We start from the raw sequence: 55,856 nt of genomic DNA on the forward strand, positions 1-55,856 counted from the left end.
CCATGGTCGTCGGCAGCGTCAGATGTGTATAAGAGACAGGCTGGTGGCCGTCGACCCTTCGAGACGCCGCTTCGCGGCTCCTCAGGGTGACGGTGAAAGAGGGGAAGCCGCTGAAGCAATATTAATCCTAAGGCAAAACAGCGCGGATCGGCCGAGATTGGCGACGACAAACCCGCTTGCGGCCGGGCGAGCGGGCATGCGACCCTAGGCGAAAGCGTAAAAGCGTCCTGTTGTGAGTGGAGGTGAGGACGATGAAGGCGATTATCGTCGGAGGCGGAATCGGAGGCCTCACCACTGCGCTGATGCTGCGCTCGCGCGGCATCAGTTGCGAGCTGTACGAGCAGTCCGAGACGATCCGCGAGCTCGGCGTCGGCATCAACACATTGCCGCATGCGATCCGCGAGTTGGCGGGGCTTGGCCTGCTCGACAAGCTCGACGAGGTGGCGATCCGGACCTATGAGCTGTTCTATCTGACGCGACATGGCCAGCAGGTCTGGCACGAGAAGCGCGGGCTCGATGCCGGCCACGAGGTGCCGCAATTCTCGATCCATCGCGGCCGTCTGCAAAGCGTGATCCATCAGGCCGTGGTCGATCGGCTTGGCGCGGATGCGATCCGCACCGGCTGCCGGCTCGGCTCCTTCACCCAGGACGAGGGCGGCGTCTCGGCCTATTTCTTCGATCGCGGTGGCGCCCATGTGCACACGGCGCGCGGCGACATCCTGATCGGCGCCGACGGCATCCACTCGAAGGTGCGGCAGACGCTGTTTCCGGATGAAGGCGGGCCGTGCTGGAACGGCCTGATGCTGTGGCGCGGCGCCACCGATTGGCCGGCCTTCCTGACCGGACGCTCGATGATCATCGCCGGCGGGCTGAACGCCAAGGCCGTGATCTATCCGATCGCGCCGGGCTCGAGCCCGGCGAGCCGCCTCACCAACTGGGCGGTGCTGGTGCGGATCGGCGACGGCACCTCGCCGCCGCCGCGCCGTGAGGGCTGGTCCAATCTCGGCCGGCGCGACGAGATGATGCCCTATGTCGCGAGCTTCACGATCCCGCAGGTCGACTTTACCGGCCTGATCAACGCGACGCCGGAGTTCTGGGAGTATCCGTGTTGCGACCGCGATCCCTTGCCGTATTGGTCGTGCGGCCGCGTCACGCTGCTCGGCGATGCCGCGCATCCGATGTATCCGGTCGGCTCGAACGGCGCTTCTCAAGCCATTCTCGATGCGCGCTGCCTGGCCGACATGCTGGCGCGATCGGAGCATCCGCGGCAGGCGCTGGCGACCTATGAGCGGCAGCGGCTGCCGATGACCGCCGACATCGTCGCCTCCAACCGCCGCGGCGGGCCGGAAGGCGTGATCGACGCCGTCGAGCAACTCGCGCCGCAGGGCTTTACCGACGTCGGCACTATTCTCAATTACGAGGCGCGCGAGGCGATCGTGCGTGGTTACGCGGCCAAGGCCGGCTTTGCCGCGCGCGTGGTGGCGCGGCAGTAGCCTGGAAAGGAGCGGACGTTTCGCAAAGTCGGTTCGCTTCATTACCCCCTCATGGTGAGGAGGCGCGCATGCGCCGTCTCGAACCATGAGGCCCGGCCTGCGGCCTCATCCCTCGAGACGCGCGTTCGCGCTCCTCGGGATGAGGGGACAGAGCTGGTGATGCTGTTACGCCGGAGGCGGCGGCAGGAAGTGGATGTTGTGCTCGGCGGCGAGCCGCACCACGTCATCCGGGTTCTGCTCCTTCATGTTGTGGATCGCCCAGAACAGGTCGTAGAGCCGGCGCGTCGGCGACACCCAGAACAGCGTCTTGGCCGGCTGCTGCGACTTGTTGAAGATGCCGTGCGGCTTGCCCATTGGCAGGCGCACCAGATCGCCAGGAGTTGCGGATTCATCGGCACCGTCGAGCATGAAGTCGAGCTTGCCCTCGAGGATGTAGAGGTACTCGTCCTGGTCGGGGTGGATATGCGGAGGAACGAAGGTGCCCGGCGGGAAGGTGGCGTGCCAGGAGAATGAATGCTCGGTGCGGCTCTTCGGCACGTAGGTCTGGCCGAGGATGCTCCAGGAAATGCCCTGGATGCCTTCATTGGCGCGAGTGATGCCGGCGATCTCGTCTTTTATGCTCATGCTTGCTCCATGTTTCCATTTGACGCGTTTTCTTCACGCGAACCGGTATCCACTTCGCTCGAAAACGCTTTGAACGCCTTACTTTGCCGCGCAGTCCTTGGCGTAGCGGTCGCCATAATTCGAAAACACCTTCTCGACGATCTCGGTCTGGAATTTGCCGTCCGGACGCTTCGCGACCTTGGTGAGGTAGAAATCCTGAATCGGATAGCCGTTGTTGCTGAACTTGAAGTTACCGCGCAGCGAGGTGAAGTCGGCCTTTTTCAGCGCCGCAGCGACCGCGTCCTTGTTGGAGAGGTCGCCCTTTGTGGCCTTGACCGCGCTGTCGATCAACAGCGCGGCGTCATAGGCCTGCATGGCGTATGTGCCGGGCACGCCGTTGTAGGCCGCCTCATAGGCGGCGACGAACTTTTTGCTTTGGGGATTGTCGAGATCAGGCGCCCAGTTCGCCCCGCCGAACATGCCGACCGCTGCGTCCTGCTGCGCGGGCAGGGTGGATTCGTCGACGGTGAAGGCGGAGAGCACCGGCACCGTGGCGCCGGCCTGCTTGTATTGCTTCACGAGGTTCACGCCCATGCCGCCCGGCATGAAGGTGAACAGCGCGTCCGGCTTCAGCGCGGCGATCTTGGACAACTCGGGCTGGAAATCCAGCGTGTTCAGCGGCGTGTAGGATTCCTCGACGATCTCGCCCTTGTAGTCGAGCTTGAATCCGGCGACGGAGTCGCGGCCGGCCTGATAGTTCGGCACCAGCAGGTAGACGCGCTTGTAGCCGCGGTCCTGCGCCACCTTGCCGAGGATCTCGTGCACCTGGTCGTTCTGGTACGACGTCACATAGAAGAACGGGTTGCACTCCTTGCCGGCATAGCTGGAGGGACCTGCGTTCGGGCTGATCAGGAAGGTCTTGCTGTCGGTGACCGGGCGGTGGATCGCCTGCAGGATGTTGGAGAAGATCGGGCCGACCACGAAGTCGACCTTGTCGCGCTCGAGCAGGCCGCGCACCTTGACCACCGCGCCGTCGGGCTTCAGTTCGTCGTCGGCGTTGACGATCTCGACATCGCGGCCGGCCATCTTGCCGCCGAGGTCCTTGATCGCGAGCGCAAAGCCGTCGCGGACCTGCTGGCCGAGCGCCGCGGCCGGGCCCGAGGTCGTGACCAGCACGCCGATCTTGATCTTCTCCTGCGCGGTCGCCGGGGTGACCGCGACACCGAGCAGCGCCGCCAATCCCGCGAGCTTCGTCAATTGTTTCATCTCACTCCCCCAACCATTGGCTTGATGCTTCGGCTGCCGATTTGGCCGCAGCTTAGTCTGACGCGCGCGACCGCTGCAAGCGATGCGGCATTGCGTCAGGATGATCGCCGCGGACCATGCAGGCGTCGCACATGCAAGCGCCGCGCCAATTGCTTGAAGTTTAAAGAAATTGCAGGATTGCCCAGGCGTATCGGGCACGATTCGCAATTGTCCTTGCGGGACGCCGCGAATTGCTTGAAGCTCAAAACAATTGGTCCGACCGGAACCCGCCGCGGAGGCGCGATCGCCGCATGATCCTCGATTCCGAAACCAAAGCCGTCGAACTGCCCGACGATCACGGCACCGAGCTGCGGCTGTGGCTGCGCCTCTTGACCTGCACCACGCTGATCGAAGGCGAGGTGCGCAGCCGGCTGCGCGAGAAGTTCGACGTCACGCTGCCGCGCTTCGACCTGATGGCCCAGCTCGACAAGGTGTCCGACGGCATGACGCTGTCGGACCTGTCGAAGCGGATGATGGTGTCGAACGGCAACGTCACCGGGCTGGTCGAGCGCCTGGTTGAATCAGGCCATCTCGATCGCCGCACCTCGGAGACGGACCGCCGCGTGCAGTTTATCCGGCTCACAAAACTCGGCCGCGCCGAATTCCGCAAGATGGCCGCCGAGCACGAGAAGTGGATCGCCGATATCTTCGGCGATCTCTCGCCGAAGGATATCCGCGAACTGATGCGGCTGCTCGCCAAGGCCAAGGGCTCGGCGCAGCGCTCCGCCAAGGCGAGGAGCGCTTAAGCCGTGACCGAGGTCGATTACGAGGTCGAATACAACAACCGGGCGCGGGTGCCGGAAAATCCGGCGCTGATGGCCGGCTGGGCGAGGGACTCCGCGGCGTATCGCGAGCAGCATCCGCCGCGGCGACTGACCTATGGTCCGGACAGCCGCAACGTCATCGACCTGTTCGAAGGCGATCGTGACGGGCCGCTCGCGGTTTTTATCCATGGCGGCTACTGGCAGGCGCTCGACGGCTCGTCATCGAGCCACTGCGCGCGAGGGCTCAACGGCCACGGCATCAGCGTCGCGGTGCCGAGCTACGATCTCTGCCCCAATGTCACGATCGGCGACATCATCGGCGAGATGCGTGCGGCGTGCCGCGAACTGGCCAGGCTCGGCCAGCCGCTGGTCGTGTCGGGACACTCCGCAGGCGGACATCTTGCCGCATGCATGCTCGCGACCGATTGGCCGGCCTATGATGCGTCGCTGCCGAAGGACCTGGTCAGGGCTGCTTACGCGATCTCCGGCCTGTTCGAGCTTGAGCCATTGGTCGGCACCTCCATCAACAAGGCGCTTGGCCTCGACCGCGCCGCAGCGCGGGCGGCGAGCCCGCTGTTCTGGATGCCACCTGCGGGCGCAACGCTCGATGCCGTCGTCGGCGGCGCCGAGAGCGCGGAATATCACCGGCAGAGCCGGACCGTCGTCGATGTCTGGGGCAAAGCGGGCGTTGCAACGCGGTTCGGCGTTGTGCCGGAAGCCAATCATTTCACCGCGATCGCGCCGCTCGCCGATCCGGGCTCGGCGATGGTCGCGCGGCTGAAGCAGCTTACGCAAATCTGAGGTTCTGAAGGATTGGCCAGCGATTTCACGCGATATCGACCCTTGCGCCAAATTATTTTAAGTATAAAATGATTGGCGATTGGAACGCTGCCGGGCGTCCTCGATATTGATTTTGGTCTTGGCCTTTCTGGACGGAAAGCGAGGGGCGATCGAATGTCAGGTGAATTTCCCGGGCTCGGCCCATCCGGGCATGTCGACGATTTCGCACGGCGCAACCTGCCGCCATCAGCGCAATGGCCGCAGCTGCTGCTCGACCGACCCGAATTCAGCTATCCCGATTATCTCAACGCCGCGGTCGAGCTGACCGACCGCATCGTCGAGCAGGGGATGGGCGATCGCATCGCGCTGATCGGCAATGGCCGCCAGCGCACCTACAAGGAACTGACCGATTGGTCGAACCGCCTGGCGCACGCGCTGGTGGAGAACTACAGCGTCAAGCCGGGCAATCGCGTCCTGATCCGCTCGGGCAACAACCCTGCGCTGGTCGCGGCCTGGCTCGCGGCGACCAAGGCCGGTGCCGTCGTCGTCAACACCATGCCGATGCTGCGCGCCGGCGAACTGGCCAAGATCGTCGACAAGGCCGAGATCTCGCTGGCGCTGACCGACAGCCGCATCGCGGATGAACTGGTGGCCTGCGCCAAGACCAGCAAATTCCTCAAGCAGGTCGTCAATTTCGACGGCACGCAGAACCACGATGCCGAGCTCGATCGGATCGCGCTGAACAAGCCGGTCAAGTTCGATGCGGTGAAGACCGGCCGCGACGACGTTGCGCTGCTGGGCTTCACGTCGGGCACGACGGGCGAGCCGAAGGCGACCATGCACTTTCACCGCGATCTCCTGATCGTTGCCGACGGTTATGCGAAGGAGGTGCTCAAGGTCACACCCGACGACGTGTTCGTCGGCTCGCCGCCGCTTGCGTTTACGTTCGGCCTCGGCGGGCTCGCGATCTTCCCGCTGCGCTTCGGCGCCACCGCGACGCTGTTGGAGAACGCGGCGCCGAGCGAGATGATCCGGATCATCGAAACCTACAAGGCGACGATCTGCTTCACCGCGCCAACCGCCTATCGGGCGATGATGGCGGCGATGGACAAGGGCGCCGATCTGTCGTCGCTGCGCCTGGCAGTGTCGGCCGGCGAGACGCTGCCGGCGCCGGTGTTCGAGAGCTGGACGAAGAGGACCGGCAAGCCGATCCTCGACGGCATCGGCAGCACCGAGCTGCTGCACATCTTCATCACCAACCGCACCGGCAGCGCCGTCGGCGGCACCACGGGCACGCCAGTCTCGGGATACGAGGCCAAAATCGTCGACGAAGACATGAACGAGCTGCCGGCGGGCCAGGTCGGCAAGCTGGCGGTTCGCGGTCCGACCGGCTGCCGCTATCTCGCGGATTCAAGGCAGACCAAATATGTCCGCGACGGCTGGAACATCACCGGGGATGCCTTCGTCAGCGACGAGAACGGCCGGCTGTCGTTCGTGGCGCGGGCCGACGACATGATCATCTCGGCGGGCTACAACATCGCCGGCCCCGAGGTCGAGGCGGCGCTGCTCGGCCATCCCGATGTCGCGGAGTGTGCCGTGATCGGCGCGCCTGACGAGGAGCGGGGACAGATCGTCTCGGCGTTCATCGTGCTGAAGCAGGGCGCGCGCAACGATGAGGTCGAGATCAAGCTGCTGCAGGATCACGTCAAGGCGACGATCGCGCCGTATAAATATCCCCGCGCGGTCGCCTTCGTCGAGGCGCTGCCGAAGACCCAGACCGGGAAGATCCAGCGCTTCAAGCTGCGCGAAGCAAGCTGAAAATCGGGCGACGGCTTTCGGCCGCCGCCCCGGGGATCAACGAGGGATCAATGTGCCGCGCCGCCACCGGCCGCATTCTTCGGCTTGCCGGTCAAGAGGATCGCGATTGCCGCGAACACCAGCACGATGCCGATCACGGCAAAGGTGTCGCTGAAACCAAGCACCAGGGCCTGGCGCTTCACGATATTGCCGAGCGCCACGATCGCCTGGTGATGCGCGGTCGCCGGATCGGAGATGCCGTGGCTGAGGAAGTAATTGGTGACCTCGGCGATCCGGGTGCGCACTTCCTCGCGGCCGAGGTCGACCGACTGGCCGATGATGTTGGAGTGGAACTGCTCGCGCTTGGTGACGATGGTGGCGAGCAGGGCCGTGCCGATCGCGCCGCCGAGGTTGCGCATCATGTTGGAGATGCCGGAGGCCGCCGCGGCATCCTGCGGCGCGACGCTGCCGAGGCTGACCGCCGACAGCGGCGCCAGCATGATCGCCTGGCCGATCGCACGGACGATGTTCGGGACGAAGAACTGGTCGCCGGAGTAATCGAGCGACATCGCGATGTTCATGAAGGAGGAGACCGCGAACAGGATCATGCCGGTGAAGGCGATGAAGCGCGGATCGAAGCGTTGCATCAGCTTCGGCACCAGCGGGATCAGGATCAGCTGCGGCAGGCCGGTCCAGGCCAGCACCTGGCCGATCTGCTCGGCGTTGTAGCGCTGCACCTGGCCGAGATAGGCCGGCAGCAGGTAGACCGAGCCGAACAGCGCGAAGCCGACGAACACCGCCGAGATGGTGCCGAAGCCGAAGCTGCGCTGGGTCAGGAGGCGCAGCCGGATCAGCGGCTTCTCGACGACGAGCTCGATCCAGACGAACAGAGTGAGGCTGACCGCTGCGATCACCGCGAGCCTGACGATGAAGGGCGAGCCGAACCAGTCGTTCTTGTTGCCTTCCTCGAGCACGGCCTGCAGCGACGACAGACCGATCGCCATCGTGACGATGCCGAGCCAGTCGCCCTCGCGGAGCAGATGCAGCTGCATCGGCTGGCGTTCCAGCGTGAAATAGAGGGTGATGACCATCACCGCGGTCGGGATCACGTTGACGAAGAAGATGGTCTGCCAGCCGTAATTCTCGGTGAGGTAGCCGCCGATGGTAGGTCCGATCGCGGGGGCAAAGGTTACCGCGAGCGCGAACATGGCAAGGCCGACCGGCTGCTGGGTCTTCGGCAGCTTGGTGAAAACCAGCGTGAAGGCCATCGGGATCAGCACGCCGCCAAAGAAGCCCTGCAAGCCGCGCATTGCGATCATCGAGGGCAGGTCGTGGGTGAAGGCACAGGCGACCGAGAAGATCGCGAACAGGGTGGCGAAGCCGATGATGATCTTGCGGAAGGAAAACACCCGGCTGAGATAGTCGGTCAGCGGGATCACCACGATCTCGCCGATCAGATAGGAGGTCGAGATCCAGGAGCCGTTGTCGACGCCGGTTCCGATGCCGCCCTCGATGTTGAGCAGCGAGGCGTTGGTGATCTGGATGTTGAGGATCGCCATGAAGGCGCCGATCATGGCGGCGACGATGGAGATCCAGACGGCCATGCTGGCGCGGTTGGGATCGGCCGCTACAGCTGCGGCGCGGGGCGCAGCAGCCGGGGAGGAGAGCGCGAGGTCGGACATGACATCACCTATTTGAAGGAGGCGACAGCGAGCTTGGGAGAGGCGCTGGAGCGCGGCGCCTCGCCAGGTTGCGACAAGGTTGCGATGGTCGGGATGACCGACATGCCGGGCCGCAATTCGACCGCGGTCGCGTCGAGCGCAATCTTCACCGGGATGCGCTGCACCACCTTGGTGAAGTTGCCGGTCGCGTTGTCAGGCGGCAGCAGCGCGAATTCCTGGCCGCTGGCGGGCGCGAGACTGTCGACATGGCCGCGCACCACCTGTCCCGGGAACATGTCGACGGCGATCTCGACCGGCTGACCCTTGCGGACATTGGTGAGCTGCGTCTCCTTGTAGTTCGCGATCACATAGGCGCCGGTGGCGGGCACCAGCGACATCAATTGCGTGCCGGCCTGGACGAACTGGCCGGTGCGCAGGGTGCGGTTGCCGACCACGCCGTCGATCGGGGCTGATATGGTGGTGTAGCCGAGGTTCAACTCGGCCTGATGCTGGAGCGCGGTTGCGCGCGCCTGTGACGCGACGGCCTGGGCAATGTCGGCCTTGAGCAACTCCACCTGGCGGAGCGCGGAGGCGAGGTTCGCGGTATCGCGGGCGACGGCGGCCTGTGCGCTGGCGTAGCGCGACTGCGCCTGCTGTGCGTTCTGCACGCTGCCGAAGCCGGTGCCGGCGAGGTCGGTGTAGCGCTTGTTCTCCTGCTCGGCGAACGTCTGCGTCGCGGTGTCCACGGCGAGGGTCGCGCGTGCCGCTTCGATCACGGACTGCTGCACATCGAGCTGCGCATGCTTGCTGGCGATCGCGGCTTCGGCGGCGGCGACGTCGGCCTTGGCCTGATCCAGCGCGACCCTGAAATCGCGGTCGTCGATCCGCGCCAGCATCTGGCCGGCGCGCACATGCTCATTGTCGCCCACCAGCACCGCGCTGAGATAGCCGGAGACTTTTGGCGCGATCGTCGTGTTGTCGGCCTTCACATAGGCGTCGTCGGTCGAGACCTGAAAGCGGCCGACCGTCCAGTAGTCCCAGCCGTACCAGGCTCCGCCTGCGAGGACGGCGAGCGCCGCGCCAGCCAGCAGCAGGCGGCGAAGCCTGCCCTTGGCGGCCGGCGGCCTGGCGGCCTCCGGATTGGCGATCAATTGCCTGGCGGTCTCGGCCGGAACCTGGCTCTCGGCCTTGAATGATGTCTCATGCTGGCTCATGGCGGCGCTCCTGATCCGTCTATCTCGCTGGAAAATCTTGCCAATTTCGGCCGATGCCTGCGGGACTAATTAGGAAACTTGATGTTTTCCAAAATAGAGCCCATATTGGTCAATAGAATGACAGGCATCATTTAAAAGCATGGCTCGCGGATGAACCGGAATGACGAGGGTCAGACTGAGCAAGGCGCACCGGCACGGCGCGGCCGCGGGCGGCCGCAGCTGCGTTCCGACGACGAGACGCGCGCGCTGATCTATGACGCCGCGCGGCGCGAGTTCTCCGAGCGCGGCTTCGCGGCGGCCAACATCGCCGACGTGGCCTGCCGCGCCGGCGTCTCCACCAAGACACTTTATCGGCTGATCCCGACCAAGCTGGCGCTGTTCGAGGGCACGGTTGCGGACCGGATGGACCGATTCATATCCGCCGTAAATCTCGGCGCCTGCGACGGCCGCGATATCGCGGCGGCATTGGAGGCGGCGCTCTCGAGCTGTGGCGAGCTGATCCTCGATGCCGAGGTCATCGCGCTCCAGCGCATCATCCTGGCCGACAGCGACAAATTCCCCGACATTGCCGAGATGTTCTACGAGAAGGCGATGCAGCGGACCCTTGGCGCGCTGGCTGCGTGGCTGGGTGTGCAGCAGCGGCGGGGACGGATCGCGGTGGACGACGCACAGGCCGCTGCGGGCATGCTGCTCGGCATGCTGGTGTTCCAGCCGCAACGCGACGTGATGTACGGCCACAGGCCGCCGCCGTCGCGGGCGCAGATCGAGGCCCGCGCCAAGGCCTGTGCGGCACTGTTCCTGTCCGGATGCGCCGTGCCGGCCGACCAGACCAGGAAGCGAGGCGGAGAGGCGTGATGCCGCCGCAGCGTTACTTGCCCATTGCCGCCGCCGGCGGCTGGGCCAGCACCTGCCGGATCATCCGCGCGAGATCGGATTTGCGGTAGGGCTTCGGCAGCAGCGTCACATCCGGGTCGAGACGGCCGTGGTGGATGATCGCGTCCTCGGTGTAGCCGGAGGTGAAGAGCACGCGCACCGAGGGCAGTTTGGCGATCACGGCATCGGCGACCTGCCGGCCGTTCATGCCGCCGGACATGATGACGTCGGTGAACAGCACGTCGCAGACGAACCCCTTGTCGACCGCAGCCAATGCTTCCGGGCCGTTGGCGGTGACCATGGTGCGGTAACCGAGCTGCTCGAGCTGGGCGCTGACGTAATTGCGCACCAGCGGATCGTCCTCGACGACCAGGATGGATTCATTGCCGCCGCGCGTGTCGACCGGAGGAGGCGGTTCGACGTCGATCATGTCGCCGCTGCTGCGCGGCAGATAGAGCTTGATCGAGGTGCCGTGGCCCTCTTCGGAATAGATCTTGAGGTGTCCGTTGGACTGCTTGATGAAGCCGTACACCATGCTGAGCCCGAGGCCAGTGCCCTTGCCGGTGTCCTTGGTCGTGAAGAACGGCTCGAACACCTTGTCGCGGATCCCCGCCGGGATGCCACCGCCGGTGTCGCTGACCGCGACCATCACGTATTCACCCGCCCGCACGTCGGGGTTGGCGACGGCATAAACCTCGTCGAGGATGACGTTGCTGGTCTCCAGCATCAGCTTGCCGCCATCGGGCATCGCATCGCGGGCATTGACGGCGAGATTGAGCAGCGCGGTCGCCATGTGGTTCGGATCGATGAAGGCCGTCCAGGCGTCGGGTTCGAGCGCGGTATCGATCTCGATCTGCTCGCCGAGCGAGGGGCGCAGCAGCCGCGCGGTGTCCTGCACCAGGGTGTTGAGATTGGCTTCACGCGGTTGCAGCGGCTGCAGCCGCGAGAAGGCCAGCAGGTGCTTGGTCACTTCTGCACCGCGAAATGCCGCGTCGGTGATCATCTTGGCGACAGACGACAGCGCGGGATCATGTTCAACGGCTTCCGCGAGGATGTCGATCAGGCCGGTGATGACGGTCAGGATGTTGTTGAAATCGTGCGCGATGCCGCCGGAGAGGTGCCCGACGGCCTCCATCTTCTGCACCTGGCGGAGCTTTTGCTCGGCTTCGAGCTGTTCGCGGGCGGCCTCGACCTCGCGGGCGCGCATGAAGATTTCCGCTTCCATCTGCTCGGTGCGCTCGCGCAACCGGTCGGTCAGCTGGTCCTGCTCGGCACCGCGCTGCTTCAGCTGGATGAAGCTGGTGACGTCTTCGACCCGATGGATGATGTAGGTGAACTGCCCGTTCGGCCCCAACACCGGCGAATTGCGCGGGCTCCAGTAGCGTTCCTCGAAGCCGCCGCCCTCCGACTCGGGCTTGCGGATATCGTATTTCTGCACCGTCATGGTGTCGGGGCGGCGGAACTGGACCACGCGCTCGAGCGAGGCGCGCAGGTTCCGCACGCCGTCGGCGGCCGGATCGTCCGGATTGTCGGGGAACACGTCGAACAGCCCGCGCCCGAGGATCGCCGCGCGCTCGGTCTTGGTGGCGCGCAGATAGGCGTCGCTCACTGCCGCGATGCGAAAGTCGGGCTGAGTCAGCACCAGATAAAGGCCGGGCGCCGCCTCGAATAACGCCTTGAAGTCGGGCGTCGGCGGGGACTGGTTCTGCAGTTCAACCTCCCTCGCAGGGTGCGGTCCGCCAGGTGACCGCAGCCAAGATGTGACATGCGTTTCGTGGAACTTCAATGCCTAACATACGGTGCCACCTCGATTTTCTCGATCGATCGGGCGTCGTGGGGCCGCTAGTGCGAATTCGGCAGATAGCGCCAGCCCTCCTTGCCGAGGAAGTCCAGCATGGCCTGCGCGGGCGGCAGCAGGATCTTGTCGGTGCGCCTGATCGCGTGCCACTGCCGGACGATCGGCAGGCCCTTCACCTTGAGCACCACCAGGCGGCCGTCCTCCAGCTCATGGAACACCGTGTGCTGGGAGATGAAGGCGATGCCGAGCCCGGCCATGACAGCCTGCTTGATGGTCTCGTTGCTGTCCATCGCCATGCCGAGCTTTGGCTCCAGCCCGACGCGCTCGAAATATTGCTGCATCAGCATCCGCGTGCCTGATCCTTGCTCGCGGGTGATGAAGGTTTCGTTGGCGAGCTCTGATGGGGCGACGTGCCGCCGCCGCGCCAGCCGATGATCGGGCGCGGCGATGATGAAGTGCGGATGCCGGCCGAGCGGCTTCATCTCCACCTCGACATCGGTCGGCGGCCGGCCCATCACCGCGATGTCGAGATCATAGCCGCGCAGCGCGTCGCGAATCTCCTCGCGGTTGCCGATCCTGAGCGTGACCTCGATCTTGGGAAAGCGGCGCGAGAACGCCGCGATCGCAAACGGCACGAAGTATTTGGCGGTCGAGACCGCGCCCATCGCGACGCGGCCGCCGCTGCGGCCGGCGATCATGTCGAGCGACTGCTCGCAATCCTTCAGCGCCGCCTCGATCCGCTCGACCAGAGTCAGCACGTGCGCGCCGGCATCCGTCAGCGCCATGCCGTCGCCGGTGCGCTGGATCAGCGGCAACCCCGCGAGCGCCTGCAAATTGCGGAGCTGCAGCGTCACCGCGGGCTGGGTCAGGTTCAACCGGTTGGCGGCGGACGTGATCGAGCCTGCCTCATGCAAGGTCGACAGTGCGCGCAGCTGGCGGATGGTGAGATCCCGCGAGAAGTTGCCGGCCATGACAAGCTCCATAAGAAATACTTTGCCCGGACCAAAGATAATAAAATTTCCCTAATTGGGCAATTCGCGCGTTGATAGGGCGAAGGCGACTCCCTGAGGTCGCCTCTCGAAGCCTCGGGACAGAGGGCGCGATCATAGGGAGAGGCCGGTGGAGATTCGTCCTGCATTGCATGCCCATCTGGAGTGGCCGACGCAGCACAACCCGTTGCGCGCCGCGACCGTTGTGGTGATCGAAGCCCTTGCGGGCGCCGCGATCGAGCTCTCGCGCATCATTGCCGCCGGACCGCTCGCCGGCATCGGCGGCGAGAGCGGCGGGGTCAATCCCGACGGCGATCGCCAGAAGACCATCGACATCGTCGCCGACGACCTGATGCGGAACGCGCTGCGCACTGCGCCGGTCGCCGCAGTGCTGTCGGAGGAGGTCGAACTGCCCGAGACGCTCGATCCCGACGCGCCGCTCTGCGTCGCGATCGATCCGCTCGATGGATCCGCCAATCTCGAAAACAACATCTCGATCGGCACGATCTTCTCGATCCGGCCGAAAGGAAACGACGTCATCTCGACTTTCTTCGAGCCCGGCACGGCACAATGTGCCGCCGGCTGCTTCATCTACGGTCCGCAGACCGTGCTGGTGCTGGCGCTCGACCAGCATGTCGACTGCTTTACGCTGGACCCGCGAACCGGCGAGTTCGTCCTGACCGCGCGTGACCTGCGCGTGCAGCAGGATGCGTCGGAATTCGCCATCAACGCCTCGAACCGGCGGCACTGGAGCGGCCCGGTGCGCAGCTACATCGACGAGTGCCTCGCCGGGGTGAACGGCGAGCGCGGGCAGGACTTCAACATGCGCTGGATCGGCTCGCTGGTTGCCGAAGCCTACCGTATCCTGATGCGCGGTGGCGTGTTCCTGTATCCGGCGGATGCGCGCCAGGGCTACCGCGAAGGCCGGTTGCGTCTGCTGTACGAGGCGCATCCCATCGCACTGATCATGGAATGGGCGGGCGGCGCCGCGTCGAACGGCCGGTCGCGCATTCTCGAACTGTCGGCACGTACGCCGCATCAGCGCGTGCCGCTGATCATGGGATCGACGCGCGCCGTGCGCGACGTCGATGCGATCCACCTGACCGTCGAGCCGTTGTTCGAAAGCAGCGATGCCCCGCTGTTCGCGCGGCGCGGCCTGTTCCGCTGAGGAGGACCGCATGTCACGTCGGCATCCCATCATCTCGATCACCGGCTCCTCCGGGGCCGGCACCACTTCGGTGAAGAAGACGTTCGAAAACATCTTCCGCCGCGAGAACGTGGTCGCCGCCTATATCGAGGGCGACGCGTTCCACCGCTACGACCGCGCCGAGATGCGCAGCCTGATGGCGGAGAGAGCCGAGCGCGGCAACAAGCACTTCAGCCATTTCAGCCCCGAGACCAATTTGTTCGAGGAGCTGGAGAAGCTGTTCAGCGACTACGCCGAGACCGGCACCGGAACCACGCGACACTATGTGCACGATGAGGAGGAGGCGCGGCTCTACGGCGCCAAGCCCGGCACCTTCACCGCTTGGGAGGCGCTGCCGGAGAATTCCGACCTGTTGTTCTACGAGGGCCTGCATGGTGCCGTGGTCACCGACAAGGTGAATGTCGCGCAGCATGCCGACCTCAAGATCGGCGTCGTGCCGGTCATCAATCTCGAATGGATCCAGAAGCTGCATCGCGACCGCAGCCATCGCGGCTACTCCACCGAGGCGGTGACCGACACCATCCTGCGCCGCATGCCGGACTATGTGAATTACATCTGCCCGCAGTTCACCGAGACCGACATCAACTTCCAGCGCGTGCCGACGGTCGATACGTCGAACCCGTTCATCGCGCGCTGGATCCCGACGCCGGATGAATCGATGGTCGTGATCCGGCTGAAGAACCCGCGCGGCATCGATTTTCCCTATCTGCTCTCGATGATCCCGAACAGCTTCATGTCGCGCGCCAATTCGATCGTGGTGCACGGCGCCAAGCTCGACCTCGCGATGCAGCTCATCCTGACCCCGCTGATCCTGCAACTGATCGAACGAAAGAGGCGAACGATATGACCGCACTTGCGTCCGTTGCCAGCCGCCCCGAAATCAGCCACGACGAGATGGCGAACGCCATCCGCTTCCTCGCCATCGACGCGGTGGAGCAGTCGAAATCCGGTCATCCCGGCATGCCGATGGGCATGGCCGATGTCGCGACCGTGCTGTTCACGGACTTCCTGAAGTTCGATCCGGCCGATCCGGCCTGGCCCGACCGCGATCGCTTTGTGCTGTCGGCCGGTCACGGCTCGATGCTGCTCTACGCACTGCTTTATCTTACAGGCTACGAGAGCATGACGCTCGACCAGCTCAAGGCCTTCCGGCAGTGGGGATCGAAAACCCCGGGACATCCCGAGTATGGCCACACCCCGGGTGTCGAGACCACGACCGGGCCGCTCGGGCAGGGGATTGCGACCGCGGTCGGCATGGCGCTCGCCGAGCGGCTGATGAACGCGCGCTTCGGCGACGACCTCGTCGACCACTACACCTATGTGATCGCCGGCGATGGCTGCCTGATGGAAGGCATCAGCCATGAGGCGATCTCGCTCGCCGGCCATTTGCGGCTGAACCGATTGATCGTGCTGTTCGACGACAATCATATCTCGATCGACGGCGCCACCTCGCTGTCCTGCTCGGACGACCAGACGGCGCGGTTCAAGGCCAGCGGCTGGAACGTCAACCGCATCGACGGCCACGATCCGCAGGCGATCACGGCTTCGATCAGGCAGGCACGATCGAGCGATCGTCCGTCGTTGATCGCCTGCCGGACGGTGATCGGGTTCGGTGCGCCGAACCGGCAGGGCAGCGAAAAGGTGCATGGCGCGCCGCTCGGTGCCGATGAGGTGGCGAAGACCCGTGCCGCGCTGCGCTGGCCGTATCCGGCATTCGAAATTCCCGACGCGGTGCTGGCGGAGTGGCGCGAGCTCGGCGGCCGCGGCCGCGACGCGCGGCGGGCCTGGATCGAGCGTTCGCGCGGCGCCTGCAAGGGCGACAAGGCCGAGCGGTCTCCGTTCCACGATGCGCTGAACCGGAGATTGCCCTGCGCCTATGCCGAGGCGATGGCGAAGTTGGTGGCGCGGTTCGCGACCGAGCGGCCGAAGCTCGCCACGCGGCAGGCCTCGCAGCAGGTCATCGACGTGATCGCGGAGGCGTTGCCCAACCTGCTGGGCGGCTCGGCCGACCTCACGCACTCCAATCTGACGCTGGCGAAGTCGCAGGTCTCGGTGCGGCCGGAGACGCTCGACGGCAGCTATATCCATTACGGCATCCGCGAGCATGGCATGGCCGCGGCGATGAACGGCATCGCCCTGCACGGCGGGTTCATTCCCTATGGCGGCACCTTCCTCAGCTTCGCCGATTACAGCCGGCCGGCGATCCGCCTCGCGGCGCTGATGGGGATCCGCGTCATCCATGTGATGACCCACGATTCCATCGGGCTCGGCGAGGACGGGCCGACGCATCAGCCGGTCGAGCATCTGGCGGCGCTGCGCGCGATCCCGAACGTCCTGGTGTTTCGCCCGGCCGATGCCGTCGAAACCGCGGAAGCGTGGGACTGCGCGCTGAAGGCGGAGACCTCGCCGTCGATCCTCTGCCTGTCGCGGCAGGCGCTGCCGACGGTTCGCGACGGCAGCAAGGACAACCAGGTCGCGCTCGGCGCCTACGTTCTCGTCGAGCCGGACTTCGGGCGTGACGTCACCCTGATTGCAACGGGTTCGGAGGTGGCGATCGCGCTCGAAGCCGCAAAGCTGCTGGCGGAAGACGGGGTACAGGCCGCGGTCGTCTCGGCCCCGTGCTTCGACCTGTTCCGCCAGCAGCCGAGCGACTATCGCGCCCAGGTGCTGGGCAGCGCCCCGCGTGTCGGCGTGGAAGCCGCGGTCGAGGGCGACTGGGCGCGCTGGCTCGGCGACGACGGTGCGTTCGTCGGCATGACCGGCTTCGGCGCTTCCGCGCCGGCCGACGTGCTCTACCGCGAATTCGGTATCACGCCTGCGGCAACCGCTGCTGCAGCAAAACAGCTCATTCAACGAGCGAATTGAAAGGAGGACGCCACCATGGCGCGGATAACCCTGAGACAGTTGCTGGATCATGCCGCCGAACGCGGCTACGGCGTGCCGGCCTTCAACATCAACAATATGGAGCAGGGCCTCGCCATCATGGAGGCGGCCGCGGCCTGCGATGCGCCTGTCATCATCCAGGCCTCGCGCGGCGCGCGGTCCTATGCCAACGACATCATGCTGGCGAAGATGATCGACGCGCTCGAGGAGATGCATCCGCAGATTCCGCTCTGCCTGCATCTCGACCACGGCAACGAAGAGGCGACCTGCGCCACCGCGATCCGCTACGGCTTCACCTCCGTCATGATGGACGGCTCGCTCAAGGCCGACGCCAAGACGGCAGCCGACTATGACTACAATGTCGATATCACCCGCAGGGTCGTCGAGATGGCGCACTGGGTCGGCGCATCGGTCGAAGGCGAGCTCGGCGTGCTCGGCTCGCTCGAGCATGGCGGCGGCGAGCAGGAGGACGGTCACGGCGTTGAAGGCAAGCTGAGCCAGGATCAGCTTCTCACCGACCCGGACCAGGCGGTCGATTTCGTCCGCGCCACCAAGGTCGATGCGCTCGCGATCGCGATGGGCACCTCGCATGGCGCCTACAAGTTCACGCGGCGGCCAGACGGCGAGATCCTGGCGATGCGTGTGGTCGAGGAGATCCACAGTCGCCTGCCGAACACGCATCTGGTGATGCACGGCTCGTCCTCGGTGCCGCAGCCGCTGCAGGACATGTTCAACCAGTTCGGCGGCGAGATGCCGCAGACCTGGGGCGTCCCGGTCGAGGAGATCGTCCGCGGCATCAAGCACGGGGTGCGCAAGGTCAATATCGACACCGATTGCCGTCTGGCGATGGCGGCGGCCTTCCGCAAGGTCGCCGTCCAGTCGAAGAGCGAGTTCGATCCGCGCAAATTCCTGAAGCCGGCGATGGATGCGCTGCGCGAACTCTGCCGTGACCGCTTCGAGCAGTTCGGCACGGCCGGCAATGCCGCCAGGATCAAGGTGGTTGCACTGCCGGAGATGGCCCGTCGCTATCGCGCCGGCGCGCTCGATCCGCAAATTGGAAAGATGACCCAGGCCGCCTGAGCAAATGGCGACGAACCACAGGAGATTTCGATGAACATGCAGCAGTCGATGACGGTGCGCGGCAAGGATCGCTACAAGTCCGGCGTGATGGAATACAAGCGGATGGGCTATTGGGAGCCGAACTACGAGCCCAAGGACACCGACGTCATCGCCTTGTTCCGCGTCACGCCGCAGGACGGCGTCGATCCGACCGAAGCCTGCGCGGCGGTGGCGGGCGAATCCTCGACCGCGACCTGGACCGTGGTGTGGACCGACCGGCTGACGGCCGCGGAGAAATACCGGGCGAAATGCTATCGCGTCGATCCGGTGCCGAATTCGCCGGGCAGCTACTTCGCCTATATCGCCTACGACCTCGACCTGTTCGAGCCGGGCTCGATCTCGAACCTGACGGCCTCGATCATCGGCAATGTGTTCGGCTTCAAGCCGCTGAAGGCGTTGCGGCTCGAGGACATGCGGCTGCCGACCGCCTATGTGAAGACATTCCAGGGCCCGGCGACCGGCATTGTGGTGGAGCGCGAGCGGCTCGACAAGTTCGGCCGTCCGTTGCTCGGCGCCACTGTGAAGCCGAAGCTCGGCCTGTCCGGCCGCAACTATGGGCGTGTCGTCTATGAGGCGCTGAAAGGCGGGCTCGACTTCACCAAGGACGACGAGAACATCAACTCGCAGCCCTTCATGCACTGGCGCGAGCGCTTCCTCTACTGCATGGAGGCGGTCAACCGCGCGCAGGCCGCGACCGGCGAGATCAAGGGCACCTATCTCAACGTTACCGCGGCGACCATGGAGGACATGTACGAGCGCGCCGAGTTCGCCCATGAGCTCGGCTCCAACATCGTCATGATCGACCTTGTGATCGGCTACACCGCGATCCAGTCGATGGCGAAGTGGGCGCGCAAGAACAACATGATCCTGCATCTGCATCGCGCCGGTCACTCGACCTACACGCGGCAGCGCAGCCACGGCGTCTCGTTCCGCGTGATCGCGAAATGGATGCGGCTCGCCGGCGTCGATCACATCCATGCCGGCACGGTGGTCGGCAAGCTCGAGGGCGATCCGAACACCACCCGCGGCTACTACGACATCTGCCGCGAGGACTTCAATCCGCTGCACCTGGAGCACGGCGTGTTCTTCGACCAGAACTGGGCGAGCCTCAACAAGCTGATGCCGGTGGCCTCCGGCGGCATTCATGCCGGCCAGATGCACCAGCTGCTCGACCTGCTCGGCGAGGACGTGGTGCTGCAGTTCGGCGGCGGCACCATCGGACATCCCCGCGGCATCCAGGCCGGCGCCACCGCCAACCGCGTCGCGCTGGAAGCCATGATCCTCGCCCGCAACGAGGGACGCGACTACGTCCACGAGGGACCGGAGATCCTGGCCAAGGCGGCGCAGACCTGCACGCCGCTGCGCGAGGCGCTCGACGTCTGGAAGGACGTCACCTTCAACTACGAGTCGACGGACGCCCCCGATTTCGTTCCCACGCCGAGCATGGCGGTCTGAGAGGAGGTTCTCATGCGCGTTACCCAAGGCTGCTTCTCGTTCCTGCCCGATCTCACCGACGAGCAGATCGCCGCACAGGTACAATATTGTCTCGACAAGGGCTGGGCGGTGAACATCGAGTTCACCGACGATCCGCATCCCCGCAACACCTATTGGGATATGTGGGGCCTGCCGATGTTCGACCTGCGCGATGCAGCCGGCATCATGAAGGAGCTCGCCGACTGCCGGCGGGTCTATGGCGACCGCTACATCCGGGTCTCCGGCTTTGATTCCAGCCCGGGTTGGGAGTCGGTTCGCATCTCCTTCATCGTCAACCGGCCGCAGGAGGAGCCGGGCTTCCGGCTCGACCGTCAGGAGGCCGCCGGACGCAATCTGCGTTACGCGACCCATTCCTATGCAGCGGGCCGCCCCGAAGGCGAACGCTACACCGATCATTGACCGCGTCCGGCTTGCAAACCAGGCGGGTTGCTCCCTCGACCGCCCTGGTCCGGATGCACTTCTCCGTCGTCGCCGCCGCGGCGACGGAGCTTTTCCAGGCGAGAGGATCATGACCCAGGCGCAAGAACAGATCAGCGAACAAATCCGCGAGACCCCGCTCGAGACCATCGACCTTCGCCATGAATTCGCCGACCTCGGCATCGGCGACGTGCTCGACCAGCTGGATTCCGAATTGATCGGCCTGAAGCCGGTGAAGACCCGCATCCGCGAGATCGCATCGCTGCTGCTGGTCGAACGCATCAGGCAGAAGATGGCGCTGGCGACGACGTTTCCGACCCTGCATATGTCGTTCACCGGCAACCCCGGCACCGGCAAGACCACGGTCGCGCTGCGGATGGCCGGAATCCTGCACCGGCTCGGCTTCGTGCGCCGCGGCCACGTCATCAGCGTCACGCGCGACGACCTCGTCGGCCAATATATCGGCCACACCGCGCCGAAGACGAAAGAGATATTGAAGAAGGCGATGGGCGGCGTGCTGTTCATCGACGAGGCCTATTACCTCTATCGCCCGGAAAACGAGCGCGACTACGGGCAGGAGGCGATCGAGATCCTGCTGCAGGTGATGGAGCAGCAGCGCGAGGATCTGGTCGTGATTCTGGCCGGCTATGGCGACCGCATGGAGAAATTCTTCCAGAGCAATCCGGGCTTCCGCTCCCGCATCGCGCATCACATCGATTTCCCGGACTATTCGGACGGCGAGTTGCTCTGGATCGCCGAGCTGATGTTGCAGCAGCAGAATTATCGTTTCTCCCCGGAAGCACGCGAGGCCTTCATCCGTTACATTGCCGTGCGCAAGGAACAGCCGCTGTTCTCCAATGCACGCTCGATCCGCAATGCTCTCGATCGCATCCGGCTGCGCCAGGCCAACCGGATCGTGGCGAAGCTCGACCGCACGCTGACGGCCGACGACGTGATGTCGATCGAGGCCGGCGACGTGCTTGCCAGCCGGGTGTTCGTCAAAGGCGCCGGTGCGTCGGGCGAGGGACGATGAACGAGGCGCTCGCCGTGATCCGGTCCGCCGGGATGCGTGACATCATCGCGAGCGCCCGCGCCTTGATCTTCGATGTCGACGGCACGCTCGCCGAAACCGAGGAGGTGCACCGCCGCGCCTTCAATGAAGCCTTTGCCAAAGCCGGCCTCGATTGGTTCTGGGACCAGGTTACTTATGCGCGGCTGCTTCGGGTGGCCGGCGGCAAGGAGCGCATCCGCGCCTTCGACCAGCGCAACGCGGTCCCAATGCTGACATTCGCCGAGATCGCCGACCTGCACAGGATCAAGACCGCGCGCTACGCCGCGCTGATTGCCGCGGGCGGCTGCCCGTTGCGGCCGGGCGTCAGGGCCTGGCTCGCCGGCGCGCGCAGCCGCGGCCAACGCCTGGCGATCGCGACGACCACCTCGCATGGCAATATCGACGCGCTGCTTTCGGTTTCGCTCGGGCTGGACTGGGCCGATCAGTTCGAGGCGATCGTTGCCGGCGACGACGTGCCGCGGAAGAAGCCGGCGCCGGATGTCTATGTCGAGGTTCTGGCGCGGCTTGGGCTCGGGCCGGGAGATTGCGTCGCCGTTGAGGATTCCGGCAACGGCCTCGCCGCCGCGGCAGGCGCCGGCATCCCCGTGGTCATCACCCGCAGCACCTATTTCAGCGACGACGATTTTGCCGAGGCGCTGCTGGTCGTCGACGATCTCTCTGACATCGATGCCTGAAGGCCGCTGCCGCCGGCTGGCAGTTCCGGCAAATTTATTCTGCCTGTTAAATAAATGGTGCTTGCGTCCATAGCAGGGTAGGGGCACAATCCTACCGAAGGTTGCCAAAAGTGATGCCGTGCCACCTGGAGGGCAATGGGACTTGTCAACTATTCCGGATGGCGCCTCACGATCCTCCCCGTCTCCGATCAATTTCTTCGGATAATTAAATAAATGGCCAGTCGGTGCTTGCATCCGTACAGTGGGAGCAACATCAATCAAATGGCGCAAAAAGCAGTGCCACGCCGCCAGAAGTTCTGGAGGATGCTGGCGCTCGCCAACAATTCCGGGAGACCGGCGCCTCATGATCCTCCACGTCATTCCTGCGCCGCGTTTGTCCCACGGCATGACTCGCGGATGAACCGGGCCTTGCAGGATCGACATGGCCGATCGTGCGGAGCGAGCATTGGCGCTGTTGACGGGTTCGATCGACATTCCGCAACTTCGGTTCGTGACGGTCCCGGCGCCGATCCGACACCGCCGTAGATCTGCGGTCCGCCCACGAACGATAGCCGTCGATGGACGCTGTGCACGGCAAGGGTATCCCAACTCAAAAAAACGAGGGAGTGAAGCATGTCCAAATTGAAGACCAGCTTGTTTGCGCTCGTGCTGGCCGGCCTTGCCGCGGCGGTGTCGGATCGCGACGCCATGGCCCAGAGCAAGCCGACCATCGGCATCGCGATGCCGACAAAATCCTCGGCACGCTGGATCGACGACGGCAACAACATGGTCAAGGTGCTGAAGGAGCGCGGCTACGGCACCGATCTGCAATATGCCGAAGATGACATTCCGAACCAGCTCTCCCAGGTCGAGAACATGGTGACCAAGGGTGCCAAGGTGCTGGTCATTGCCGCCATCGACGGCACCACCTTGTCCGATGTCCTGAAGCAGGCCAAGGCCCAGGGCATCACGGTGATCGCCTATGACCGCCTGATCCGCGACACCCCCAACGTCGACTATTACGCGACCTTCGACAATTTCCAGGTCGGCGTGCTGCAAGCCCAGTCGATCGAGAACGCGCTCGGGCTCAAGGAGGGCAAGGGGCCCTTCAACATCGAGCTGTTCGGCGGCTCGCCCGACGACAACAATGCGTACTTCTTCTACGACGGTGCGATGTCGGTGCTGAAGCCCTATATCGACAGCGGCAAGCTCGTGGTCGGCAGCGGCCAGACGGGCATGAACAAGGTTGCGACGCTGCGCTGGGACGGTGCGACCGCGCAGGCGCGCATGGATAACCTGCTCAGTGCGTTCTACGGCAAGAAGCGCGTCGATGCGGTGCTGTCGCCCTATGACGGCCTGTCGATCGGCATCATCTCCTCGCTGAAGAGCGTCGGCTACGGCAGCAAGGACCAGCCGATGCCGTACATCAGCGGGCAGGATGCCGAGGTACCATCGATCAAGGCGATGCTGCGCGGCGAGCAATATTCGACCATCTTCAAGGATACCCGCGACCTCGCCAAGGTGACGGCCGACATGGTCGACGCCGTGCTGAGCAAGAAGGAGGTCAGCGTCAATGACACCAAGACCTACAACAACGGGGTCAAGGTGGTTCCGTCCTATCTCCTCAAGCCGGTCGTGGTGGATAAGACCAATTGGGAGAAAGTCCTGATTGACAGCGGCTATTACAAGCGCTCGCAATTCGACTAGAGCGTTTTCGAGCGAAGTGGCTACCGGTTCGCGTGAGGAAAACGCGTCAAAACTAGAATCCAGAGCCCCGTTCCGATTTAATCGGAACGGAATAGGCTCCAGGGCGGATCGCCGGGCGAGCGGCGGTGAACCGCGCCGGGGACGATCGACGCTGCGGGACATGATCCGATGACGGCAATGCTTGAGATGCGCGGCGTCAGCAAGAGCTTTGCCGGCGTGCAGGCGTTGCGCGACGTCAGCTTCACCGTCGAGGCCGGGCAGATCCATGCGCTGGTCGGCGAAAACGGCGCCGGCAAGTCGACCCTGATGAAGGTGCTGAGCGGGGTCTATCCGGCCGGCAGCTACGATGGGTCGATCGTGTTCGACGGCGAGGAGCGGCGCTTCCGCGACATCAACGACAGCGAGGCGCTCGGGATCATCATCATACATCAGGAGCTGGCGCTGATCCCGCTGATGTCGATTGCCGAGAACATCTTTCTGTCGCATCCGCCGTCGCGGTTCGGCGTCATCGACCGCAACGCGGTGCATCGGCGGACCGCCGAACTGTTGGCGCAGGTCGGCTTGCGGGAGCCGCCGGACACGCTGATCACCGACCTCGGCGTCGGCAAGCAGCAGCTCGTGGAGATCGCCAAGGCGCTGTCCAAGCGGGTGCGCCTCCTGATCCTCGACGAGCCGACCGCCAGTCTGAATGAAGCCGACAGCGCCGCCTTGCTCGAGCGTCTCCTGGCCTTCCGCGAGCAGGGCATCGCCTCGATCCTGATCTCGCACAAGCTGAACGAGGTTGCGCGCGTCGCCGACCGCATCACGGTGCTGCGCGACGGCCGCACCGTCGACAGCATCGACTGCCGGACCGAGCGCATCGAGGAGGACCGCATCATCCGCAGCATGGTCGACCGCGATCTCGCGCACCGCTTCCCCGAGCGGAAGGCGGAGATCGGCGAACCCGTGATGACGGTGGAGAACTGGTCGGTGTATCATCCGCTGCATACCGAGCGGCAGGTGATCAAGAACGTCGACTTCACGCTGCGGCGCGGCGAGGTGGTCGGCATCGCCGGCCTGATGGGCGCCGGCCGCACCGAGTTCGCGATGAGCCTGTTCGGCCGCGCCTGGGGCACCAACGTCTCCGGCAGGGTCCGCCTCGATGGACGCGAGGCCGATCTGTCCAGCGTGCCGGCCGCGATCGATGCCGGCATCGCCTATGTCACGGAAGACCGCAAGCAGCTCGGGCTGATCCTTGCCGCCGACGTCCGCAAGAACGTGACGGTGGCGAGCCTGCGCCAGGTGTCGGAGCGCGGCGTGATCGACGATGTCGCCGAGCTGAAGGCCGCGAGCGACTACCGCACCCGGATGCGGATCCGCTGTTCCGACGTCTACCAGGCGACCGGCGACCTCTCGGGCGGCAACCAGCAGAAGGTCGTGCTGTCGAAATGGCTGATGACCGATCCGAGGGTGCTGCTGCTGGACGAGCCGACGCGCGGGATCGACGTCGGTGCGAAATACGAGATCTACTCCATCATCAACGAGCTGGCCGAGGCCGGCAGGGGCGTCGTGGTGATCTCCTCGGAGATGCCCGAGCTGCTCGGCATCTGCGACCGGATCTGCGTGATGAATGACGGCGCCTTCGTCGGCGAGTTCGCAAGGCACGACGCGACGCAGGAGAAGATCATGCGCGCCATCATGCGCAATATCAGAATGTCCGGACGCGGCGGCGACGAAAGGGCGGCACGCGCCGGAGGAGGGGCACCATGACCGACAAGACGGTATCACTTCCCGAGACCCTCAGGCATTCCGGCTTCATCAAGAACAATCTGCGCAACTACGGCATGCTGCTGTCGCTGCTCGCGATCATGCTGTTCTTCGAGATCGTGACCGACGGCACGCTGTTGCAGCCGCTCAACCTCACCAATCTCGTGCTGCAGAACAGCTACATCGTCATCATGGCGCTCGGCATGCTGCTGGTGATCGTCACCGGGCATATCGATCTTTCGGTCGGCTCGGTCGCGGGCTTCGTCGGCGCCGTCGCGGCGGTGCTGATGGTGCGCTACCATGTCAGCTACCCGATCGCCTTCGTCGCCTGCCTCCTGGTCGGCGCCGCGATCGGTGCGGCCCAGGGCTATTGGGTGGCCTATTTCGGCATTCCGTCCTTCATCGTGACGCTGGCGGGCATGCTGGTGTTCAAGGGCCTCGCGCTTGCGGTGCTGCAGGGCCAGTCGGTCGGGCCGTTCCCGCCGACCTTCCAGAAGCTGTCGTCGGGCTTCATCCCCGAGCTGTTCCCGAGCGCCGGCACGCTCTATCCGACGTCGCTCGCGATCGGCATCGTCCTGGCGTTTGTCCTGGTCCTGGCGACCGCCAGGAGCCGGGCGCGCGAGCAGGCGCACGGCATTGCCGTCGAGCCCTACGCGTTTTTCATCGTCAAGAGCATCGCGCTGGCGGGCGCGGTGCTCTACTTCACCTATCTGATCGCCTCGCATCGCGGCCTGCCCAACGTGCTCGTGATCATGACCGTCCTGATCGCGCTCTATGGCTTCGTCACGCGGCGGACGGTGATCGGTAGGCAGATCTACGCGGTGGGCGGCAACGCCAAGGCGGCGAAGCTGTCGGGCGTCAAGACCGAACGGCTCACCTTCTTCACCTTCGTCAACATGGGCGTGCTGGCCGCGCTCGCCGGGCTGGTGTTCGCAGCCCGGCTCAACACCGCGACACCGAAGGCCGGCCTCGGCTTCGAGCTCGATGTGATCGCCGCCTGCTTCATCGGCGGTGCGTCGGCCTATGGCGGCGTCGGCCGGGTCGGCGGCGCGGTGGTCGGTGCCATGATCATGGGCGTCATGAATAACGGCATGTCGATCCTCGGTATCGGCATCGATTATCAGCAAGTGATCAAGGGCCTCGTCCTGCTCGGCGCCGTCTGCATCGATGTCTACAACCAGCGCCGCTGACGGCCACGCAGTCACAATTCCACGATAGGATGCCGGCGCAACGCAGGAGAATGCCGCGTGAAACTGTCCCTTGCCGACGCGCTGACTATCGGATCCATCCTTGCCGAAGTCGGCCGCAGCGAAATCATGCCGCGGTTCCGCCGCGTGCGCGAGATCGAGGTCCGCACCAAGACATTGGCATTCGACGTCGTCACCGAAGCCGATGAGCTTGCCGAGCAGGCGATATCGGCGGCGCTGCTGCGGGCGTTTCCGAATGCGGTTGTGATCGGCGAGGAGGGCACCGCGCGTGATCCGGCCGCGCTCGATCAGGTCGGAACCGCGGAGCTTGCCTTCATCATCGATCCGATCGACGGCACACGGAACTTCACCTCGAGCCTGCCGCTGTTCGGCACCATGGTGGCCGCCACCATGCGCGGCGAGATCGTGTTCGGCGCGATCCATGATCCGGTCAGCAACGACACCGCATTCGCGCTGCGCGGCGAGGGCGCGTGGCTCGCGATGCCGGACGGCCGGCGGCATGACCTGAAAGTGGCTCCCGCCGTGCCGGTCAAGCAGATGGATGCGATCGTCGGCGTCAACTTCCTGCCCGAGCCGCTGCGCACGATTGTCGCCGGCAATCTTTCCAGGCTCGGCGGCAGCGCCTGGCTCAGATGCGCCGCGCATGAGTATCGCATGGCGGCGTCCGGACATTGCCATCTGCTGTTCTACAACAAGCTGATGCCGTGGGATCATGCCGCGGGCTGGCTGCTGCATCGCGAGGCCGGCGGCTACAGCGCGCATTTCGACGGATCACCCTACCGGCCGGTCAATCTGACCGGCGGCTTGCTGTGCGCACCAGATGAGGCGAGCTGGCACGCGGCGCGAGAGGCGATCCTGACGCCGGCTGGATAGCAGCAGACGCGGGTTCGTCGCGTTGCGGCGGTTATGAGCCACATTGGTTTCGGATTCAACTGCCAAACAGCTTGTTCGGTGTCGTCCCTGCGAAAGCAGGGACCCATACCCCGCGGCAGGTGTTGTGAGTGGGACTCGTCGTCCCAGCATCGTTCAACAATCAGCATTTGTGGTTATGGGTCCCGGCTTTCGCCGGGACGACACCCAATATGGGTCGTCGTTTGTGGGTCATGCCTTCGCTCAGGGCTTCAGGCCTGCACGATTTCGCCGTCCGCCTCGCGTCTTCGCAAAGGAGCTTGCGCCGTCGGGCAAATCAGTGCTTGGCGATTTCGGCCGGAGCATCCAGCAGTGCCAGATGCCTGATGCGGCGCACGACAAGGATGGCAACTGCTGCAGCGGCGATCGGTGCCAGTTGCAGGCCGTTGGCGCCCGCGGGCACCATGGCGAATGGCGTCAAATAAAGCGCAGCGAGGGCGATGCGTTCATAGGGCAGCCAGCCCTGCGCAAGCGCCTGCGCGATCAGCCACGCGCCCGGGATCGCCAGGATCACGACCTCATAGTTGCCGAGCGACGGTACGCACAGGCCGGTCATCGCCACCATCAGCGCGATCTCGGCGGCGCCGCCGGGACGTTTTCGCAGCACCAGGATCAGGACGACGATCGCGATCGCGGCCGCGGTCACCTGGACGAGCCAGGCCGTGCTGCTGGATCCGCCGGCCAGCCTGACCGCGGCATAGGGACTGGCGAACTTCTCGAAACCGGGTCCGCCGCCGAGACTCCAGGCACTTGCCTCTGGCAGAACGGCAACAAACTTAATCCATGGATCGATCCCGAAGGAGGCGGTGGCCGCCAGCACAAGCACGAGCGTCGTTGCGGCCGCCGCGGCGAGCGCGCGCCAGCGCCGCGTCAGGATCAGCACCAGCGGCGCAAGCAGGGCGATCTGCGGCTTGTAGCTGAAGCACCCGAGCAGCGCGCCGGCGATCACCGGGTAGCGGTCGAGCGTGACGGCCGATCCGCCGAGCAGGGCCGCCGAGAACAGCGAATTCTGTCCGAACAGCGCGCACACCCACACGGCGGGAAAGGCGAGCGCGGGAACGACGGAGCCACGCTCAAGCATGGCTCTCACCGCGACCGCATAGGCGGCGCCGGTCGCGACGATCCAGACGACGGCGGCCGTTGCAAAGGGAACCAGTGCGAAGGGCAGCCAGAACAACAGCGACGTCGGCGGGTAGAAGAACGGTGCGTAGGTGTTCTGACCGAGCACGGCGGCTACGGCGGCGCGGCCTGCGTCGCCATAGGCGTCGCCGGCACGGCCTTCGAGCGCGAGCTTTGCCGCCGTCCAGAACGCCGCGAAGTCATAGCCGACATCCATCGTCGGTGCAGTCCATGGGATGATCGCGATGCAGCCGATGAACAGGACGAGAAATACGCGGGTGAAGGCGGTGACACGGTCAGCCGTAAGCCAGTCGGCCTCGCGCAGCGCGGAGACCAGCGCGCCGGCGCCGGACCGCGGTGAATGCGCGGTTGCCGCCTGCGGCCGACTCGTGGACGCGCTTGACATCCGGCCGGTGGTTGCGCGTGGCATCACAGTGCCACGATCCGCGTCATTCGCCGCGAGGTGACGCGCGGCGTCATCAGCGAAGGCCAGCCTGTGTCCCTCGAGGTCCGACTTCTGCGACATCGGCCGCTTCATCCCAATCGCGTCGTGCACGCGCAACATTTGGATCAAATCGTCTAAGGTTGCGTAAACCCGATCGCTGCAATTGGCCGCGGCGCAATCGGAACCGATGATCGACATTGCCCCTTGTCCGCGGCCTGTCACGCCGGGCATGGTAAATGAACCCGCAACGCCGGCGGAGCGTGCGGCGCTTGACGGTCAAGGTTCATCGCGAATGGCGGTATTGCAGCAGTTCGGCCACGACATCTGGATTGCCGGGGGACCGAACCTTGCGGTCGCCGGGTTTCACTATCCGACCCGGATGGCCGTCGTCAGATTATCGGACGGCGGCCTTTTCATCTGGTCGCCGGTCCGGTGGACGGAGGAATTGCAGGCCGGCGTGGCGGCGCTCGGTCAGGTCAGGCACATCGTGGCCCCCAACTCGCTGCACCATCTGTTCCTCGCCGAGTGGAAGCAGGCCTGTCCGGCCGCTGTGCTCCACGCCCCGCCGGGCCTGCGCAAGCGGCGCCGTGACCTCGGCTTCGATGCCGATCTCGCGGACGCGCCGAGCCTCGACTGGGCCGGCCAGATCGATCAGGTGGTGATGCGCGGCAACCTGATCACCACGGAGGTGGTGTTCTTCCATGTCGAAAGCGGCACCGTGCTGTTCACCGACTTGCTGCAGCAGATCCCTCCCGACCTGGTCTCCGGCTGGCGGGCGACGATCGCGAAACTCGACCTGATGGTCGGGCCGGAGCCGTCGGTGCCGCGCAAGTTCCGCGTAGCCTTCACGGGCCGCCGCGCCGCGCGTGCGGCCTTGCAAAGGATTCTGGCGTGGCCCGCCGAAAAGGTGCTGATGGCCCACGGAACGCCAGTCGAAAGGGATGCGCCGGCATTCTTGCGCCGCGCGTTCGCGTGGCTCTCGGCGTGATGATTTCATCGCGGATGCGGCGTCGTTGCGGATCGTCAGCCTGAGCGGAAATGCCGCGGCGAATGCCGCGTTTCGCGCCGGATCAGCCGGCGGAGGGTCGATGGCTCGGAATATCCAACCTTGCCCGCGATCTCTTCGACCGACAGGCGCGTGGTCTCGAGCAGCGACCGCGCCGTCTCGATCCTGATGCGTTGCACGAATTGAATGGGCGACACGCCGCAGATCGCCTCGAGCCGTCTGGCAAATGTCCGCGGCGCCAACGCCACCGCGGCGGCGACGTCCCCGATCGTGAAGTCGCGCGCGATGTTGCTGCGCACCCATTTCTCGGCCCTGGCGACCTTGGGGTCCTGGCTGGCAAGATAATTGATCGCCATGAAGGGCGCCTGAGAATGCCGCTCGCCAAGCAGCAGGTAATTGGCGCAGCCCTTGGCGAGCGCCGGGCCGCCGAAACGCGTGACCACCGCAAGCATCAGGTCCATCTGCGCCATCGCCGCGCCGGCGGTTGCGATCGGCCAGTCGGCGACCACCATCCGCTCGGTCATCAGCTCGACATTCGGATAGCGTTGCCGAAACAGCGGCGCGAACCACCATGTCGTCGTCGCGCGCTTGCCGTCGAGCAGGCCGGTCTCCGCCAGCAGGAAACTGCTGGCGCAGGACGCGGCGAGCATCGCGCCGTTCGCGAACGCCGTGACCAGCATGTCGCGGGCGTGCCGACATGCCGGTGTCGCGAGCTTCCGCTCCAGTTCGCCGGCCGATGCCGGGCCGAGCCCGGGAACGATGACGAGGTCGGCGCCGCGCAATCGGCCGGCGTGCCGCCTCGGCCCATAGCGCAGCGTCGTCACCTCGAAGCGCGCGTGCTTCGTCGTGCTGATCCGGTTGGCGATGGCCAGCACGTCGTGGGTGATGGCGGCCGCCGACGCGAGGCAGCCGTCGATCTCGACAACCGCGACCTTGGTCATGTCATAAAATCCGCGATCAATGTCGTTTTTGACACTAGCTGCCCGGCCGGAAAATCGCAACTCTGACGCCAAGACGCTGCCGATCTCGATCAGGAGGACCGCCGATGCCGAACCGGCCGATGACCCAGGACGATCCGCTCGAGGATTTCGAGCGCCGCCAGATTACCCTCGAAGGGGTTGGTAAAACCGTCCATGTTGGCGGCGGAGGTCCTGCGGTGATCGTGATGGCGGAGATGCCGGGCATCAGCCCGCATGTGGCGCGCTTCGCCCGCTGGGTTCGCGATGCCGGCTTCACCGTCTATATGCCGTCGCTGTTCGGCCGTGACGGCGCTGTCGCGAGCGCGGAGGAGGGCGCCGCGGTGTTTCAGCGCGCCTGCGTCAGTGCGGAGTTTCGTGCGATGGCCGCAAACCAGTCCAGTCCCGTGACGCAATGGCTGCGCGCGCTGGCGCGATTTGCCCATGGCGAATGCGGCGGTCCCGGTGTCGGGGCCATCGGGATGTGCTTTACCGGCAATTTCGCGCTCGCCATGATGCTGGAACCGTCGATGCTGGCGCCGGTGCTTTCGCAGCCGTCATTGCCATTGAACGATCCGGCGGGCATCGAGATCGCGCCGGAGCAAGTCAAGGCGGTGCGCGAGCGGCTGGAGCGCGAAGACCTGACCGTGCTGGCCTATCGCTTTGAGGGTGACAAGTTCTGCATGGCGCAGCGCTTTGCGGCCTATCGCGAGGCGCTCGGCGACCGATTCATCGGGCGGGTGCTTCCCGACAGCGCGGCGAACCGCGATGTGCCGCCGTTCTTCCGGAATTTCGTCACGACACCGCACAGCGTCGTGACGGTGCATCTGATCGACGAGGCGGGTCAGCCGACCATCGCGGCTCGCGATGAGATCCTGGCGTTTTTCAGGCAGCGGCTGTCACCCGTGAGCGGATGAGCCCGGCCGATCGAAATAGGCGAATGCGGCGCTCGTCAGGCTGCCGAGCAGGGACCAGAACACCAGACTGGTCAGCGTGACGGCGACCACGAACTGATGCGACAGGGACGAAGGCACGTTGGTCTCGACATGCTCCAGTTCGGGCGCGCCGATCAGATGCGGCAGCATGATCAGGACCACACCGGCGATGGCGGCCGGCATCGAGCGCCGGAACACGATCAGCCCGAGGCCGGCTGCGGTCGCCAGCACCGCCGTCACCCACCAGATCTGGCGCGACAGCAATGGAGCGGCGGGGACCCCCGGCAATTCAGGCGGCAGTCCGAGGCCCGGAGCAATGGTGAAGACGGCGAAACCGGCAAGGCCCCACATCAAGCCTTCATGCCACGAGATCTGCTCGCCGGTTGCGCCGCTGCGAACCGCGAGAAAGCCGCAGAGCAGAAGCGCAAAGCCGATCGCGGTCAGGATGTTTGCCCCCGCCGTATAGACGTTGCGTTCCAAACCGTCGCGCGGCTCCCAGGCCTCCGCGCCATGATCATGATCCGCATGATCATGGACGAGGATCGCCTGCGGTGGCGCCGAGGCCTCGTGCTTGTGCGCGGCCGCCTTCTCATAGACCTCGGCCCTGAGGATCAGGGGAACGGTGCCGAACTGCTGGACCGCGGTGACGATCAGGCCGACGATGAATCCGGCAATGACCGACGAGAAGACGATCGAGCGAAACGTGCTCATGCAAAGGCGGTCAGTGGCAGGGGAAGGCGTTGGAATGGCGCACGTCATGCGCGGCGTTGTGGATCACGTCGATGTGCGAGAAGCCGACCACGCCGACGATGAACAGGCCGAGCGTCATAGCCATCAACGACTGTGCAAGCCGTCCGACCTGCCGGGTAGCGATCGGCAGCGTGACCTGAGCTTGAGTAACCTGGGTTTGCGCGGTCTGGGACTGGCTCATGGTCGTTCTCCACATTCGATTTGATCGGCTTCTAGCAGCTTTCGGGTGATGTCGCGACTGGTAAGATGCAAATTTGTTCCAAGGGGAATGCGCTTGCGCTCGATCTTGGCGCGTGCGGCTGCCTTGAAAGCTTGTTCAAACCGCCTGAAATAGGCGAGACATGCGTCGACCGTCGGATCGGTGCCAAGCAGCGTGCGAAAGGCGCCCCGATGCACCGCGCAGATGGCGTTGTGCTCCGGCACGGGAAAGACCAGCGAGGCGATGTCGGCGCGCCAGTGCGCGTCACAGCTCGAGGTGCCGTCGCCGGCAGGGGCTCGGTCAGCGTCGGATGGTGAATTCATCCGGACCTCGCCGCGATTCCCACTTGGCCTGTTCGAGCTCCGGACGGTCGCATTCGGTCTGGGGGTAACCGATGCAGAGATAGCCGATAAATTTCCAGGAGGCCGGGATTTCCAGAACGCCATGAATGCGTTCCGGATTGAGGATCGACACCCAGCCGATGCCGATGCCTTCGGCGCGCGCGGCAAGCCACATCGAGCAGATCGCGGCCACCACGGAATATTCCGACGTCTCCGGCATCGTCGCGCGGCCGAGACCGGCGCCGATCCGGTCGGTCTTGTCGGCGAACACGGCGAGATGGCCCGGCGCCTCCTCGAGGCCTGATAATTTCAATGCGGCATATTTTGCGGCGCGCTCGCCCGAATAGGACCGCAACGCATCGGCGTTGCAGGCCTTGAAGTCGTCGAGGACAGCGCGGCGTCGTGCCTCGTCGTCGACAATGACGAACCGCCAGGGCTGGCTCAGGCCGACCGAAGGCGACAGGCAGGCGATCTCGATCAGCCGCTCGATCGTGTTATCTGGCAGCGGATCGGCCCGGAACCGCCGCACGTCCCGCCGCCACACGAACAGCTCGTGCAGTTGGCGGCGAAACGTATCGTCGAATGAGACCATCGTGGGGCCTTTGGCAGGATCGATCTCGGACTTCATTTAAGCTTCATCGGCAGGCCCGCAACGACGAACTCGACCTCGTCGGCGATGCCGGCGATAGTCTGGTTCATGATTCCTGCGGCGTCGCGGAAAGTCCGCGCCAATGCGTTGTCCGGCACGATGCCGAGACCGACCTCGTTGGTGACCAGGATGACCGGGCCGTGCTGGCGCGACAGCGCATCCGCCAGACGCGTCACTTCCTGCGACCAGTCGCGCCCGGCATGCAGCAGATTGGATAACCAGAGCGTCAGGCAATCGACCAGCCTCGCGCCGCCGCCATCGGTCTCGGACAGCACTTCAACGAGATCAAGCGGCACCTCGCGCTCGATCCAGTCGTTGCCGCGCCGCGCGCGATGTTTGGCGATCCGCTCATCCATTTCCGCGTCGAGCGCTTCGGCGGTCGCGATATAGACCGGTTGCCCCGCAAAGTTGCGCGCACGAAGTTCGGCGCGCCGGCTTTTGCCGGACCGGGCTCCCCCCGTGATCAGAATAACGGCCATATCATCTCCTGTGCGACCGGTACGCACGTCGTTCACAAACGCTCTAACCACCAATCGCGGAGAAAGACAAAGCCGAAATCCGTCACGGAGGGCTTGCGCTCGGCCGATGTCTTGCGCATCAGGGGGACCGCGGCGAGGAGAGGGTTATCGTGGGTTTTGCGGGAGCGATGGCGGTGGCGATGGCGGTGGATGCCCTGATCGGCTGGCCGGAGTGGCTGTTTGCCCGCATCGGCCATCCCGTGACATGGCTCGGCCGGCTGATCCATCTTGTCGATAGCGCCTGGAACCGCGCCTCCGATCCGCCGGCGTTTCGGCGTTTGGCTGGCGTCGCGGGCGCGATCTCGGTGATCGCGCTGGTGGTGGCGCTCGGTTGGGCCGTTCAGTTCGTGCTCGCATCCGGATGGGTTCGCGTTGTCCTTGTTGGTGTCCTGGCATGGCCGCTGGTTGCCGTGCGCTCGCTGCATGACCATGTCGCCGCGGTGGCAAATCCTTTGGCATCCGGCGACATCACGGCCGCACGTTTGGCGGTCGCGCAGATTGTCGGGCGTGATCCGGCTACGCTCGACGATTCCGGCATCGCGCGCGCCACCATCGAGAGCCTTGCCGAGAATGCATCCGACGGCATCGTGGCGCCAGTGTTGTGGGGCGCGCTGTTCGGCCTGCCGGGGATCCTTGGCTATAAGGCGATCAACACGCTGGACTCGATGATCGGCCACCGCACCGAGCGGCACGAAGCCTTTGGCTGGGCAGCCGCCCGGATCGACGATCTCGCCAATCTCGTTCCTGCACGGCTGACCGGGCTTCTGTTCGTGCTGCTCGCGCCGAACCGTTCGCAGGCGTGGTCATGCATGTTGCGCGATGCGCATCGCCATCGCTCGCCGAATGCCGGCTGGCCGGAAGCCGCGATGGCCGGCGCGCTCGGCGTCCGGCTCAGCGGTCCCCGCATCTATCACGGTCACATCGCCGATGAGCCGTGGCTGAACGAGGGGGCGCGCGATCCGGCTGCCGCTGACGTCCTCACCGGGCTGAAGCTCTATCGCTACGCCATGGTGCTGTTGGCTGCGGCGTTCGTCGCCCTGGCGCTGGCGTGAAGGAGCGGCGCATGCGTGAGCACGGCGGGAATCTTGATGTCGCCCAGCAACGCTTCGGCGGCGCCGCGGACGACTGGATCGACCTGTCGACCGGGATCAATCGGGCGCCGTATCCCCTGGTCGATGTCGAGCCGCGGCACTGGAGCGCGTTGCCGTCGCGATCCGATCTTGAATCGCTCCACGACGCCGCGCGGCAAGCCTATGCCACCGACGCGCCGATGGTGGCGATGGGTGGTGCGCAGGCCGCCATTCAGTTGCTGCCGCATCTGGCGCTCAAGGGGCGGGCGCGGATCCTGGCGCCGACCTACAATGAGTATGCCGCGGTGTTGTCGGCCGCCGGCTGGGACGTCGCCGAGGTGTCCGATCTCACCGCGCTCGCGGGAGCGGACATTGCGATCGTCGTCAATCCGAACAATCCCGATGGACGGCGCCATGATCGGCAGGAATTGCTGGCACTGCTGCCGCGCGTTGGCCGGCTCGTCATCGACGAGAGTTTTGCGGACGCCGTTCCTGACCTGTCCCTTGCACCGGAAGCAGGACGCGCCGGGCTCCTGATCCTGCGCTCATTTGGCAAGTTTTACGGACTTGCCGGCCTGCGGCTCGGCTTCGCTGTCGGCAGCGAGGCTGATATCGCCGCGCTTGCCGCGATGGCGGGCCCATGGCCGGTTTCGGGCGCCGCGATTGCGATCGGACGGCGCGCGTTGCTCGATCGCGACTGGGCAGAGGCGACAGCCGCGCGGCTCGCGGACGACTGCGTCAGGCTCGACGCGGCGGCGCGATCACGGGGCTGGACGCTGCTCGGCGGCACGCCGCTGTTCCGGCTTTATGAGGTCGGCGATGCGCTGGCCGCGCAGGAGAAGCTTGCCCGCGGCCAGATCTGGTCGCGGGTCTTCCGGCAAAAGCCGGGATGGCTGCGGCTCGGCTTGCCGGGCAGCGAGGCCGATTGGTCGCGCCTTTCCGCGGTGCTATCCGTTTAACGCGCCAGCGCAAGCAAACCTTCGACATCGAGATGGGTCTCGATGTGCTCGGCAAGCGCATCGAGTGCGCTCTCGACCCTGGCGCCATAAGGCTGATCCGCCGCCGCGATGTCGAGTTGCGCAAGGTAAGCCTTGCGAAATCCGTCTGAGGCGAATAGGCCGTGCAGATAGCTGCCGTGAACGCGCCTGTTGGCCGAAACCGCCCCTTCAGCTGCACCATCAAGCAACGCAAAAGGCCGCGCGCGATCCGGGCCGTCGGTGCGCCCGATATGGATTTCGTAGGCCGTGATCGGTTGATGGGTCGCTTCATGCACCGCACTGACGCGCGTCAGCGTCTTCTGTTCGGTCATCGTGGTCGTGACATCGAGCAGCCCGAGGCCGCGCGTTTCGCCGGCGGGCCCCTCGATCCCATCGGGATCGGCGACGGTGTGCCCGAGCATCTGGTAGCCGCCGCACAGGCCGAGGACATGGCCGCCGCGGCGATGATGCGCGAGGAGATCGATGTCCCAGCCCTGCGCGCGCAGGAAGGCGAGGTCGCCGCGGGTCGATTTCGAGCCGGGCAGGATGACGAGCTTTGCATCACCCGGGATGGCTTCGCCCGGACGTACCATCACGAGATCGACGCCGGGCTCGAGCTTCAGGGGATCGAGGTCGTCGAAATTGGCGATCCGCGACAACGCAAGGAACGCGATCTTGCACTGACCGGGCTTGCGCGCCTCGCCGAGCCCGAGCGCATCTTCCGCCGGAAGCTCGCCGGCGCGGACGAACCAGGGCAGCACGCCAAAGCCGCGCCACGCCGTGCGCTCTTCGATCAGCCGGTAGCCGTCATCGAACAATGTCGGATCGCCGCGGAATTTGTTGATGACAAAGCCCCGGATCATCGCGGCATCGTCAGGGGCGATCACCGTCTTGATGCCGACGAGCTGAGCGATCACGCCGCCACGGTCGATGTCGCCGACCAGCACTACGGGCACGTCAGCCCGGCGTGCAAAGCCCATATTGGCGATGTCGGCTTTGCGTAAGTTGACCTCGGCGGGGCTGCCGGCGCCCTCGACCAGCACCAGATCGGCGCGCGCCTTCAGGCGTGCAAAACTCTTCAGCACCGCGCCCATCAATGATGGTTTCATGCCGGCATATTCGCGCGCGCGTGCGGTCGCGATCCGTTTGCCGTGCACGATGATCTGGGCGCCGACATCGGTCTCGGGCTTGAGCAGCACCGGGTTCATGTCGGTGTGCGGCTCGACGCCGGCGGCCAGCGCCTGCAACGCCTGCGCACGTCCGATCTCGCCGCCGTCGACGGTCACGGCGGCGTTGTTCGACATGTTCTGCGGTTTGAACGGCAGCACGCGCAGGCCGCGTCGTCTGGCGGCGCGCGCGAGGCCGGCGACGATCAGCGATTTGCCCACGTCCGAGCCGGCTCCCTGGATCATCAATGCGCGCGCCATGGTGCTGTCTGTCAGAACTCGACGCCCGGCTGTGCCTTGATGCCGGAGCGGAACGGATGTTTCACCAGCGTCATCTCGGTGACGAGGTCGGCAATCTCGATCAATTCCTCCTTGGCATTGCGCCCGGTGAGCACGACATGGGTCATCGGCGGCTTCGACGTGGTCAGGAAGTCGACGACATCGGCGATCGCGAGGTAATCGTAGCGTAGCGCGATGTTGATCTCGTCGAGCACGACCATGCGCAGGCTCGGGTCTGCGATCAGCTGCTTGGCCTTTTCCCAGCCGGCTTGCGCTGCCGCGATGTCGCGGGCGCGATCCTGCGTCTCCCAGGTAAAGCCTTCGCCCATCGCGTGGAATTGACAGAGATCGCCGAAATGCCCGGTGAGCAGGCGGCGCTCGCCGGTATCCCAGGCGCCCTTGATGAACTGCACCACGGCGCAGGGAAAGCCGTGCGCCACACAGCGCACGATCATGCCGAACGCGGAGGACGATTTTCCTTTGCCGGCGCCGGTATGAACGATGATCAGGCCCTTTTCGCCGCTCTTGGTCGCCATGATGCGGTCGCGGGCGGCCTTCTTTTTCGCCATCTTGTCCGCATGGCGCGCATCCAGCGAAGAATCGGTGCCGACGGCGCCGTCTTCAGCTTCGTTTCCATCAGAAGTCATCACGTTCCTTCGGCTTGACAAGTGCGAGGCTTGGACGAATGGTGGGTCTGCGTTGGTTCCTGTCCTACGACAGGCGAAGAGGGAATGCGATAGGGCTATGACCGCAAGGTTCGCCCGAAGCGCAGCCGCCCCCGCGACCGTGACCGGAGAGATGCCCAAGCCACTGATTCCCTACGGAGTCGGGAAGGTGGGCATCGAAGGGTAAAACCTGCTCCGCAAGCCGGGAGACCTGCCAACGCAGCATGTTGTGAGACCGGCGGACGGGGTGTTCCGCGACGGGGAACGAACCTGTCCAAAATCGGTTCGTGTGCCTCATCGCTTCCCGCTGTCAATCCAGGAAGGGCGATGAGCGTTACACTTCATGTCTGCATCACTTGCCGCGCCGGCCAGACGCCGGCGGAAGGCGAGCTCGCGCCCGGTGCGCGCCTGCATGCCGCGCTCGTTGAGGCTGGCGTGCCCGATGACGTCAATCTGGTTCCCGTCGCATGCCTGTCGGCCTGCAGCCAGGGTTGCTCGGTCGCGCTCAGCGCGCCGGGGCGATGGTCCTATGTCTACGGCCGACTGTCCGCTGACAATGCCGCGGATGTGATCGCCGGTGCGTCGGCCTATGCGGCGGCGCCTGACGGCATCGTGCCGTGGCGCAGCCGTCCGGAAATCTTCCGCAAGCAATCGCTCGCCCGCATTCCACCTCTTCCCGTCGTGCCGGAGGCCGCAGAATGACCACGCTCGCCAAAATTCCGGTCACCGTCGTGACCGGCTTTCTCGGCTCCGGCAAGACGACGCTGATCCAGCATCTGATCCGCAATGCCAACGGCAAGAAGCTCGCGGTGCTGGTCAACGAATTCGGCAGCGAAGGCGTCGACGGCGACATCCTGAAGTCGTGCGCCGACGCCAATTGTCCGGCCGAGAACATCGTCGAGCTCGCCAATGGCTGCATCTGCTGCACCGTCGCCGATGATTTCATCCCGGCGATGGAGCAGTTGCTGGCGCGGAACGTGAAGCCCGATCACATCGTGATCGAGACCTCAGGGCTCGCGCTGCCGAAGCCGCTGCTGAAAGCGTTCGACTGGCCGGAGATCCGCTCGCGGATCACGGTCGACGGCGTGATCGCACTGGCCGACGCCGAGGCTGTCGCCGCCGGCCGTTTTGCGCCTGATCCGGCGGCGGTGGATGCGCAGCGCGCGGCCGATGAGAATCTCGACCACGAGACGCCGCTGTCGGAAGTGTTCGAGGACCAGATCGCCTGTGCCGATCTCGTGCTGCTGACCAAGGCCGACCTTGCCGGGGCGGAGGGGATCAAGGCAGCGAAAGAGGTGATTGCGGCCGAGATGCCGCGCGAGGTGCCGATGCTGCCCGTCGTCGACGGCACGATCGACGCGCGCGTGATCCTCGGGCTCGAGGCGGCGGCGGAAAACGATCTCGCGTCGCGGCCGTCGCATCACGATGGCGAGGAGGAACACGAGCACGACGATTTCAATTCCGTCGTGATCGATCTTCCGGAGGTTTCGGATGTCGACGCGCTGATCGCCTCGATCAAGGGACTGGCGCGCGAGCAGAACGTGCTGCGCGCCAAGGGCTACATCGCGGTCGAGGGCAAGCCGATGCGGCTGCTGGTGCAATCGGTCGGCGAGCGGGTGCGGCATCAGTTCGACATGCCCTGGGGCGCACGGGTGCGGCAGTCGAAGCTCGTCGTGATCGGCGAACATGCCGACATCGACGAAGCCGCGATCAGGGCACGGCTTGGTGTCTGATGCACGTCGTCTTCCGCGAGAGCCGCGGCCTTGAGGAGACCGCGACGCCAAGGGACCTCGGCCAGGATCCGGCCGATCTCGTGGTGTTGTCGTTTTCCGACAGCGATCTTGCTGCCTTCGCGGCCGGCTGGCGGCGCGGCCGCGCTGCGTTGCCGTCGCTGCGGCTCGGCAATCTCGCGGAGCTGCGCCATCCGCTGTCGGTGGATACCTATATCGAGCGGACGCTCTCGCACGCCCGCGGCATTCTGGTGCGGCTGATCGGCGGCGAGCCCTATTGGTCGTACGGGCTGGCCGCGGTGCATCGGCTGGCGAAGGAGCGCGGCATCGCCCTGGTGGTGCTGCCGGCCGATGGCCGCGACGATCTGCGGCTGGATGAATTCTCGACCTTGCCGGTCTCGACGCTGCGCCGTCTCAAGGTGCTGTGCGACAAGGGCGGCCCGGTTGCCGCGCAGGCCGTGATCGCGCAACTGGCGCTGGCGTCCGGACTCTATGCCGGGCCTGTGGTCGGCGAGATCGATCTTCCCGAGATCGGCGTCTACGATCCCCGGCGCGGTGCCATCGCGGCGTTGCCGGCACCGGACGGCCGGGCGCGCGTGCTGGTGACGTTTTATCGTTCTTATCTCGCGGCCGGTGACACGGCGCCGGTCGATGCACTGATCGATGCATTGCGTGAGAGGGGCTTTGATGCTCATGGCGTGTTCGTCACTTCGTTGAAGGCGGCGGGCGTGTCCGATTGGCTGCGCGTTCAGTTTGCGCAATGCGCTCCAGCGGCCATCGTCAATGCGACCGCGTTCTCCGCGGCCGGCGACGACGGCACGACGCCGTTCGACGCTGCATCGTGCCCGGTGTTCCAGGTCGCTTTGTCGACCGCGCGGCGCGAGGATTGGGCCGGATCGCTGCGCGGTCTGTCGCCTGGCGATCTCGCGATGCATGTGGTGCTGCCGGAGGTCGACGGCCGCCTGTTCACAGGCGTCGTGAGCTTCAAATCGCCTGGTGAGCGCGATCCCGAGCTGCAATTCGCGCATCTTGCGCATCGGCCGGATGCCGAGCGCGTCGCTGCAATTGCCGCACGCGTGGCCGCCTGGCATCGGCTTGCCGGCAAGCCGGAACAGGAGAAGCGGCTTGCGCTGGTGCTCTCGAACTATCCGGGCCGTCCGCATCAGATCGCGCATGCCGTCGGCCTCGATGCGCTTGCCTCGGTCGAGGCGTTGCTGACAGATCTCGCGGCCGCGGGATTTGACCTTGAGCCGGTGGAGTCGCTGGGCGACATTCTTTTGCGCAGGAATTTGACGTGGAAGGTCGCCGACTATCGCGCCGCGCTTTCCGGCCTTCCGCAACAACTGCAGGACGATCTCAGCCGCGCATGGGGCGCGCCGGAGGATGATCCCGATTGCCGTGACGGCGCATTTCATTTCGCGGCGATCTGCTGCGGCAAATCGGTCATTGCCGTTCAGCCGGAGCGCGGTGAGGTGGGGCAGCGCGACGCCGACTATCACGATCTGGCGCGCACGCCGCGTCACGCCTATGTCGCGTTCTATCTGTGGCTCAGGCGGCAAGGCATCGATGCCGTCGTCCACATCGGCGCGCATGGAACGCTGGAATGGCTACCGGGGAAGTCGGTTGCGCTGTCGTCCGCATGCTGGCCGGAGGCGCTGATCGGCGATCTGCCTGTTGTCTATCCCTTCATCGTCAACGATCCCGGCGAGGCCGCGCAGGCCAAGCGCCGGATCGGTGCCGTGACGATCGGACATCTGCCCCCGCCACTGGCACAGGCCGCAGTGCCGGAAGGCCTGCGCAGTCTCGAGCGCTTGCTCGATGAGTATTCGACTGCCGACGGCCTCGATCCGGCGCGGCGGCAGCGCCTGATCGCCGCGATTCGCGACGAAGCGCGCATCGCCGGGCTGGAAGACGATCTCGGTCTCGCCGAGTCGGTCTCCGCAGCCGAGGCCATTCCGCAGATCGATCGTTTCGTCTGCGACCTCAAGGAAAGCCAGTTCGGCGACGGCCTGCATATATTCGGGCAGGGCGCGTGCGGCGAAGCGGAGAGGGCGGCGCTGCGCGATGCGCTCGCGGGACGGCGCGTGGCGCCGGGGCCGTCGGGCTCGCCCTATCGCGGACGCCGCGACGTGCTGCCGACCGGACGCAATCTGTTTGCCGTCGATCCGCGCGCGGTGCCCACGCCGTCGGCGCATGCGCAGGGCGTGAAGCTCGCCGAAGAGCTGCTGCGCCGTCATTTGCAGGATGACGGCGACTGGCCGAAAGGACTCGTGGTCGACCTCTGGGGCTCGTCGACGATGCGCACCGCCGGCGAGGATTTTGCGATGGCCCTGCACCTCGCGGGCATCGCGCCGCGCTGGGATCATGGATCAGGCCGGGTGTCGGGCTACGACATCATCGCGCCGGCGGAGCTCGGCCGGCCGCGCATCGACGTCACGCTGCGCGTGTCGGGGCTGTTCCGCGACGTCTTTTCAGGGTTGGCCCAGTTGTTCGAAGCTGCAGCGGAGGCGTTGTCCGAACGCTGCGATGAGGCAGACGAGAATCCTTACCGGCAACGCATCTCGCGCGTGTTCGGTCCGCGCCCCGGACATTATGGCGTTGGCATCGCGTCGATGCCGGATGTCTTCACCAAGGAGGCGCGCGAGGCGGCCGGCGAAGCCTGGCTGTCGGCATCGTCGTGGGCTCTCGCATCCGACGGCGAGATGCGGCCCGATCGCGCCGGCATCGAGGCGCGGCTCGCGGCTGCGGACAGTTTTGTTCATACCCAGGATTTGCCGGAGACCGATCTGTTGCTGGCGGCGGACTATGCCGCGCACGAGGCGGGCATCGCGGCGGCGGCCCGGCGCCTTGGCACAAAAGTTCCGTCGCTCTATCACCTCGATGCGACGCGGCCGGATCAGCCGCATGCCCGCGCGTTGACCGAGGAAATCTCACGCGTGGTGCGGGCACGCGCGGCCAACCCTGCATGGATCGCCGGCATGATGCGCCATGGCTTCCGTGGTGCCGCCGAGATCTCGGCGACGCTGGAGCACATGGCGGCGTTCGCCCATCTCGCCGGCGCGGTGCCGGCGCATCTGTTCGATCTCTACTACGGAGCGACGCTCGGCAATGACGAGGTTCGCGGCTTCATGGCGCGCGAGAATCCGGCGGCGCTGGCGGCGATCGAAACCTGCTTCACGAGGTTGCATGAGGCGTCGCTGTGGCAAACGCGGCGCAATTCGATTGCGGCTGCGCTGCAGGAGGCCTCATGAGCGCGGTTGCGGTCAAGGGTTGGTGTCCCGGCGCGCTGCGGCCGATGCTATCAGGCGATGGCCTCGTGGTGCGCATTCGCCCGCGCGCCGGACGGCTCGACGCGGCGCAGGGTGCGGGAATCGCCGAGCTGGCGGCGCGATACGGCAACGGACTGATCGACTTGACCAGCCGCGCCAATCTCCAGATTCGCGGCGTCAGCGATGAAGCTTATCCGTCCCTGGTCGATGGGCTCGCTGAGCTCGGGTTGCTGGACACAGACTCGAATACCGAAGCGCAGCGCAACATTCTGGTGACGCCGTTCTGGACTGCCGCCGACGAGACGCGCTCGCTTGCGACCGAGCTTGAGCAGGTGCTTGCCAGTTCCTCGCTTGATCTTCCAACCAAGTTCGGCTTCGCAATCGATGATGGCGATGCGCGGATGCTGACTAGTGCGTCCGCCGACGTCAGGATCGAGCGCGATCGCGGCGGCGGACTGCTGGTGCGGGCCGATGGCGCACAGCGCGGGCTTTCGGTCACGCGGAGCGAGGCTGTGCAGGCGGCGCTGGCGCTGGCCGAGTGGTTCGTCGCTTCCGGCGGAGTCAGGGGTGAGAAAAAGCGGATGGCGGCTCATCTCGCCGGCGGTGCGAGCGTTCCGGAGACACTTCGCGGTGATGTCGAGCCCGTGGCTCGATCGGCGGACCCTGCGCCTGGCCTCTATCCGACGGGCGCGATGGTTGGCGTCGCCTTCGGGCAGATGCCGCACCAGACGCTCAGCGATCTTGCCGGGAGTGCACCAGCACTTCGCGTGACGCCGTGGCGGATGATGCTGGTGGAGGGGATGCGCGAGATGCCCCATGGGGCGGACCTCGTGACTGATGCCGGTGATCCCAGGCTGCGCGTGGTCGCCTGCAGTGGCGCACCGCGCTGCGGCGAGGCGCATGCCGATACGCGCGTGCTGGCGTCGGCGCTCGCGCGGCATATCCCACCCGATGCGCGGCTTCACGTCTCCGGCTGCGCCAAGGGCTGTGCCCATTCCGGTTCTGCGGATGTCACCCTCGTTGCGACAAACGACGGCTTTGACCTGATCCGCCGCGGCACGACGCGGGATGCGCCGGTCATCCGAGGGCTGACCAGTTCGTACCTCGTCGCAAATCCCTCCGTGCTGACGGGAGGCCATTGATGCCGCACGTCTACGAAACCGACGGCGCGACGATCTATCGCCAGTCCTTTGCCACCATCCGCTCCGAGGCCGACCTTGCCCGCTTCACACCAGACGAAGAGCCGGTGGTCGTGCGCATGATCCATGCCGCCGGCATGGTGGGCCTGGAAGCGCATGTGCGCTTCACATCAGGCATGGCTGCGTGCGCGCGAGCCGCCTTGCAGGAGGGCGCGCCGATCCTCTGCGACGCGCGCATGGTGTCGGAAGGAATTACGCGCGCGCGGCTGCCGGCCCGTAATGCGGTCATCTGCACGCTGGGCGATGTCAAGGTTCCCGCGCTTGCGCAATCGATGCGCAACACGCGCTCCGCGGCGGCGCTCGAGCTGTGGCGGCCGCATCTGGGCGGCGCCATCGTTGCGATCGGCAACGCGCCGACGGCGCTGTTCCATCTGCTCAACATGCTGGAGGATCCCGATTGCCCAAGGCCGGCGGCGATCATCGGCTGTCCGGTCGGCTTTGTCGGCGCGGCGGAATCCAAGGCGGCATTGATGGCTGAGCCCCCGGTGCCGGCGCTGACTGTCGAGGGACGGCTTGGTGGTTCGGCGATCACGGTTGCCGCCGTCAATGCGCTGGCGAGCCGGAGCGAATAGCGATGGGACGCATCATCTGCTGCGGCCTCGGCCCAGGCGATCCGGACCTGATGAGCGTACGCGCCGACCGCATGGTGCGTGCCGCGAAGCATGTCGCTTATTTCCGCAAGAAGGGCCAACCGGGTCAGGCGCGCCGCATTGTCGAAGGCTTGCTCGTCGCTGACGTCAGCGAATATCCGATGGAATATCCGGTCACCACGGAAATCGCGTTCGACAGTCCGGACTACGCGCGGCTGCTGGCCGACTTCTATGACGAATGGGCCGAGCGCCTGGCGCGATTTGCGCGCGCGATCGACATCGTCGTGCTCTGCGAGGGCGATCCCTATTTCTATGGCTCGTTCATGCATCTGCATGCGCGGCTGCAGGGGCGTGTCGAGATCGAGGTGATCGCCGGTATTCCCGGCATGGTCGGCTGCTGGAATTCGGTGGGTCAGCCGATTGCGCTCGCCGACGATGTGACGACCGTTCTGATGGGGACGCTGCCGGAGCCGGAGCTCGCCGAGCGGATGCACAGCTCCGACGCGCTGGTCGTGATGAAGACCGGTCGTAATCTTCCGAAGATTCGCCGCGCGTTGGCTTCCGCGGGGCGCCTCGATGATGCGTGGCTCGTCGAACGCGGCACCATGCCGGATCAGCGCGTCGCCCAGCTTGCGGATGTCGGCGAGGCCGAGTGTCCGTATTTTGCGATCGTGCTGGTGCACGGGCAGGGGCGGCGCAGGGAGGCCGCGCAATGACCGGCACGCTGACCATCGCGGGGCTCGGACCGGGCGATGAGGCGCTGATCACGCCGGAGGTCTCTGCTGCGCTCGCGGCTGCGACCGACATCGTCGGCTATGCGCCCTATGTGACGCGCGTGCCGCCGCGCGCCGGGCTCACGCTGCATCCCTCGGACAATCGCGTGGAGTTGCAGCGCGCCGCTGATGCGTTGCGGCTTGCGTCGGAAGGGGGCCACGTCGTCGTGGTGTCCTCTGGCGATCCCGGCGTGTTCGCGATGGCATCCGCCGTGTTCGAGGCGCTGGAGGACACGCCGCAATGGCGCGACCTGCCGATTCGCGTTCTGCCCGGCGTGACGGCGATGCTGGCGGCGGCGGCAAGCGCCGGCGCGCCGCTCGGTCATGATTTCTGCGCGATCAACCTCTCTGACAATCTCAAGCCATGGCCGCTGATCGAGAAGCGCCTGCGGCTTGCGGCCGAAGCGGATTTCGCGATCGCGATGTACAATCCGCGCTCGGCCAGCCGGCCGGAAGGCTTTGCACGGACGCTCGAGATTTTGAAAGAAGCGGGCTGTCACGAGCGCATCGTGATTTTCGCGCGCGCCGTCAGCACGCCCGAGCAGCGGATCGAGACGGTCGAGCTGCGCGACGCAAGGCCAGAGATGGCCGACATGCGGACGCTCGTGATCGTCGGCAATTCGGCGACCCGGCGGGTCGGCCGCTGGGTCTATGCGCCGAGGCAGGTTCGATGACCGAGCCATTGCATCACCTCGCTCACGCTTTCCACCCGCGGCCTCTCGGGCAGCAGTGGCCGCGTGATCATGATGACGGGAAGGCCGAGCACGCGGGCAGCGTCGACCTTGGCGCGCGCGCCGGTTCCGCCGGAGTTGCGGGCGACGATCCATTCGATGCGACGCGCGCGCATCATCTCGAGCTCGCCCTCGAGCGTGAAGGGGCCGCGCGACACGATGATTTCGGCATCGGGCAATGGCAGCGCTTGCTCGGGCGGGTCGACGAAACGCAACGTATAGGCATGTTGAGGCCGAGTGCCGAACGGCGCGATGTGCTGGCGGCCGATCGCGAGGAACACGTTGGCGCGGCTGTCCGGCAAGGTAGCGACCGCGGATACGACGTCCGCGACCTCGATCCAGCGATCGCCGGAGGTTTTGTCCCAGGGCGCGCGCTCAAGCGCGATCAGGGGCGTTGTGGTTTGCGCACACGCAGCGATCGCGTTGCGGCTCATCTCGGCCGCGAAGGGATGCGTCGCATCGATCACATGCGTGATGGCTTCGCGACGCAGATAATCGGCAAGACCGCTGACGCCGCCGAAACCACCGCTGCGGACCGGCAACGGTTGGTCGGCCGGCGCGCGGGTGCGGCCGCCATAGGAATAGACTGCGTCGATGCCCGCGCGCGCGGTCGCGACGGCAAGCAAATTGGCGTCGGTCGTTCCGCCCAGGATCAGGGCGCGCATCATGGGTAATCCCTGGTTGACCATCATCGGCATCGGCGAAGATGGCCTTGCCGGCATCTCCGATGCAAGCCGAAACGCGCTTTCCGAAGCCGAAACGGTTTTCGGTGGCGAGCGGCACCTCGCGCTCGCCGGCATCACCGACCGCGGCCGTGCCTGGCCGGTTCCGTTCGATGCGAACGTCGTGCTTGAATGCCGGGGTCGTCCGACGGTGGTGCTCGCGTCGGGCGATCCGTTCTGGCATGGCGCCGGCGGAAGCCTTGTCGAGAAGCTGCAGCCCGGCGAATGGGTCGCGCACTCCGCGCCGTCAACGTTCTCACTGGCGGCGGCTCGTTTGGGCTGGCGTATCGAGAACGCTGTCTGTCTCGGTCTTCATGCCGCACCGTTCGAGCGGCTGTTGCCGCATCTCGTACGCGATGCGCGGATCATCTGCCTGCTGCGCGACGGCAAGGCGGGGTCCGATCTCGCGCGCTGGCTGACGGAGCGTGGTTGGGGGGCGTCGGCAATATGGACGCTTGCGGCGCTTGGCGGACCGCGTGAATCCATCACGCAGCATCGCGCCGACAATTATGTGGAGGATTCGGGCGACAGCCTCGTCACGGTTGCGTTGGAGGCGAAGGGAGGACAAGGGATCGCACGCAGCTCGGGTCTTGCCGATGCGCTCTTTGTGCATGACGGGCAACTGACAAAGCGGCCGGTCCGCGCGCTTGCGCTGTCGGCGCTTGCGCCGCGGCCCGGTGAGCGGCTGTGGGATGTCGGCGCGGGCTCGGGCTCGATCTCGATCGAATGGGCGCTGTGTGGAGGGACGGCGATCGCCGTCGAAGCCCGCAGCGAACGCGCCGCCAACATCCGCAGCAATGCGGCGAGCTTCGGCCTGGCGCATCGGATCACCATCATCGAAGGCGAGGCGCCCGGCGCTTTATCGGACCTCGCGAGGCCTGATGCCGTGTTCATCGGTGGCGGCCTCGACGCCACGATGTTCGATGCGATCTGGTCACGGATCGCGCCGGGAACGCGACTGGTCGCGCATGCGGTGACCCTGGAGACCGAGGCGCTGCTCTCCGATCTGCACCAGCGTCATGGCGGGGAGTTGATGCGCCTCGAGATCGCGCAGGCCGAGCCATTGGGCCGCTATCGCGCCTGGAAAGCCGCGCGGCCGATCGTGCAATGGAGCGCGCTCCGATGAAGGTCGCTGGTCTCGGATTCAGACGCAATGCAAGCGTCGCGTCCTTGCGCGACGCACTCGACGCGGCCGGCGGGTCCGACGGCCTTGCGGCAATTGCAACGGTGAGTGACAAGGCCGATGCGGCGGCATTGAAGGCGCTGGCCCAGGAACTGGGACTGCCAGTCCGCGGCATTTCTGCCGGGATATTGGCCGAGATACAAACCGCGACACAGTCCGAAATCATCAAGGCGAGATTCGGAACAGGTTCGGTCGCCCAGGCTGCGGCGATCGCTGCGGCAGGGCGCGGTGCGCGCCTGATCTCGGTCAGGGCTGCGTCACAGGATCGGATGGCCGTTGCGGCGATCGCGGAAGGAGACGGCGAATGACGGTGCATTTCATCGGCGCAGGACCCGGCGCTGCCGATTTGCTGACCCTGCGCGGGCGCGATCTCATCGCCTCGTGCCCGGTTTGTCTCTATGCCGGATCGCTGGTGCCGTCAGGTGTTCTGGCGCATTGCCCGCCGGATGCGCGCATCGTCAACACCGCGCCGCTCTCGCTCGACGAAATCATCGCCGAGATCGCTGCCGCGCATGCGGAGGGCAAGGATGTCGCGCGGCTGCATTCCGGCGATCTCTCGATCTGGTCGGCGATGGGCGAGCAGCTGCGCCGGCTGCGCGCGTTGCAGATTCCCTATTCGGTCACGCCCGGGGTGCCGGCCTTCTCGGCGGCCGCGGCGGCGCTGGAGGCCGAGCTCACGCTGCCGGGCCTTGCGCAATCGGTGGTGCTGACACGCACGCCGGGCCGGGCGAGCGCGATGCCTGATGGTGAGACACTCGCAGCGTTTGCTGCGACCGGCGCGGTGCTGGCGATCCATCTTTCGATCCATCTGCTCGACAAGGTCATGGCCGAGCTCACGCCGCACTATGGCGCGGATTGCCCGGTTGCGATCGTCTGGCGCGCGAGCTGGCCGGACCAGCGCATCATGCGCGCCACGCTCGCGACGCTCGATAGTGCCGTGGGCCCCGAGCTCGAACGCACTGCGCTCATTCTGGTCGGCAAGACGCTCGGCGCGGACGAATTCGCCGAGAGCCGTCTCTATGCAGCCGACTACGACCGCCGCTACCGTCCGGTCGGGGCGGCGCCGCGCTTTCCGGAATCGTCGCCGGAATCATCGCAATGACCGCGGGGCTCGTCATCTCTGCGCCGGCATCCGGTGTCGGCAAGACGACGCTGACCCTGGCGTTGGCGCGCGCCTATCGCAATCGTGGTCTCAAGGTGCAATGCCTCAAGAGCGGGCCTGATTACATCGATCCCGCCTTTCACGCGGTCGCCACGGGACGCGCGTCGGTCAACATCGATAGCTGGGCGATGGCGCGCGAAGCGATCGTGCATCTGGCAGGCCGCGGCGCGGATGCCGATCTCGTGCTGGCGGAAGGCTCGATGGGACTGTTCGACGGCGTCGCCGCGCGTGGCGTCTCGGGGACCGGCGCCACTGCCGACATCGCCGAAATGATGGGGTGGCCGGTGCTGCTGGTGATCGATCCCTCCGGTCAGGCGCAGACCGCGGCGGCGGTCGCGGCGGGATTGCGTGATTTTCGCGCCGGTGTGCAGCTTGCCGGCGTCGTCCTCAATCGCGTCGCGAGCGCGCGGCATGAAGCCCTGGTGCGCAATGCCATGGCCGGCGCGGGCATTCCGGTATTGGGATCGCTGCCGCGCCACGCCGAGATCGCCTTGCCGAAGCGTCACCTCGGCCTGGTACAGGCCGAAGAGCAGGCTCAAATCGACGGTCTGATTGACGAAGCCGCACGCTTCGTCGCCGAACATGTTGATCTCGACGCCGTGCTGATATCGGCCAAGGTCTGGTCGCCGCAATCAGCCGTGCGCAGCCTGGACATCACGCCGCCCGGTCAGCGCATCGCGCTCGCACGCGACGCGGCGTTCTCCTTTGTCTATCCTCACATGCTGGAAGCCTGGCGCGCGGCCGGCGCAGAGATCGTGACGTTCTCGCCGCTTGCCGACGAAGGCCCCGATCCGGACGCCGATGTGTGCTGGCTGCCCGGCGGCTATCCCGAACTGCATGCCGGCCGGCTTGCAGCCAACGGGCAATTTCTCGGGCGGCTCCGCACCTTCGCCGAGATGCGGCCGGTGCACGGTGAATGCGGGGGCTACATGGTGCTGGGCGCCGCGTTGACCGATGCCGACGGCGTGCGCCATGAGATGGCGGGATTGCTCGGCCTTGAGACGAGCTATGCCAAGCGCCGCATGCATCTGGGCTACCGGCTCGCCGAGCTTGCCGCACCGATGCCCGGCCACGGCCCGGGCGCACGCTTGCGCGGCCACGAGTTTCATTATTCGACAATCATCGCGCAGCCCGACACGCCGCTCGCGGTGGTGCGCGATGCGACCGGTACGATCGTTGCGGAGACCGGATCGCGGCGCGGCTGTGCGACGGGTACATTCTTCCATCTGATTGCGGAGGACCGGTGAGCGGATTCGTTTCCTTCGTCTCGGCAGGTCCCGGCGATCCCGAGCTCCTGACAGTGAAAGGCGCCGCGCGGCTGCGCGAGGCCGACGTGGTGCTCTATGACGATCTTGCCTCGGGCGCGATCCTCGATCTCGCGCGCTCCGGCGCCAATCTCGTCGCGGTCGGCAAGCGCGCCGGCCGCCTGTCGGCGAAGCAGCACCATGTCAGCCGGCTGCTGGTCGATTACGCCGCCGCCGGCGTGCGAGTGGTGCGGCTGAAATCCGGCGACGCCGGCATTTTTGGACGGCTCGAGGAGGAGGTCGAAGCGCTGCGCGCGGCCGGCATCGGCTACGAGATCATTCCCGGCGTGACCTCGGCCTCGGTTGCCGCCGCGCAGGCCGGCATTCCGCTGACGCGACGGCTGACCTCGCGCCGGGTCCAGTTTGTGACCGGCGCCGATGTGACGGGCGAATTGCCTGCGGACCTGAACTGGGCGGCGCTGGCCGATCCGGAAGCGACCACCGTCGTCTATATGGGGCGGCGGACCTTCCCGGCATTGGCCGCAAGGCTGATCGCGCACGGCCTCGCGCCCGACACCCCCGCGCTGCTGGCGGAATCGCTCGGCCACGCGGACGAGCGGCTGCTTCGCACCACGATCGCAGCGCTGGCCGAACAGCTCACGCATGCCGGCGCGGCCACGGCGGCTGCCGTTATTCTGTTCGGTGCGCTGGCGCCGGAACGAGGGTGACGCGGCCATGTTGACGCTGTCCCTGATCGGCATCGGTTGTGGTGATCCCCGGCAGCTCACTTTCGCTGCGACCGCCGCGATCAATGCCTCCGACCTGATCCTGATCCCGCGCAAGGGGACGGCGAAGTCGGATCTCGCCGAGTTGCGTCGAACGATCTGCGCGGAAGCGTTGAGCAATGACCGCACACGCATTGCCGAGTTCGACCTGCCGGTGCGTGACGCCGGCGAAGAGGATTATCGCAAGGGTGTGGACGATTGGCACGATGCCATCGCTGCGGCGTGGTCGCAGGAAATCGCGCGCAACCCAGGCAGAGAGGGACGCGTCGCCCTGCTGATCTGGGGCGATCCCTCGCTCTACGATTCGAGCCTGCGGATTGCGCGCCGGCTCGATCCGTTGCCATCGATCGAGGTGATCCCGGGCATCACATCGATCCAGGCCCTGTGCGCGGCGCATGCGCTGCCGCTCAATGAGATCGGCGAGCCGTTCCTCGTGACGACCGGCCGACGGCTGCGCGAGGGCGGCTGGCCGCCCGGCGTCGACACCGTGGTCGTGATGCTCGACGGCGGCGCCGCCTTCCAGACGCTGGATCCTTCCGGGCTGCAAATCTGGTGGGGCGCCTATCTCGGCATGCCCGATCAAATCATCATGGCGGGAGAACTGGCGGAGGTCGGCCCTCGCATCGTTGCCGCGCGACGCGAGGCACGTGAGCGGCACGGCTGGATCATGGACAGCTATGTCCTGAAGCGGAAATCGTGATCCGGATTTTGCTCCGGCATTCTGTGCAGACGGCTGCTAGGTCTTCAATCCGCGAATCGAAGGTTGGATGGTCAGGCGGTAGGCGACGAGCCTGTCGCCATCGAACTGCTCGAGGGTCGTCTCGCAAACCGGGCAGCGATACTCGCCCTTGCTTCCAGATCCGGACGCCAGCTCAAGGCGTCGGAATCCGGCCCCGCAGCGCGGGCATGTGACGTCGTCCTTCTTCATCAACTCACCCCAGAACAACACCGGCGCTGCTTTTTAGCGCAGACCGCGCGGCGGAACTATGTTCATGGCCGCGGAGCGACGGATCATTCGTGCATGGAAGCGGCGGTGCGTCGTCGTCGAGCGGGCGGCAGTGCAGCCGATTGCGCGGAGCGGGCGGCCGATTTTCAACGCATTGTGCAAGTTCGGCAAGGGGTTATGGCTCGGCCTTAAAGAGCAATGACTGCCGGACCCCCGCAACAATAATGACTGCCATGTCGCTGTGTTCGAGAGATGCTGCGTCTGCTCAGTCCCATGCGCGATCGCCGGCACGCCCGAGGCCCACCGGCGATCAATCGCGAACAGCTATTGCCTGATCAGACGAACCACGTCCTGCCTCAGCAGGTAGAGCGAGACGGCGAGCAGCACGACGTCCTTCATCAGGAAGGGCACGTTGCCGGTCATCGCGGGGAAGCCACCGGCGGCAACGTCCCAGCCATCAGGCATGAACGGAATGATGGTGACCGTCGCGATGAAGGTGCCGGTCGAGCCGAGGGCGCCGAGCACGCCGAGCCGCTTGTCCCAGAAGCCCGCGAGCAGCAGAGAACCGAACGTCCACTCAGAGGCGCCAAGGAAGTAGCTGGCGCCGGCGTGGCCGAACGCTGGATAGAGCCACCAGATCAGCGGCCCGTTGCTGATGAACGGGACCAGCCGTTCGAATTCGTACGGAAACCACTTCTGGTAGCCGAAGAACAGGAACATGATCACCATAGCGGCCCGGACGACGTGATAGTCGAGATCCTCCGCCAGCAGGCCGGACCTGTCGAGCGCGCGGACAAGCGGATTTTGTGTGGTATTGGCAAGCGTGGTCATGGTCGTGATCCTTTCGCGTGACATCGCTCGGTCGCTTCACGCGACTGCCGGGAAGTCGATGTCGGTGTCGTTGATGCGGTTGAAGACGTTGGTGAAGACCGTGGTCGCAAACGCCAGGCTGATCTCGACCAGCTGCGCGTCGCTGTAGCCGGCGGACTTGATCGCGGCGAAATCCTCGTCGCTGACGGTGCCGCTCGACTGCGCGAGCTTGCGGACGAAATGCACGAGCGCATCGCCCTTGGCGTCACCGGTCGGCTCGCCCTCGCGGATCTGCTTGAGCACATCCGCATTCACGCCGGCGAGCCTGGCGAGATGCGAGTGCGCGGCGACACAATAATCGCAGCCGCCGGCGGCGCTGATGACGAGCTTGACGATCTCCAGGTCGCGCCGGGGCAGGCTGCCGCCAGTCAGGACGGCATCGGCCGCAAGGATCGACTTGAGCGCGGCCGGACCGTGGGCCGCGATCGCCGCGTAGGTGTTCGGCACGGCGCCGATCGCCTTCTTGATCTGGGCGTAGACCTGGCCCGACGGGCCGGTATCGGTTTCGAGATTGGGAGTTGAGAGACGAGACATGGTGGCACTCCTTGTTCGGGGTGGTGAACGATTGCGGAGTGACAATAGGATCGAGGTTTGAGACATTGAATGTTCATATTGTTCGTTTATATGCTCAATCGTCTCATGCGCTGCTTCAGGGGGATTGGCCATGGATTGGCTCAGCCGGCTGTTCGAGATGATGCCGGTGCGCGGGCGGCTCGACTTGCGCTGCAGCTACAGCGTGCCCTGGCGTATCGAGCAGGGACCGGGCCTAACCAACGAGATCCCCTATCATGCGGTGCTTGCCGGCTCGGCGATCCTGGACGACGCCGCGGGCGGACGGCCGTTGCTGCTGAAGCCCGGCGACATCCTCCTGCTTCCCGGCAACCCGCGACACGTGATGCACGACGGAAGCGGCGCGACACCGCTGCCGGCGCGCAACCGGGCGGCGGAGAATTTCACGATCAGCGAAAACCTCGGATCGGACGAACGGCTTGACCTGTTGTGCGGGCACTTCGCGATTGCACCCCCGCACGACCGCCTGTTGCGCAATTATCTTCCGCCGCGTCTTGTCGTGCATGCCGGCGCGCGTGCGGGAAAGGGAACGGCTGCGCAGCTCGCCGGGCTCGTGTCGTTGATGCGCAGCGAAACGGCCGACGATCATCTGGGCGGCCACGCCATGCTGAATGCGCTGTCCACGGCAATGTTCGCGCTTGTGCTGCGGCTTGCGAGCGAGACCGATGCAACGTCACGGGGACTTCTCGCCCTGGTCGGTGATCCCAGGCTCGCGCCGGCCGTGGCCGCCATGTTCAAGGAGCCCGCGCGTGCGTGGTCGCTGCCGGAGCTCGCACGGCTTTGCAACATGTCGCGCGCCACGCTGGCGCGGCAGTTCCAGGACAAGCTCGGGCGATCGGCCAGCGATCTGCTCACCGATGTCAGGATGACGCTTGCGGCGAACGAGTTGAAGGGATCATCGCTTTCGACCGGCGCTGTCGCAGAGATGGTCGGGTATCAATCGGAGGCCGCCTTTCAGCGGGCCTTCAAAAACCACATGGGCGTGACGCCGGCGCAGTGGCGCAAATCGCAGCCGCCGGAACAGGAGGTGTCGCTGGGACCTGCTGCACCGGCTGATCGGAAAGGCAGTTCGCCGACTGTGGATGCGTAGCGTCCCCCGTGCCTCGCTCACGTCTCGGTGCGGGAGGCGCGGAGTGCGCTCGATCAAGACTTGCGATGCCTGGCGTTGACCGCGATCGCGGCGGCGGCGGTGCGGTTCTCGACCCCGAGCTTGGCGTAGATCTGCTCGAGGTGCTTGTCGACGGTGCGCGGGCTGAGGCCGAGGATCTGCGCGATGTCGCGATTGGTCTTGCCCTTGGAGAGCCAGGACAGCACC

The 55,856-nt window shown here is 65.7% G+C and carries 55 protein-coding genes and 1 riboswitch (1 of these 56 running past the window's edge); of the genes, 35 read left to right on the forward strand and 20 right to left on the reverse strand.

Annotated features, from left to right (window positions below):
• The first annotated feature begins 251 nt into the window (after positions 1-251).
• Positions 252-1,493 (forward strand): flavin-dependent oxidoreductase, encoded by a 1,242-nt coding sequence (locus PMN64_RS11470; RefSeq protein ID WP_411780771.1) that lies wholly within the window; start codon positions 252-254, stop codon positions 1,491-1,493.
• Between the two features lie 165 nt (positions 1,494-1,658).
• Here the strand turns inward: PMN64_RS11470 and PMN64_RS11475 are convergent, their stop codons facing one another.
• Together PMN64_RS11475 and PMN64_RS11480 are read right to left on the reverse strand one after the other, a co-directional pair.
• The gene (locus tag PMN64_RS11475; protein WP_304499512.1) at positions 1,659-2,117 is read right to left on the reverse strand and encodes a cupin domain-containing protein; all 459 of its coding nucleotides are present in this window, start codon (positions 2,115-2,117) and stop codon (positions 1,659-1,661) included.
• A gap of 78 nt (positions 2,118-2,195) precedes the next feature.
• On the reverse strand, positions 2,196-3,362 hold the full coding sequence (locus PMN64_RS11480; protein WP_411780772.1) for an ABC transporter substrate-binding protein: 1,167 nt from the start codon (positions 3,360-3,362) through the stop codon (positions 2,196-2,198).
• Between the two features lie 290 nt (positions 3,363-3,652).
• Between PMN64_RS11480 and PMN64_RS11485 the strand changes: the two genes are divergently transcribed.
• The 3 genes from PMN64_RS11485 (at position 3,653) to PMN64_RS11495 (ending at position 6,763) form a co-directional block, all read left to right on the forward strand.
• Positions 3,653-4,147: a MarR family winged helix-turn-helix transcriptional regulator gene (locus PMN64_RS11485; protein WP_016845834.1), complete on the forward strand. Its 495-nt coding sequence runs from the start codon at positions 3,653-3,655 to the stop codon at positions 4,145-4,147.
• A 3-nt stretch (positions 4,148-4,150) separates the two neighbouring features.
• Positions 4,151-4,966, forward strand: coding sequence for an alpha/beta hydrolase (locus PMN64_RS11490; RefSeq protein WP_411780773.1), 816 nt, complete (start codon positions 4,151-4,153; stop codon positions 4,964-4,966).
• A gap of 153 nt (positions 4,967-5,119) precedes the next feature.
• Complete coding sequence (locus tag PMN64_RS11495; RefSeq protein ID WP_411780774.1) at positions 5,120-6,763, forward strand: AMP-binding protein; 1,644 nt, start codon at positions 5,120-5,122, stop codon at positions 6,761-6,763.
• Positions 6,764-6,810: 47 nt separating this feature from the next.
• On the opposite strand, the gene PMN64_RS11500 is transcribed toward PMN64_RS11495, so the two are convergent.
• Positions 6,811-8,424 (reverse strand): DHA2 family efflux MFS transporter permease subunit, encoded by a 1,614-nt coding sequence (locus tag PMN64_RS11500; RefSeq protein ID WP_411780775.1) that lies wholly within the window; start codon positions 8,422-8,424, stop codon positions 6,811-6,813.
• A gap of 8 nt (positions 8,425-8,432) precedes the next feature.
• Positions 8,433-9,617: an HlyD family secretion protein gene (locus PMN64_RS11505; RefSeq protein ID WP_411780776.1), complete on the reverse strand. Its 1,185-nt coding sequence runs from the start codon at positions 9,615-9,617 to the stop codon at positions 8,433-8,435.
• 150 nt (positions 9,618-9,767) lie between these two features.
• Here PMN64_RS11505 and PMN64_RS11510 point away from each other — a divergent pair, with 150 nt between their 5' ends.
• Positions 9,768-10,472, forward strand: coding sequence for a TetR/AcrR family transcriptional regulator (locus PMN64_RS11510; RefSeq protein WP_411780777.1), 705 nt, complete (start codon positions 9,768-9,770; stop codon positions 10,470-10,472).
• 13 nt (positions 10,473-10,485) lie between these two features.
• On the opposite strand, the gene PMN64_RS11515 is transcribed toward PMN64_RS11510, so the two are convergent.
• Both PMN64_RS11515 and PMN64_RS11520 read right to left on the reverse strand, forming a co-directional pair.
• Positions 10,486-12,276: an ATP-binding protein gene (locus PMN64_RS11515; protein WP_411780778.1), complete on the reverse strand. Its 1,791-nt coding sequence runs from the start codon at positions 12,274-12,276 to the stop codon at positions 10,486-10,488.
• 56 nt (positions 12,277-12,332) lie between these two features.
• Positions 12,333-13,259 (reverse strand): LysR family transcriptional regulator, encoded by a 927-nt coding sequence (locus tag PMN64_RS11520; RefSeq protein ID WP_411780779.1) that lies wholly within the window; start codon positions 13,257-13,259, stop codon positions 12,333-12,335.
• Between the two features lie 154 nt (positions 13,260-13,413).
• Here PMN64_RS11520 and PMN64_RS11525 point away from each other — a divergent pair, with 154 nt between their 5' ends.
• From PMN64_RS11525 to PMN64_RS11580, 12 genes are all read left to right on the forward strand, one after another.
• Positions 13,414-14,445: a class 1 fructose-bisphosphatase gene (locus PMN64_RS11525; protein ID WP_411780809.1), complete on the forward strand. Its 1,032-nt coding sequence runs from the start codon at positions 13,414-13,416 to the stop codon at positions 14,443-14,445.
• 10 nt (positions 14,446-14,455) lie between these two features.
• Positions 14,456-15,331: a phosphoribulokinase gene (locus PMN64_RS11530; RefSeq protein WP_028331481.1), complete on the forward strand. Its 876-nt coding sequence runs from the start codon at positions 14,456-14,458 to the stop codon at positions 15,329-15,331.
• Positions 15,328-17,349, forward strand: a complete 2,022-nt coding sequence (gene tkt, locus PMN64_RS11535; RefSeq protein WP_411780780.1) for a transketolase — start codon at positions 15,328-15,330, stop codon at positions 17,347-17,349. The genes PMN64_RS11530 and tkt overlap by 4 nt, the downstream gene beginning before the upstream one ends.
• A gap of 15 nt (positions 17,350-17,364) precedes the next feature.
• Positions 17,365-18,447, forward strand: a complete 1,083-nt coding sequence (fba, locus tag PMN64_RS11540; RefSeq protein ID WP_375764300.1) for a class II fructose-bisphosphate aldolase — start codon at positions 17,365-17,367, stop codon at positions 18,445-18,447.
• 36 nt (positions 18,448-18,483) lie between these two features.
• Positions 18,484-19,941, forward strand: coding sequence for a form I ribulose bisphosphate carboxylase large subunit (locus PMN64_RS11545; RefSeq protein ID WP_035634399.1), 1,458 nt, complete (start codon positions 18,484-18,486; stop codon positions 19,939-19,941).
• A gap of 12 nt (positions 19,942-19,953) precedes the next feature.
• On the forward strand, positions 19,954-20,379 hold the full coding sequence (locus tag PMN64_RS11550; protein ID WP_028345191.1) for a ribulose bisphosphate carboxylase small subunit: 426 nt from the start codon (positions 19,954-19,956) through the stop codon (positions 20,377-20,379).
• A 109-nt stretch (positions 20,380-20,488) separates the two neighbouring features.
• Positions 20,489-21,430 (forward strand): CbbX protein, encoded by a 942-nt coding sequence (gene cbbX, locus PMN64_RS11555; RefSeq protein ID WP_411780782.1) that lies wholly within the window; start codon positions 20,489-20,491, stop codon positions 21,428-21,430.
• Positions 21,427-22,143 carry an HAD-IA family hydrolase gene (locus tag PMN64_RS11560; RefSeq protein WP_411780783.1) on the forward strand — a complete coding sequence of 239 codons (717 nt, stop codon included), beginning with the start codon at positions 21,427-21,429 and terminating at the stop codon, positions 22,141-22,143. Before cbbX ends, PMN64_RS11560 begins: the two co-directional genes overlap by 4 nt.
• A gap of 612 nt (positions 22,144-22,755) precedes the next feature.
• The gene (gene chvE / locus PMN64_RS11565; RefSeq protein WP_028345188.1) at positions 22,756-23,829 is read left to right on the forward strand and encodes a multiple monosaccharide ABC transporter substrate-binding protein; all 1,074 of its coding nucleotides are present in this window, start codon (positions 22,756-22,758) and stop codon (positions 23,827-23,829) included.
• Positions 23,830-23,997: 168 nt separating this feature from the next.
• A complete protein-coding gene (gene mmsA / locus PMN64_RS11570; RefSeq protein ID WP_411780784.1) occupies positions 23,998-25,578 on the forward strand; it encodes a multiple monosaccharide ABC transporter ATP-binding protein in 1,581 nt (526 codons plus the stop codon).
• Positions 25,575-26,765 carry a multiple monosaccharide ABC transporter permease gene (gene mmsB, locus PMN64_RS11575; protein WP_411780785.1) on the forward strand — a complete coding sequence of 397 codons (1,191 nt, stop codon included), beginning with the start codon at positions 25,575-25,577 and terminating at the stop codon, positions 26,763-26,765. Before mmsA ends, mmsB begins: the two co-directional genes overlap by 4 nt.
• Before the next feature lie 57 nt (positions 26,766-26,822).
• Positions 26,823-27,656 carry an inositol monophosphatase family protein gene (locus tag PMN64_RS11580; protein WP_411780786.1) on the forward strand — a complete coding sequence of 278 codons (834 nt, stop codon included), beginning with the start codon at positions 26,823-26,825 and terminating at the stop codon, positions 27,654-27,656.
• Positions 27,657-27,969: 313 nt separating this feature from the next.
• Here PMN64_RS11580 and PMN64_RS11585 read toward each other — a convergent pair whose 3' ends face one another.
• Positions 27,970-29,337, reverse strand: coding sequence for a glycosyltransferase family 87 protein (locus tag PMN64_RS11585; protein ID WP_411780787.1), 1,368 nt, complete (start codon positions 29,335-29,337; stop codon positions 27,970-27,972).
• Positions 29,338-29,548: 211 nt separating this feature from the next.
• On the opposite strand from PMN64_RS11585, the gene PMN64_RS11590 reads away from it, so the two are divergent.
• Positions 29,549-30,244, forward strand: coding sequence for a DUF4336 domain-containing protein (locus PMN64_RS11590; protein ID WP_411780810.1), 696 nt, complete (start codon positions 29,549-29,551; stop codon positions 30,242-30,244).
• A 35-nt stretch (positions 30,245-30,279) separates the two neighbouring features.
• Here PMN64_RS11590 and PMN64_RS11595 read toward each other — a convergent pair whose 3' ends face one another.
• Complete coding sequence (locus PMN64_RS11595; RefSeq protein WP_411780788.1) at positions 30,280-31,203, reverse strand: GlxA family transcriptional regulator; 924 nt, start codon at positions 31,201-31,203, stop codon at positions 30,280-30,282.
• 104 nt (positions 31,204-31,307) lie between these two features.
• On the opposite strand from PMN64_RS11595, the gene PMN64_RS11600 reads away from it, so the two are divergent.
• A complete protein-coding gene (locus PMN64_RS11600) occupies positions 31,308-32,135 on the forward strand; it encodes a dienelactone hydrolase family protein (protein WP_411780789.1) in 828 nt (275 codons plus the stop codon).
• On the opposite strand, the gene PMN64_RS11605 is transcribed toward PMN64_RS11600, so the two are convergent.
• Genes PMN64_RS11605 through cobU form a run of 5 tightly spaced genes read right to left on the reverse strand, consistent with a single transcriptional unit; the run spans position 32,118 to position 34,571 of the window.
• Positions 32,118-32,864 carry a CbtA family protein gene (locus tag PMN64_RS11605; RefSeq protein ID WP_304499531.1) on the reverse strand — a complete coding sequence of 249 codons (747 nt, stop codon included), beginning with the start codon at positions 32,862-32,864 and terminating at the stop codon, positions 32,118-32,120. The two genes, PMN64_RS11600 and PMN64_RS11605, sit on opposite strands and share 18 nt — an antisense overlap.
• 10 nt (positions 32,865-32,874) lie before the next feature.
• Positions 32,875-33,084, reverse strand: coding sequence for a CbtB domain-containing protein (locus PMN64_RS11610; RefSeq protein WP_038376083.1), 210 nt, complete (start codon positions 33,082-33,084; stop codon positions 32,875-32,877).
• Entirely contained in the window at positions 33,081-33,425 is a 345-nt protein-coding gene (locus tag PMN64_RS11615; RefSeq protein WP_411780790.1) for a hypothetical protein, read from the reverse strand. The genes PMN64_RS11610 and PMN64_RS11615 overlap by 4 nt, the downstream gene beginning before the upstream one ends.
• Entirely contained in the window at positions 33,403-34,035 is a 633-nt protein-coding gene (gene bluB / locus PMN64_RS11620) for a 5,6-dimethylbenzimidazole synthase (protein WP_411780811.1), read from the reverse strand. The genes PMN64_RS11615 and bluB overlap by 23 nt, the downstream gene beginning before the upstream one ends.
• A 32-nt stretch (positions 34,036-34,067) precedes the next feature.
• Positions 34,068-34,571: a bifunctional adenosylcobinamide kinase/adenosylcobinamide-phosphate guanylyltransferase gene (gene cobU / locus PMN64_RS11625; RefSeq protein WP_028345177.1), complete on the reverse strand. Its 504-nt coding sequence runs from the start codon at positions 34,569-34,571 to the stop codon at positions 34,068-34,070.
• Positions 34,572-34,720: 149 nt separating this feature from the next.
• Between cobU and cbiB the strand changes: the two genes are divergently transcribed.
• Together cbiB and cobD are read left to right on the forward strand one after the other, a co-directional pair.
• The gene (gene cbiB, locus PMN64_RS11630) at positions 34,721-35,662 is read left to right on the forward strand and encodes an adenosylcobinamide-phosphate synthase CbiB (RefSeq protein ID WP_411780791.1); all 942 of its coding nucleotides are present in this window, start codon (positions 34,721-34,723) and stop codon (positions 35,660-35,662) included.
• Between the two features lie 11 nt (positions 35,663-35,673).
• A complete protein-coding gene (gene cobD, locus PMN64_RS11635) occupies positions 35,674-36,639 on the forward strand; it encodes a threonine-phosphate decarboxylase CobD (RefSeq protein WP_411780792.1) in 966 nt (321 codons plus the stop codon).
• On the opposite strand, the gene PMN64_RS11640 is transcribed toward cobD, so the two are convergent.
• Together PMN64_RS11640 and cobO are read right to left on the reverse strand one after the other, a co-directional pair.
• A complete protein-coding gene (locus PMN64_RS11640) occupies positions 36,636-38,084 on the reverse strand; it encodes a cobyric acid synthase (RefSeq protein WP_411780793.1) in 1,449 nt (482 codons plus the stop codon). The genes cobD and PMN64_RS11640 overlap by 4 nt on opposite strands.
• A gap of 11 nt (positions 38,085-38,095) precedes the next feature.
• Positions 38,096-38,749 (reverse strand): cob(I)yrinic acid a,c-diamide adenosyltransferase, encoded by a 654-nt coding sequence (gene cobO, locus PMN64_RS11645; RefSeq protein ID WP_411780794.1) that lies wholly within the window; start codon positions 38,747-38,749, stop codon positions 38,096-38,098.
• A 36-nt stretch (positions 38,750-38,785) separates the two neighbouring features.
• A riboswitch (cobalamin riboswitch) is annotated at positions 38,786-39,001 on the forward strand.
• 93 nt (positions 39,002-39,094) lie between these two features.
• On the opposite strand from cobO, the gene PMN64_RS11650 reads away from it, so the two are divergent.
• The 7 genes from PMN64_RS11650 to cobJ are packed head-to-tail and all read left to right on the forward strand — an operon-like array spanning position 39,095 to position 47,002.
• Positions 39,095-39,469: a DUF1636 family protein gene (locus tag PMN64_RS11650; protein WP_028331460.1), complete on the forward strand. Its 375-nt coding sequence runs from the start codon at positions 39,095-39,097 to the stop codon at positions 39,467-39,469.
• Positions 39,466-40,500 (forward strand): cobalamin biosynthesis protein CobW, encoded by a 1,035-nt coding sequence (gene cobW, locus PMN64_RS11655; RefSeq protein WP_028345172.1) that lies wholly within the window; start codon positions 39,466-39,468, stop codon positions 40,498-40,500. The genes PMN64_RS11650 and cobW overlap by 4 nt, the downstream gene beginning before the upstream one ends.
• On the forward strand, positions 40,500-43,748 hold the full coding sequence (cobN, locus tag PMN64_RS11660; RefSeq protein ID WP_411780795.1) for a cobaltochelatase subunit CobN: 3,249 nt from the start codon (positions 40,500-40,502) through the stop codon (positions 43,746-43,748). Before cobW ends, cobN begins: the two co-directional genes overlap by 1 nt.
• Positions 43,745-44,908: a precorrin-3B synthase gene (cobG, locus tag PMN64_RS11665; RefSeq protein ID WP_411780796.1), complete on the forward strand. Its 1,164-nt coding sequence runs from the start codon at positions 43,745-43,747 to the stop codon at positions 44,906-44,908. The genes cobN and cobG overlap by 4 nt, the downstream gene beginning before the upstream one ends.
• On the forward strand, positions 44,908-45,537 hold the full coding sequence (locus PMN64_RS11670; RefSeq protein ID WP_411780797.1) for a precorrin-8X methylmutase: 630 nt from the start codon (positions 44,908-44,910) through the stop codon (positions 45,535-45,537). Before cobG ends, PMN64_RS11670 begins: the two co-directional genes overlap by 1 nt.
• Positions 45,538-45,539: 2 nt before the next feature.
• Entirely contained in the window at positions 45,540-46,271 is a 732-nt protein-coding gene (locus tag PMN64_RS11675) for a precorrin-2 C(20)-methyltransferase (protein ID WP_411780798.1), read from the forward strand.
• On the forward strand, positions 46,268-47,002 hold the full coding sequence (cobJ, locus tag PMN64_RS11680) for a precorrin-3B C(17)-methyltransferase (protein ID WP_411780799.1): 735 nt from the start codon (positions 46,268-46,270) through the stop codon (positions 47,000-47,002). Before PMN64_RS11675 ends, cobJ begins: the two co-directional genes overlap by 4 nt.
• Here the strand turns inward: cobJ and PMN64_RS11685 are convergent.
• On the reverse strand, positions 46,978-47,727 hold the full coding sequence (locus PMN64_RS11685) for a cobalt-precorrin-6A reductase (protein ID WP_411780800.1): 750 nt from the start codon (positions 47,725-47,727) through the stop codon (positions 46,978-46,980). The two genes, cobJ and PMN64_RS11685, sit on opposite strands and share 25 nt — an antisense overlap.
• Between PMN64_RS11685 and cbiE the strand changes: the two genes are divergently transcribed.
• From cbiE to cobF, 6 genes are read left to right on the forward strand one after another with little or no spacing between them, the layout of a single operon-like run.
• A complete protein-coding gene (cbiE, locus tag PMN64_RS11690) occupies positions 47,726-48,907 on the forward strand; it encodes a precorrin-6y C5,15-methyltransferase (decarboxylating) subunit CbiE (protein ID WP_411780801.1) in 1,182 nt (393 codons plus the stop codon). The two genes, PMN64_RS11685 and cbiE, sit on opposite strands and share 2 nt — an antisense overlap.
• Positions 48,904-49,272, forward strand: a complete 369-nt coding sequence (locus tag PMN64_RS11695) for a cobalamin biosynthesis protein (RefSeq protein ID WP_411780802.1) — start codon at positions 48,904-48,906, stop codon at positions 49,270-49,272. Before cbiE ends, PMN64_RS11695 begins: the two co-directional genes overlap by 4 nt.
• A complete protein-coding gene (gene cobM, locus PMN64_RS11700; RefSeq protein ID WP_304499545.1) occupies positions 49,269-50,066 on the forward strand; it encodes a precorrin-4 C(11)-methyltransferase in 798 nt (265 codons plus the stop codon). Before PMN64_RS11695 ends, cobM begins: the two co-directional genes overlap by 4 nt.
• Positions 50,063-51,373 carry a cobyrinate a,c-diamide synthase gene (locus tag PMN64_RS11705; protein ID WP_411780803.1) on the forward strand — a complete coding sequence of 437 codons (1,311 nt, stop codon included), beginning with the start codon at positions 50,063-50,065 and terminating at the stop codon, positions 51,371-51,373. The genes cobM and PMN64_RS11705 overlap by 4 nt, the downstream gene beginning before the upstream one ends.
• Entirely contained in the window at positions 51,370-52,098 is a 729-nt protein-coding gene (gene cobA / locus PMN64_RS11710; RefSeq protein WP_411780804.1) for a uroporphyrinogen-III C-methyltransferase, read from the forward strand. Before PMN64_RS11705 ends, cobA begins: the two co-directional genes overlap by 4 nt.
• A gap of 7 nt (positions 52,099-52,105) precedes the next feature.
• Complete coding sequence (gene cobF / locus PMN64_RS11715; RefSeq protein ID WP_411780805.1) at positions 52,106-52,855, forward strand: precorrin-6A synthase (deacetylating); 750 nt, start codon at positions 52,106-52,108, stop codon at positions 52,853-52,855.
• Between the two features lie 36 nt (positions 52,856-52,891).
• Here the strand turns inward: cobF and PMN64_RS11720 are convergent, their stop codons facing one another.
• From PMN64_RS11720 to PMN64_RS11730, 3 genes are all read right to left on the reverse strand, one after another.
• Positions 52,892-53,083: a hypothetical protein gene (locus tag PMN64_RS11720; RefSeq protein ID WP_038382082.1), complete on the reverse strand. Its 192-nt coding sequence runs from the start codon at positions 53,081-53,083 to the stop codon at positions 52,892-52,894.
• 342 nt (positions 53,084-53,425) lie between these two features.
• Positions 53,426-53,932 carry a YkgB family protein gene (locus PMN64_RS11725; protein WP_050387162.1) on the reverse strand — a complete coding sequence of 169 codons (507 nt, stop codon included), beginning with the start codon at positions 53,930-53,932 and terminating at the stop codon, positions 53,426-53,428.
• 36 nt (positions 53,933-53,968) lie between these two features.
• Positions 53,969-54,505: a carboxymuconolactone decarboxylase family protein gene (locus tag PMN64_RS11730; protein WP_411780806.1), complete on the reverse strand. Its 537-nt coding sequence runs from the start codon at positions 54,503-54,505 to the stop codon at positions 53,969-53,971.
• A 130-nt stretch (positions 54,506-54,635) separates the two neighbouring features.
• On the opposite strand from PMN64_RS11730, the gene PMN64_RS11735 reads away from it, so the two are divergent.
• A complete protein-coding gene (locus PMN64_RS11735) occupies positions 54,636-55,631 on the forward strand; it encodes an AraC family transcriptional regulator (protein ID WP_411780807.1) in 996 nt (331 codons plus the stop codon).
• A gap of 53 nt (positions 55,632-55,684) precedes the next feature.
• On the opposite strand, the gene PMN64_RS11740 is transcribed toward PMN64_RS11735, so the two are convergent.
• A protein-coding gene (locus PMN64_RS11740) for a response regulator transcription factor (RefSeq protein WP_212054995.1) crosses the window boundary here: on the reverse strand, positions 55,685-55,856 show its 3' portion. Its footprint extends 755 nt past the window's final position; only the last 172 of its 927 coding nucleotides appear in the window; its start codon lies beyond the right edge, outside the window; the stop codon is at positions 55,685-55,687.

The organism is Bradyrhizobium sp. UFLA01-814 (assembly GCF_046718885.1).
Taxonomy (GTDB): domain Bacteria; phylum Pseudomonadota; class Alphaproteobacteria; order Rhizobiales; family Xanthobacteraceae; genus Bradyrhizobium; species Bradyrhizobium elkanii.

Excerpts from the sequence above, each read along its gene's own strand:
- bluB (WP_411780811.1), bottom strand. The coding sequence starts at position 34,035 with ATGGTCTCATTCGACGATACGTTTCGCCGCCAACTGCACGAGCTGTTC.
- cobM (WP_304499545.1), top strand. The coding sequence starts at position 49,269 with ATGACGGTGCATTTCATCGGCGCAGGACCCGGCGCTGCCGATTTGCTG.
- cobO (WP_411780794.1), bottom strand. The coding sequence starts at position 38,749 with ATGACTTCTGATGGAAACGAAGCTGAAGACGGCGCCGTCGGCACCGAT.
- PMN64_RS11530 (WP_028331481.1), top strand. The coding sequence starts at position 14,456 with ATGTCACGTCGGCATCCCATCATCTCGATCACCGGCTCCTCCGGGGCC.
- PMN64_RS11500 (WP_411780775.1), bottom strand. The coding sequence starts at position 8,424 with ATGTCCGACCTCGCGCTCTCCTCCCCGGCTGCTGCGCCCCGCGCCGCA.
- PMN64_RS11720 (WP_038382082.1), bottom strand. The coding sequence starts at position 53,083 with ATGAAGAAGGACGACGTCACATGCCCGCGCTGCGGGGCCGGATTCCGA.
- cbiE (WP_411780801.1), top strand. The coding sequence starts at position 47,726 with ATGGGTAATCCCTGGTTGACCATCATCGGCATCGGCGAAGATGGCCTT.
- cobG (WP_411780796.1), top strand. The coding sequence starts at position 43,745 with ATGAGCGCGGTTGCGGTCAAGGGTTGGTGTCCCGGCGCGCTGCGGCCG.
- PMN64_RS11480 (WP_411780772.1), bottom strand. The coding sequence starts at position 3,362 with ATGAAACAATTGACGAAGCTCGCGGGATTGGCGGCGCTGCTCGGTGTC.
- cobF (WP_411780805.1), top strand. The coding sequence starts at position 52,106 with ATGTTGACGCTGTCCCTGATCGGCATCGGTTGTGGTGATCCCCGGCAG.
- cobN (WP_411780795.1), top strand. The coding sequence starts at position 40,500 with ATGCACGTCGTCTTCCGCGAGAGCCGCGGCCTTGAGGAGACCGCGACG.
- PMN64_RS11610 (WP_038376083.1), bottom strand. The coding sequence starts at position 33,084 with ATGAGCCAGTCCCAGACCGCGCAAACCCAGGTTACTCAAGCTCAGGTC.
- cobJ (WP_411780799.1), top strand. The coding sequence starts at position 46,268 with ATGACCGGCACGCTGACCATCGCGGGGCTCGGACCGGGCGATGAGGCG.
- PMN64_RS11725 (WP_050387162.1), bottom strand. The coding sequence starts at position 53,932 with ATGACCACGCTTGCCAATACCACACAAAATCCGCTTGTCCGCGCGCTC.
- PMN64_RS11670 (WP_411780797.1), top strand. The coding sequence starts at position 44,908 with ATGCCGCACGTCTACGAAACCGACGGCGCGACGATCTATCGCCAGTCC.
- PMN64_RS11695 (WP_411780802.1), top strand. The coding sequence starts at position 48,904 with ATGAAGGTCGCTGGTCTCGGATTCAGACGCAATGCAAGCGTCGCGTCC.
- cbbX (WP_411780782.1), top strand. The coding sequence starts at position 20,489 with ATGACCCAGGCGCAAGAACAGATCAGCGAACAAATCCGCGAGACCCCG.
- PMN64_RS11520 (WP_411780779.1), bottom strand. The coding sequence starts at position 13,259 with ATGGCCGGCAACTTCTCGCGGGATCTCACCATCCGCCAGCTGCGCGCA.
- PMN64_RS11470 (WP_411780771.1), top strand. The coding sequence starts at position 252 with ATGAAGGCGATTATCGTCGGAGGCGGAATCGGAGGCCTCACCACTGCG.
- cobU (WP_028345177.1), bottom strand. The coding sequence starts at position 34,571 with ATGGCCGTTATTCTGATCACGGGGGGAGCCCGGTCCGGCAAAAGCCGG.
- PMN64_RS11600 (WP_411780789.1), top strand. The coding sequence starts at position 31,308 with ATGCCGAACCGGCCGATGACCCAGGACGATCCGCTCGAGGATTTCGAG.
- PMN64_RS11590 (WP_411780810.1), top strand. The coding sequence starts at position 29,549 with ATGGCGGTATTGCAGCAGTTCGGCCACGACATCTGGATTGCCGGGGGA.
- mmsB (WP_411780785.1), top strand. The coding sequence starts at position 25,575 with ATGACCGACAAGACGGTATCACTTCCCGAGACCCTCAGGCATTCCGGC.
- PMN64_RS11735 (WP_411780807.1), top strand. The coding sequence starts at position 54,636 with ATGGATTGGCTCAGCCGGCTGTTCGAGATGATGCCGGTGCGCGGGCGG.
- cobW (WP_028345172.1), top strand. The coding sequence starts at position 39,466 with ATGACCACGCTCGCCAAAATTCCGGTCACCGTCGTGACCGGCTTTCTC.
- PMN64_RS11615 (WP_411780790.1), bottom strand. The coding sequence starts at position 33,425 with ATGAATTCACCATCCGACGCTGACCGAGCCCCTGCCGGCGACGGCACC.
- PMN64_RS11545 (WP_035634399.1), top strand. The coding sequence starts at position 18,484 with ATGCAGCAGTCGATGACGGTGCGCGGCAAGGATCGCTACAAGTCCGGC.
- mmsA (WP_411780784.1), top strand. The coding sequence starts at position 23,998 with ATGACGGCAATGCTTGAGATGCGCGGCGTCAGCAAGAGCTTTGCCGGC.
- fba (WP_375764300.1), top strand. The coding sequence starts at position 17,365 with ATGGCGCGGATAACCCTGAGACAGTTGCTGGATCATGCCGCCGAACGC.
- PMN64_RS11485 (WP_016845834.1), top strand. The coding sequence starts at position 3,653 with ATGATCCTCGATTCCGAAACCAAAGCCGTCGAACTGCCCGACGATCAC.
- tkt (WP_411780780.1), top strand. The coding sequence starts at position 15,328 with ATGACCGCACTTGCGTCCGTTGCCAGCCGCCCCGAAATCAGCCACGAC.
- cobD (WP_411780792.1), top strand. The coding sequence starts at position 35,674 with ATGCGTGAGCACGGCGGGAATCTTGATGTCGCCCAGCAACGCTTCGGC.
- PMN64_RS11705 (WP_411780803.1), top strand. The coding sequence starts at position 50,063 with ATGACCGCGGGGCTCGTCATCTCTGCGCCGGCATCCGGTGTCGGCAAG.
- PMN64_RS11495 (WP_411780774.1), top strand. The coding sequence starts at position 5,120 with ATGTCAGGTGAATTTCCCGGGCTCGGCCCATCCGGGCATGTCGACGAT.
- PMN64_RS11640 (WP_411780793.1), bottom strand. The coding sequence starts at position 38,084 with ATGGCGCGCGCATTGATGATCCAGGGAGCCGGCTCGGACGTGGGCAAA.
- PMN64_RS11685 (WP_411780800.1), bottom strand. The coding sequence starts at position 47,727 with ATGATGCGCGCCCTGATCCTGGGCGGAACGACCGACGCCAATTTGCTT.
- PMN64_RS11730 (WP_411780806.1), bottom strand. The coding sequence starts at position 54,505 with ATGTCTCGTCTCTCAACTCCCAATCTCGAAACCGATACCGGCCCGTCG.
- chvE (WP_028345188.1), top strand. The coding sequence starts at position 22,756 with ATGTCCAAATTGAAGACCAGCTTGTTTGCGCTCGTGCTGGCCGGCCTT.
- PMN64_RS11505 (WP_411780776.1), bottom strand. The coding sequence starts at position 9,617 with ATGAGCCAGCATGAGACATCATTCAAGGCCGAGAGCCAGGTTCCGGCC.
- PMN64_RS11560 (WP_411780783.1), top strand. The coding sequence starts at position 21,427 with ATGAACGAGGCGCTCGCCGTGATCCGGTCCGCCGGGATGCGTGACATC.
- PMN64_RS11475 (WP_304499512.1), bottom strand. The coding sequence starts at position 2,117 with ATGAGCATAAAAGACGAGATCGCCGGCATCACTCGCGCCAATGAAGGC.
- PMN64_RS11605 (WP_304499531.1), bottom strand. The coding sequence starts at position 32,864 with ATGAGCACGTTTCGCTCGATCGTCTTCTCGTCGGTCATTGCCGGATTC.
- PMN64_RS11550 (WP_028345191.1), top strand. The coding sequence starts at position 19,954 with ATGCGCGTTACCCAAGGCTGCTTCTCGTTCCTGCCCGATCTCACCGAC.
- PMN64_RS11650 (WP_028331460.1), top strand. The coding sequence starts at position 39,095 with ATGAGCGTTACACTTCATGTCTGCATCACTTGCCGCGCCGGCCAGACG.
- PMN64_RS11510 (WP_411780777.1), top strand. The coding sequence starts at position 9,768 with ATGAACCGGAATGACGAGGGTCAGACTGAGCAAGGCGCACCGGCACGG.
- PMN64_RS11675 (WP_411780798.1), top strand. The coding sequence starts at position 45,540 with ATGGGACGCATCATCTGCTGCGGCCTCGGCCCAGGCGATCCGGACCTG.
- PMN64_RS11585 (WP_411780787.1), bottom strand. The coding sequence starts at position 29,337 with ATGTCGCAGAAGTCGGACCTCGAGGGACACAGGCTGGCCTTCGCTGAT.
- PMN64_RS11595 (WP_411780788.1), bottom strand. The coding sequence starts at position 31,203 with ATGACCAAGGTCGCGGTTGTCGAGATCGACGGCTGCCTCGCGTCGGCG.